This is a genomic window from Micromonospora sp. NPDC048842 (genome assembly GCF_040649935.1).
In the GTDB taxonomy this organism is placed as follows: domain Bacteria; phylum Actinomycetota; class Actinomycetes; order Mycobacteriales; family Micromonosporaceae; genus Micromonospora; species Micromonospora hortensis.
Genome location: NZ_JBEZGK010000003.1, coordinates 457,719 through 506,837 on the forward strand (window position 1 = coordinate 457,719; position 49,119 = coordinate 506,837).

Sequence of the window (49,119 nt, forward strand, 5' to 3'; positions counted from 1 at the left end):
TTCGCGGCTTTGGTCGCGACACAAAGTGCAAGATCGGCGCGGGGCGCGGGGCGCGGGGGCGGGGGGCGGGGGCGGGGACGGGGGAGAGCGGGGTGGGTGGCGGGGTTGCGCCATGGCGTAAGTGCGTCGAGGTTGGGGGCGCGGTTGGGGTGGGCTCTGCGTCGATGCTGTGGTGCGTACCACTTCTCGACACAAAGAGGTCATCGTGGCTCTGTCTCACCGGCGCCGCCGATCCGGGCTGATCGCCCTCGGCGCCGCCCTCACCCTGGCGGCCGGGTTCACCCCACCCGGCGCGGGAGCGGCCGCCGCCCCGCCGAACAACCCCGACCGCCCGGCGGGTCAACCCCCGGCCGCCGCCGGACGCGCGTCCACCGTCACCCTGATCACCGGTGACACGGTCACCGTCACCACAGCACCGGACGGCAGCACTGTGTCGACAGTGCGCCGGCCAGACGGCAGCACCCCGAGCTTCCACCGCACGGTGCGCGACGGCGACACCTACGTCTACCCGGACGCCGCGCTGTCCTATGTGACCAGTGGTGTTCTGGACCGGCAGCTGTTCAACGTCACCGACCTCATCGCCGACGGCTACGACGACGCGCACACCGACGCGCTTCCGCTGATCGTCACGATGACCGACGCGGCGGCCCGCAACCGCACCCGTCCCACAGTCGACGGCGCGAAGCTGGTCCGACCGTTGGACAGCGTGCAGGGCGCGGCGCTGACCCGCCAGCGCGCCACCGCCGACCGGTTCTGGACCGCTCTGACCGCCGGTTCGACCCGGCGTACGGGTGACGCCCCGACCCTGGCCAACGGCATTGCGAAGGTCTGGTTGGACGGTCGGGTGCACGCGGACCTGGCCGAGTCCACAGCGCAGATCGGTGCGCCGAAGCTGTGGGCCGAGGGCAACACCGCCGCCGGTGTCGACGTCGCTGTGCTCGACTCGGGTGCGGACGCGGAACACCCGGATCTCGCCGGGCAGATCGCCGAGTCGAGCAGTTTCGTGCCCGAGGAGCCCGACATCCTCGACTACAAGGGCCACGGCACGCACGTCGCCTCGACGATCGCCGGCACCGGTGCCGCGTCCGGTGGCGCCGAGCGGGGCGTCGCCCCGGGTGCCCGCCTACACATCGGCAAGGTGCTCAACAGCGAGGGCAGTGGGCAGAACTCGTGGATCATCGCCGGCATGGAGTGGGCGGCCCGGGAGCAGAAGGCCCGGGTGGTCAGCATGAGCCTGGGCGGTGAGGCCACCGACGGCAGCGACCCGATGAGCCAGGCGGTCGAGCGACTCAGCGCCGAGACCGGTGCCCTCTTCGTGATCGCCGCCGGCAACAGCGGCCCGGCCACCATCGGCAGCCCGGGCGCCGCCAACTCCGCGCTCACAGTGGGCGCCGTCGACGCCACCGACCACCTCGCCGACTTCTCCAGCCAGGGGCCACGCGCCGGCGACGGCGGGCTCAAGCCCGAGATCACCGCCCCCGGCGTGGACATCCTGGCGGCCCGCTCGCACCTGGTGCGGGGTGGCTCCGGCGATTACACGCTGATGAGCGGCACGTCGATGGCCACCCCACACGTGGCCGGAACGGCCGCGCTGGTTGCCGCCGCGCACCCGGACTGGACCGGTCAGCGGATCAAGGAAGCGCTGGTCAGCACGGTCAAGGCCACCCCCGGGTACACCCCGTACCAGGCGGGTGCCGGTCGGGTCGACGCGGTCGCCGCCGCGCACGCCACGGTCTTCGCCACCCCGAGCGCCTACTCCGGCTTCCAGGCGTGGCCGCAGCAGCCGGGCATGACCGTCGACCGCACTGTCACCTACACCAACGTCGGCAGCGCGCCGGTCGCCCTGAAGCTGGCCCTCGACGTGGCCACCGCGCCGGCCGGACTGTTCGCGCTCTCCGCCGACCGGGTCGCCGTGCCCGCGGGCGGCACCGCCACCGTGACGGTGACCGCCGCGTACGACAAGCTGCCGGTGGAGAAGCAGGTCAGCGGCATGATCGTCGCCACCGACGACACCGGTGCGGTGCGCGGGCGCACCCTGATCGGCGCCGGCAAGGAGGGCCAGCGGCAGAACCTGACGCTGGTCGCCAAGGACCGCGACGGCAAACCGCTCGTCGGCAAGGTCATCCTCACCGCTGACACCCTGTTCACCGCCGTGGACCTGCCCGAGAGCGGCACCGCCACGCTGCGGCTGCCGGTGGGAAGCTGGAACGGTTGGATCTCCGCGGACGTGCGCGGCGCGCACGGGCCGCACTCCAAGGGCATGGCGATGCTCAGCTTCACCGACGTGAACCTGGACCGCGACCGCACCGTCACCCTGGACGCGCGCGCCGCCCGGCAGGTGCAGGCCCGGGTGCCGCAGGAGGCCACCGCCAGCGCGCTGCGGATGGACATCCACCGGTCCACGAAGAACGGGCTCACCGAGAGTCAGGTGCTGCCCGACGACTCGTACGACAGCATGTGGGCGTTGCCGACGACCCGTCCGGTGACCGACGGCGAGTTCGAGTTCGGCGCCCGGTGGCGGCTGGAGCAGCCGGCCCTGACCGTTTCGGCGGGCGGTCGCTCGTACGACGATCTGTTGGTGAAGCGGGCGACCCCGGCGCTGCCGGCCGGTCGTCGCCAGCTGGACGCGGTCTTCGTCGCCGACGCGTCGGCGACGGGGCTGGTCAAGCGTCCGGTCCGGGACCGGGCCGTGGTGGTGCGCCGCAGTGACAGTGTGGACATCGCCACCCAGGCGCAGGCCGCCGCGGCGGCCGGAGCGAAGCTGCTGCTCGTGGTCAACGACGGCGTCGGTCGGCTCCAGCCCTGGGACGAGGCGGCGTGGAGCCCGGAGAGCCCGGCCCCGGTGACAGTGGCCACCCTCGGCGCCGACGAGGGTGGGCAGCTCATCGCCGCGCTGGAGCGGGGCGCGGTGCGGCTCACCGTCGAGTCGCACCCGGAGACCAGCTACCTGTACGACGTGGCGCACCACTGGACCGGTACGGTGCCGGCCGACCCCACCTACCGGCCCACGAAGCGGCAGTTGGCCCGGGTCGACGTGGAGTTCCGCAACTACCGGCAGGGCAAGGCGCTGGAGTTCCGTACCGACGTCTGGCGCGGCTGGGCGTCGAGCAACCAGGAGCCGGCCCCGGCGCAGGGCCGACGCACCGACTGGGTGAGCGCCGACCAGCGGTGGATCGACGACGCGTTCATCGCCGGCGAGACCGGTCAGCACCTGATGGCGGTGACCACGTACCCGGCCGGTAAGCCGAGCGCCGTCACCTGGTTCGGGCCGATCCAGCGACCCCGGATGGGCGGGAACTACGTGCCGGTCCGCTACCTGGACACCGTCTACCTGCCCGCGCCCGGGTGGGGCGACGGGGGCGGCCACATCGGTGAGGCGTACGCGAACTACGACATGGTCAACCGGACCACCCTCTACCAGGGCGACAAGGAGCTGAACTGGGGCAACGCCGAGTACCTCCAGGTTTCCGGTCTGGCCCAGCAGCGGCTGCCGTATCGGCTGGTGGTGGAGAACGACAGGGCCGCGTGGACGAACCCGTACTCCCGGCAGACTCGCACCGAGTGGGGCTTCCACTCGGCGGTCACCGGGGAGGAGTCGGCCGAGGTGCTGCCGATGATCCAGCTGGACTACCGGGTGGCCATCGACTCCACCGGCAAGGCGTCCCGGCGGGCACCGTTGACAGTTGTCGCCTCCCACCTGCCCGACGTCACCGGCAGGATCGGCGCGGTGACAGTCGAGGTGTCCTACGACGACGGGGCGACCTGGCAGAAGCAGCGGCTGACCCGGCACGGCGACGGCTGGCGTACCGCGCTGGCCGCACCCACGAAGGCCGGCTTCGTGAGCCTGCGCACCACGGCGCGTGACACCGCCGGCAACACAGTGAGCCAGAGCATCAGCCGGGCGTTCGGCCTGCGCTGACAGCACTGCGGTCGGCCGCCGCTCGGGGTGGTGAAACATCCCGAGCGGCGGCCGGCGCCGTCAGTGGAGTTCCTCAGCGAGGTGGTCCCAGTCTGTCACCACAGGCAGCAGGTCCCCGGCCAGCCAGGCGGCGCTCTGGTCGTCGTGGTGCGGGTCGCCGGGCACCCCGCAGGTGCCCAGGGGGACCACCCAGCGGCTGTCCGAGCGGCGGGCCAGGTCCCAGACGAAGCGCGCCGCCGGCCCCCGGAAGCACCAGTGGGTGACCCCGGGCACGCTGGAGGTGGCCAACACGCAGTCGTGGTCACCGTCGAGCCGGGGGCCGGGCCCGGTGTCCGAGCCGGGCAGGGCCCGCCACGCCGCCAGCCGGTGCAGGTCCCCCCAGGGCACCGGCTCGGCCGCCGCGTCGGCGACCTCCTCGGCCGCCGCCCGTACCAGCGCGGCGATGTCCACACCGGGCAGCGGCGTCGCGCCGAGCAGGTGCTCCAGCGCGTGACCGACGCGCGGCGTCAGCGCCAGCCAGGGCGCGAACACCTCGGGGTACGCGGGCAGCTCGGCCAGCTCGGCCAGCGCCGGGTGGGCGGCGATCCGGCGTACGACAGCCGCCCGCAGGATGGCGTAGGCCGCCGCGTCAGTGCTGTCCGCGGCCATCCGGCGATCCCAGCGCAGCAGTCGTTCCCGCAGCGCTGCGGCGGCCGGACCGAGCCCCGTCGACTCGGCGAGCACCGCCAGCAGCGGCCCGGCCGCGCCCAGGTACGTGTCGGTGTGCACCGAAACCATCTCGTCGGCCGTCCACGCCGAACGGGCGTCGAGCAGCTCGGCGATGCGACGCGCCCGGTGCGGTGGGGCGAACTCCACCCCGAGCGGTGCCGCCAGACCGCGCTCGTTGGCCATCACCGACCGACCGACCACCTCGGCACGGGGCATCGGCGCGTGCCAGCCCTGCCATGCGTAGGCGGCGTCCCACCCGGGGACCACCCGTCGGCCGTTCTCCGGGTGCCGCACCGGCACCGCCCCGGCGACCCGGTGCAACAGCCCTCCGGCGGTGTCCGCCGCCTGCACCACGTTGACCGGCTCCACCCAGTGCCGCAGCGCGTGGTCCACGTCGGCCACGGTGCGGGCGCGCAGCAGCTCCGGCAGCGTCGCGAAACCGAGATCACCCCGGACCCGGGGCGGGTAGCGCAGGCTGACGGCTGTCTCGTCGTCCGGTCCACCGGCGATCACCGGGCCGCGGTCGGTCTCCACCACCTCGACCTCGACCCTGTCGGCCCCGGCCACCTCGATGGTCTCGACGTGGCGGTGCGCCGGTCGCCAGCCGTCCGGGCCGAGCGCCTGCACCCGGGGGCCGTCGCGGCGCAGCCGCTCCGCGTACACGTCCTGGTAGTCGGCCATCGCGTTGGTGATTGCCCAGGCCACTCCGCCGGTGTGCCCGAAGTGCGCGATGCCCGGCACACCCGGCACCGCCAACCCGACCACGTCGTACTCCGGGCAGGCCAGCCGGATCTGCTGGTAGACACCGGGATCCTCGATGAACCGGTGCGGATCACCGGCGAGCAGCGCGGCTCCGGTGTCGGTGCGCTCGGCGGCGAGCAGCCATCCGTTGCTGCCGGCCACGGCCGGCCCGTCGGTGGCGAACAGGCCGATCGCGTCCGGCCCGAGCCGCTGCGCCACGTGCTCGCGCCAGAGCTTGCCGGGGAACCCGGCGAACAGGATGTGGTGGCCCAGCCAGACCGCGAGCGGCGTCCACGGTTCCCACCGACCCGGGCGCAGCCCGGTGGCGGCGAACTCCGGTGACCGGGCCGCCCCGGCGGCGAGAGCGGCGTTGACGCCGTCCACGTAGGCGCCCACCCACTCGGCGGTCGCCGGGTCCAGCGCCGCGTGGCAGCGGCGTGCGGTGTCGTCGAGCCGGACCTGCCGGACGAACCGGTCCCAGCCGAGCGCGTCGGGCCCGAGGAACGCCGCGCTGGTGCCTTGGGCGCGGTGCCGTTCCACCTCGATCTGCCAGGCCCTGTCGTACGCGGTCACCCGACCCTGCGCCGCCGCCAGCGCGAGCGGGTCGTCGGCCCGCAGGTGCGGCACTCCCCACGGGTCGCGGAAACGCCGCTCGTTGCTGGTTTGCTCGCTGTGCTCGCTCACGCCGGCTCCGGGACCACTGTGGTGGCACGGCGTCGGGCCGCGGGGACGACCAGCGGGGTGCCCGTCTCCGGGTCGTCGATCACCCGGCAGGGCAGCCCGAACACCTCCGCCACCAGGTCGGCGGTGACCACCGACGCGGGCTCCCCGGCGGCCACCACGCGTCCGTCGCGCATCGCGATCAGATGGGTGGCGTAGCGGGCCGCGTGGTTCAGGTCGTGCAACACCGCGACAAGGGTGCGGCCCTGCTCCTCGTGCAACCGGGCGCAGAGGTCCAGGATCTCGATCTGGTGGGCGATGTCGAGGTACGTGGTCGGCTCGTCGAGCAACAGCAGGGGCGTCTGCTGGGCCAGCGCCATGGCGATCCAGACCCGCTGCCGCTGCCCGCCGGACAACTCGTCCACCGCGCGGTCGGCGAGGTCGTCGACCCCGGTCGCGGCCATCGACTCCTCGACCACCCGTTCGTCCTCGCGGGACCACTGCCGCAGCAGCCCCTGGTGGGGGTAGCGACCCCGGGCGACCAACTCGGCGACGCTGATGCCGTCCGGTGCGATCGACGACTGCGGCAACAGGCCGAGCGTACGGGCCACAGTGCGCGCCGGCAGGTCGTGAATGTCGCGTCCGTCCAGCAGCACCGCACCGGCGCTGGGGCGCAACATCCGGGACAGGGCGCGCAGCAGCGTCGACTTGCCGCACGCGTTCGGCCCGATGATCACGGTGAACGACCTGTCGGGCACCGCCACTGTCAGGTTCTCGGCGATGGTCCGCTGGTCGTAGGCGAGGGTCAGCGCGGTGCCGCCGAGCCGGGAATCGCCGGGTCGCATGGGTGCTCCTTCGAGGGCGTCACTGATGTTCACAGCCGGCCCGCCCGACGTTCCATCGCCAGCAGCCAGACCAGGTAACCGCCGCCGATCACGCCGGTCACCACGCCGACCGGGAGTTGGTGCCCGGCGAACGCGCGCTGCGCCACCAGGTCGGCCCCGACCAGCAGCGCCGCGCCGACGGCCATCGACGGCAGCAGGTTCGGACCCGGGGCCCGGGTCAGTCGTTTCGCCACGTGCGGGGCGACGAGCGCCACGAAGGACACCGGCCCGGCGGCGGCCGCCGCGAACGAGACCAGCAGCACGGCGGCAGCGAGCAGCACCAGGCGCAGCCGGCGCACCGGCACGCCCAGGGCACTGGCCGCGTCGTCGCCCAACTCCATCATCCGCAGCGCCGGGGCGCAGCCGACGAGCACCAGCGGCGCCACCACGACCAGGACGGCGAGCAGCGGCCCCGCGTTGGCCCAGCCTCGCCCGTCCAGGCTGCCGGTGAGCCAGAGGACCGCGCGGGCGGCTTCCATCAGGGGCGCCCGGGTCAGCAGGTAGCCGTTGACGCCGGTCAGGATCGCGGACACCCCGATGCCGACCAGGATGAGCCGGTAGCCGTGCACTCCACGCCGCCAGGCGAGCGCGTAGATCAGCAGACCGGTGCCGAGACCACCGACGACCGCCGCGCCGGCCAACGCCAGGCTGCTGCCACCGAGGACGACCACCACCAGCGCCCCGGTCGACGCGCCCTGGGTGAAGCCCAGGATGTCCGGGCTGCCCAACGGGTTGCGGACCAGCGACTGGAACACAGTGCCGGCGAGAGCCAACGCCGCACCGACCAACAGGGCGGTGACCAGCCGGGGCAGGCGCAGCTCGAGCACGATGAACTGCTCCGCCACAGTGCCACCGCCGGTCAGCGTGCGCAGCACGTCCGCCGGCCCCATCGGGTAGTCGCCACTGCCCAGGGCCACCAGGCCGAACCCGGCCGCGAGCACCGCCGCGCCGGCCCCGACGCCCAACGCGCGGGGCCGGAACCGCAGCGACAACCCCCCACTACGCAGAACGCTCACGGTTGCGCCACCGGTCGGCGCGTGACCAGCCACAGGAAGAGCGGGCCGCCCAGCACCGCGGTCACCATGCCGACCTGGAGTTCTCCGGGGCGGCCCAGCACCCGGCCGAGCACGTCGGCGCCGAGTAGCAACGCGGGTGCGAGCACCGCGCAGTACGGCAGCAGCCAGCGCAGGTCCGGGCCGGTCAGGGCGCGGACCAGGTGCGGCACGAGGAGCCCGACGAAGACGATCGGCCCGCACGCGGCGGTCGCCGCGCCGCAGAGCAGGGTGACGGCGACGATCACGGCGGCGCGGATCAGCGCGGGTCGAGCGCCGAGGGCTCGCGCCGCGTCGTCGCCGAGCGCCAGCGCGTTCAGCGGACGAGCCGCACCGAGCGCGACCAGCAGCCCGATGAGGATGAACGGCAGCACCCGGGTGACTGTTGCGGAGTCCGCGCTGGCCAGCGAGCCGACCGTCCAGAAGCGCAGTCGCTCCAGCGACGCGGTGTCCAGCAGCATCACCGCGCTCACGTAGGAGTAGAGGGTGGCGTTGAGCGCCGCGCCGGCCAGCGCGAGGCGGGCCGGGGTGGCGCCGCGTCCGCCGCCGACGGCGTAGACGAGCGCGGTCACCGCCGCCGCGCCGAGCAGCGCGAACCAGACGTACCCGCCGACGGCGGTGACGCCCAGGAACGCGGCGGCGGTGGCGACGGCCGCGGACGCGCCGGCGTTGATACCGAGCAGCCCGGGGTCGGCGAGTGGGTTGCGGGTGAGGGCCTGCATGACAGCGCCCGCCACACCGAGGGCGGTGCCGGCGAGCAGCCCGAGCAGGGTGCGGGGCAGGCGCATCCGGTGCACCACCGCGTACTCGGTGGCGTCACGGTGCAGCAACCCGGACCAGACGTCGGCGAGCGGCATGGCCTTCGCGCCGACCGCGATGCTGAGCACCACGATCACCGCGAGCAGTGCCACGGCGGTGACCAGGCCGGCGGCGCGGGCTGCCCGACGGCCACGCCGGCTCGGGGGTGCGGCCGTTTGCCTGACCGGCACTGGTGGTGCCGGTCGGGTGACGGTGGGTGTGGCGTCCAGTGTGGGCTCCGGGGTGGTGGCGACACGACGTACCGCTGTTGACAATGACCGAGGTTAGGCTAACCTAACCCCGCTGCCCTGGTCGACCCCGGCCAACCCTTGATCGAAAGACAACACCATGCCCGATGCCCTGTCCGCCCGCCGCCTCTCCCGCCGTGGCCTGCTGGCCGCCGGTGGCGCTGCCACGCTGGCCACCCTGCTCGCCGCCTGTGGCAAGGACGACGCCGCGAAACCCGCCGCCGGCAACGGAAGTGGTCCCTGGTCGTTCACCGACGATCGCGGCACGAAGGTCGAGGCGGCGGCCCGTCCGGCTCGCGTGGTGGCCTTCACCGGTGTGGCGGCGGCCCTGATCGATTTCGGTCTCGACAAGCAGCTCGTGGGCGTGTTCGGTGAGACCAAGCGCGCCGACGGCACGGCCGAGCCGCAGGCCGGCGACCTGAACGTCGAGGGCGTCGAGATCCTCGGCAACGTGTGGGGCGAGTTCAGCCTTGAGAAGTACGCGGCGCTGCGCCCCGAACTGCTGGTCACCCACATGTACGACCCGGACGCGCTCTGGTACGTGCCGGACGAGAGCAAGGCCAAGATCCTCCCGCTGGCGCCCAGTGTGGCGATCACCACCGCCCGGGTGCCGATGACCAAGCCCATCGAGCGGTACGCGGCGCTGGCCGAGTCGCTCGGCGCGGACCTGTCCGCGAAGAAGGTCACCGACGGAAAGGCCCGCTTCGACGCCGCCGCCGAGGCGGTCCGGCAGGCGGTCAAGGCCAACCCCGGGATCAAGGTGATGGCCTGCTCCGGCAGCCCCGACCTCTTCTACGTCTCCAACCCGAAGGTCAGCACCGACCTGATGTACTTCGCCGAGTTGGGCGTCGACATCGTGGTCCCCACCAAGCTCGAAGCCGGCGACTACTTCGAGGCGCTGAGCTGGGAGAGCGCCGGCAAGTTCCCGGCCGACCTGATCCTGCTGGACAACCGCAGCACCGCCCTGCAGGCCAAGGACCTCACCGCCAAGCCGACCTGGCAGCAACTGCCGGCGGTCACTGCCAACCAGGTGAGCCCGTGGGACGCGGTACCCCGCTTCTCGTACGCCGGTTCCGCGCCGCTGCTGGAGAACCTCGCCACCGCCATCCGGAACGCGAAGAAGGTCAGCTGACGCCATGAGTACGAGCGCCGCCGCACCGATCACCTCGCAGTACCGCTTCTACGCCGCGCACGTCGTCCGGGCCCACCGGGTCGGCGCCTCGCTGATCCGGGTCACCTTCGGTGGCGCGGAGTTGGCCGACTTCGCCGGCGGCGGCCGGGACCAGAGCGTCTCGCTGTTCCTGCCGCACCCCGGGCAGCACGCCCCGGTGGTTCCGGTCGAGCAGGGCGAGGACTGGTTCGGCGGGTGGCGAGCACTGCCGGCGGACGTCCGCGCGGTGCTGCGCTCGTACACCATCCGGGAACACCGCCCGGCCGACACGGAGATCGACATCGACTTCGTCAGCCACGGCGACACCGGCCCCGCCTCCCGCTGGGCGGTCCTGGCCGGCCCCGGAGACCGGGTGCTGCTGCTCGGCCCGGCGGTGCCCGACAACCGCAGCGTCTGCTTCCGCCCGCCGGACGGCACGGACCTCGTGCTGCTCGCCGCCGACGAGACCGCGCTGCCGGCCACCGAGGGCATCCTGGCCTGGCTGCCCGCCGGCACCCGGGTCCGCGCCTGGATCGAGGTGCCCGACGCCGCGGACATCACCGACCTGCCCACCGAGGCCGACGCCGAGATCAGGTGGATCGTGCGGGGCAGCACACCGCCCGGCAGTGACCTGCTGGTCAGCTCCGTTCGCGCCGCCCGGCTTTCCACCGGCGGCACCCCGTACGCCTGGATCGCCGGTGAGTCCGGCGCGGTGCGGGCGCTACGGCGGCACCTCGTCGACGAGCGCGGCTTCGACCGCCGGAGGGTGACCTTCGCCGGCTACTGGCGACGCGGACTGTCCGAAGAGGACCTGCGTGCCGAGGCGCTTGCCGGCGTCACCGCCTGACTGACGACCCCAACCGATCGGCAGCACTGCCCCGAGGCGCACCGCCGCGCCGGGGAGGGTTTCGGCTGCCCCTCGTCGAGAACGTGGAAGGACATTCCGTGACCGTGCCGACGTACCCCGTCGAGACCACCACGCCGCCACCGGCGTCAACCGCCGCGCGGGCCCAGCTGCTGCATGGCGGCTCGGTCGAGCAGTACCGCCGGACGATCGCCGACGGCGTCGACCGGGTCGCCCGTCGGGTGGCGACAGTGGACCGTCCCGGCACCGGAATCACGCCGGCCGAGCTGGCCCCCCTTGTCGACCGGGTGGACCTGGACCGTCCGCTGGGCGACGCCGGCGCCGCACTGGACGAGCTGGAGAACGTCTACCTGCGCGACGCCGTCTGGTTCCACCACCCCCGCTACCTGGCCCACCTCAACTGCCCGGTGGCCATTCCGGCCCTGCTCGGTGAGGCGGTGCTCACCGCCGTGAACTCCTCGCTGGACACCTGGGACCAGAGCGCCGGGGCCACCCTCATCGAGCGCCGGCTGATCGACTGGACGGCGGAGCGGATCGGCCTCGGCCCTCTCGCCGACGGCATCTTCACCAGCGGCGGCAGCCAGTCAAACCTTCAGGCGCTGCTGCTGGCCCGGGAGGAGGCGTGCGCCGACGCCATCGGCCCGGCGGAGCGCGCCGAACTGTTGCCTCGGTTGCGCGTGCTCACCTCCGCCGCCGGTCACTTCAGCGTGCAGAAGTCGGCCAAGCTGCTCGGCCTCGCCCCGGACGCGGTGATCGCGGTGGCCACCGACACCCGCCGACGGATCAGCGCGGCGGCCGTCCGCGAGGAGATCGCCCGGTGCCGGCAGGCCGGGCTGGTGGTGATGGCCGTCGTCGGCACCGCCGGTACCACCGACTTCGGCTCGATCGACCCGCTCACCGACCTGGCCGGGATCTGCGCGGCAGCCGGCGTGTGGCTGCACGTGGACGCCGCGTACGGCTGCGGTCTGCTCGTCTCGCCGACGCGCCGGCACCTGCTCGACGGCATCGAGCGGGCCGACTCGGTGACCGTCGACTTCCACAAGTCGTTCTTCCAGCCGGTCAGCTCCAGCGCGCTGCTGGTCCGCGACCGGCGGACGCTGCGACACGTCACCTACCACGCCGACTACCTCAACCCGGCCCGGATGGTGGAGCAGCGCATCCCCAACCAGGTCGACAAGAGCATGCAGACCACCCGCCGCTTCGACGCGCTGAAGCTCTGGCTCACCCTGCGGGTGATGGGCCCGGACGCGCTCGGCGGGCTCTTCGACGAGGTGGTCGACCGGGCCGCCGACGCCTGGCGACTGGTCAGCGAGGACCCGCGCTTCGAGGTGGTGACCCGCTCGGAGTTGAGTACCGTGGTGTTCCGCTACCTGCCCACCGGCCCCGGCCGGGAGTTGGCCGACGCCGCCAACCTGCACGCCCGGGAGGCCCTCGCGGCGTCCGGTCTCGCCGTGGTCGCCGGGACCCGTGTGGACGGCCGGCACTTCCTGAAGTTCACACTGCTCAATCCGGAAACCACAGTCGACGACGTCGGGTACGTGCTCGACCTGATCGCCACCCACGCCGGCCAGTACGTGCACGACCACGTCGCCGTCGACCTGACCTGCCCCGTCGGCTGATGCCGGTGAACCTGCCCCGTCGGCTGACGCCGTGACCACGAACCCGCGCCTGGAGACCTCGATGTCCACCCACGACTTCATCGCCATCGGGTTGGGCCCGTACAACCTGGGCCTGGCCTGCCTCACCGCGCCGATCGACGAAATCGACGGGGTGTTCCTGGAGGCCCGGCCGAGCCTCGCCTGGCACCCCGGCATGCTGCTGGAGTCGGCCCGGTTGCAGACTCCGTTCATCGCCGACCTGGTCAGCCTCGCCGACCCGACGTCGCCGTACTCCTTCCTCAACTACCTCAAGGAGATCGGCCGCCTCTACCCGTTCTACATCCGGGAGAGTTTCTACCCGCTGCGCAGCGAGTACGACGCGTACTGCCGGTGGGCGGCGGCGAAACTGCCGAACCTGCGCTTCGGTCAGAGCGTGACCACTGTGGAGTACGACGCCGCCGACGAGCGGTACGTGGTGCGGGCCAGCACCGGCGAGGGCGAGACCGTGGAGTACCGGGCCCGGCACCTGGTGCTCGGCACCGGCACCCCGCCACACCTGCCCCCGGCCGTGGCCGACCTGCCCGGCGGCGCCGTGCACAACTCCCACTACCTGGAGCACCGCACCGCGCTTCGTACCAAGCGCAGCATCACAGTGGTGGGCAGTGGGCAGAGCGCCGCCGAGATCTACCACGACCTGCTCGGCGACATCGACCGGTACGGCTACCAGCTCAACTGGGTGACCCGGTCGCCGCGGTTCTTCCCGCTCGAATACACCAAGCTGACGCTGGAGATGACCTCACCGGACTACGTGGACTACTTCCACGCGCTGCCCGAGGCGACCCGCTACCGGCTGGAGTCCGAGCAGAAGGGCCTGTTCAAGGGGATCAACGCCGACCTGATCAACGACATCTTCGACCTGCTCTACGCGCACAGCGTGGACGGGCCGGTGAACACCCGCCTACTCACCAACACCGAGCTGGTCAGCGCCGAGCACCAGGACGGGCAGTACACGCTGGGGTTGCGTCAGGTGGAGCAGGAACGCGACTTCGCCCTGCGTACCGAGGGGTTGGTGCTGGCCACCGGCTACCACTACCGGGTGCCGGAGTTCCTCGCGCCGGTATCGGACCGGATCCGCTGGGACGCGCACGGCCGCTTCGACGTGGCCCGCAACTACAGCATCGACCACAGCGGTCGGGGCATCTTCCTGCAGAACGCGGGCACCCACACGCACAGCATCACCTCACCGGACCTGGGCATGGGCGCCTACCGCAACTCCTGGATCATCAGCGAGCTGCTCGGCCGGGAGCACTACCCGATCGAGAAGAGCATCACCTTCCAGGAGTTCGGGGTGTCGTCGTGACCACCGTCTTCACCCGGGTCGACGAGGGGCTCGGTGAGTTCGCGCTGCGGCCGCTCGATCCGGACGCCGACGCGGCGCTGCTGCACGCCTGGGTGACCCACCCGAAGGCGGCGTTCTGGATGATGCAGGACGCCGACCTGGCCCAGGTCACCGAGGAGTACCGGCGCATCGCCGAGCACCCGCACCACGACGCGTACCTCGGCCTGTGGCGGGGGACTCCCGCCTTCCTCGCGGAGTGCTACGACCCGGCCCACGTCGAGCTGGTCGGCCTGTACGACCACCAGCCCGGTGATGTGGGCATGCACTTCCTCTGCGCGCCGGTCGACGCGCCGGTGCACGGCTTCACCAGGGCGGTGATCGGCACCGTCATGGCGTGGCTCTTCGACGACCCGACGACCCGACGGGTGGTCGTCGAACCGGACGTGCACAACACCGCAGTGCACGCGCTGAACGCCGCCGTCGGCTTCACCGTCGTCGGCCCGATCGCCAAGCCCGAGAAGGACGCGCTGCTCAGCGTCTGCACCCGAGCCCAGTTCCAGGCCGCTGCCGACAGCGCCACCGCCGACCGCGCCGCTGCCACCCGAACCGAAGGAGCCCCGGCGTGACCACCACCGCCGTCCCCACCCACCCGCCAGTCGCCACCGCGCACAACGCCTCCGGCGACCCGGTCGGGCACCTCACCCCGCAGCGCTGGGCCCGGGCCAACCGGCTGCTGGTCCGCAAGGCGCTCGCCGAGTTCACGCACGAGCGGCTGCTCAGCCCGGAGGCCGTGGCCGGCCCCGACGACCGGCAGTGGTACGAGATCCGCAGCGACGACGGCACTGTCACCTACCGGTTCGCGGCGCGGGTGCTCGCCCTGGCGCACTGGCAGATCGACGCGGACAGCATCACCCGACACCGTGACGGCACCTCGCTGGCCCCGGACGCGGTGGACCTCATCGTCGAACTGCGCGACACCCTCGGGCTCTCCGCGCGGGTGCTCCCGGTCTACCTGGAGGAGATCACCTCGACGCTGGCGGGTACTGCGTACAAGCTGGCCCAGGCCGCGCCGAGCGCCGCCGAGCTGGCCGAGGCGGACTTCCAGACCATCGAGACCTCGATGACCGAGGGCCACCCCTGCTTCGTGGCGAACAACGGCCGGCTCGGCTTCGGCGTCGACGAGTACCACCGGTACGCCCCGGAGGCGGCCGCGCCGGTGCGGCTGGAGTGGCTGGCCGCGCACCGGGACCACTCGACGTTCAGCAGCGCCGCCGACCTCGACTACGACACGCTGATCGAGAGCGAGCTGGACGCCGAGACCCGGGCCCGGTTCGCGGCCACGATGGCCGATCTCGGGCTGGACCTCGCCGACTACCACCTGATCCCGGCGCACCCGTGGCAGTGGTGGAACAAGCTGGCGGTCACCTTCGCCGGGGAGCTGGCCGAGCGGCGGCTGGTGCACCTCGGCCCCGGGCCGGACGTGTACCTCGCCCAGCAGTCCATCCGCACCTTCTTCAACGTCAGCGAGCCGGGTCGGCACTACGTCAAGACCGCGCTGTCGGTGCTGAACATGGGCTTCATGCGGGGGTTGTCGGCCGCCTACATGGAGGCCACCCCGGCGATCAACGACTGGCTGGCCGACCTGATCGCCGCCGACGAGGTGCTGACCGGCACCGGCCTGACCGTCATCCGGGAGCGGGCCGCTGTGGGTTACCGGCACCGGCAGTACGAGGCGGCCACCGAGCGCACCTCCCCGTACCGCAAGATGCTTGCCGCCCTGTGGCGGGAGAGCCCGGTGCCCGAGCTGGCACCGGGGCAGCGACTGTCCACCATGGCCGCGCTGCTGCACGTCGACGACGAGGGCGGCTCACTGGCGGCGGCGTTGATCGCCCGGTCCGGTCTGGCGCCCGAGGTGTGGCTGCGTCGCTACCTGGACGCCTACCTGACCCCGCTGCTGCACAGCTTCTACGCCCACGACCTGGCCTTCATGCCGCACGGCGAGAACGTGATCCTGGTCCTCGACGAGCAGGACACCGTGCAGCGGGTGATCTTCAAGGACATCGCCGAGGAGATCGCGGTGATGAGCGACACTGTCGAGCTGCCGGCGGCGGTGGAGCGGGTCCGCGTCGAGGTGCCCGACGACACCAAGCTGCTGAGCATCTTCACCGACGTGGTGGACTGCTTCCTGCGGCACCTCAACGCGGTCCTGGTCGAGGCCGGTGTGCTCGCCGAGGACGACTTCTGGCGCACCGTCGCGGCCTGTGCCGCCGACTACTTCGACCGGGTGCCCCACCTGGCCGAGCGGGTCCGCCACTACGACCTGTTCGCCCCGGAGTTCACGCTGTCCTGCCTCAACCGGCTGCAACTGCGCAACAACCAGCAGATGATCGACCTGGCCGACCCGTCGGCGGCGCTCCAGTTCGTCGGCACCCTCACCAACCCGCTCGCCGCCCACGCTCCGGCCCGGTGACCGGTATGGCATTTGGTCGGCGCGCACGCCAACGGGTGCAATAGGCGGATGGGAGCTCTGAGTACCGCCAGCCTGTTCGCCGCCACAATGACCACCGGCCTGACCGCCGGGCTGTTCGCCGCCTTCGCGTACGCGGTCATGCCGGGTCTGGCCCGCACCGACGACCGGACGCTGGTGCTCGCCATGCGGCGGATCAACGAGTCGATCCTGAACCTGTGGTTCGCCGTGTGCTTCGGGGGCGCGCTGCTGTTCACGCTGCTGGCGGCGGCGCTGCACCTGGAGGCCGAGCGTCGGGCGGTGCTGCCGTGGATCGTCGCCGGGCTGCTGCTGTACGTGGTGGTGCTCGGCGTCACCGCCGTGGTCAACGTGCCGCTCAACAACCTGCTGGCCGGCGCCGGCGACGTCGACGACGCCACCGACCTCGCGGCGCTGCGGGCGCGCTTCGAGGTCACCTGGGTACGCGGCAACGTGGTCCGCGCCGTCGCGTCGGCCGGCGCCTTCGGGTTGCTGGCGTGGGCGCTGGTGGCAGAGGGCCGGCTGCTCGGCTGAGGCCGGATGGGCGACCGACTCGGCGGCGTTGGCTCAGTCGGTCGGCTCTGCCGTGCCGGCGCGTTGGAACGCGCCGGCCAACTGGGCGAGGTCGAAGCCCTCGAAGTGCTGGAGGAACCGGCGGCGTACGGCGGCCAGGTGACTGGGCCAGGATTCCTCCAGGCGGGCGTAGCCCGCTTCGGTGAGGACGGCGTTCCAGCCGCGCGCGTCCTCCTCGCACCGCTCGCGCCGGACCAGGCCCTGCGTCTCCAGCCGGATGATCGTGCGGGTCATGCCGCTCAGCGAGAGGTGGCAGAGCGCTGCGAGCTCGTTCATGCGCATCCGCCGCTCCGGTGTCTCGGAGAGGTTCATCAGCGCGGTGTACTCGGTGAGTGGTAGCTGACGGTCACCAACCATGTCCGCGTCGATAGCGCGGGGTAGGACGTGCATCACCTGGCCCAGGGCACGGACCAGGGCTTCCTCGTCTGGTGTGAGGGGTTGCGGAGTCGCTGCGGAGGGGTTGGACATCCTCTTATCATACTTGTTTGACTGAGCAAGTGCTTACCCTCCGTGTGATCACGCCCATAGGCCGCATATTTGCTTGACCAATCAAGCACCGGTTAGCGTTCCGGTCGTCAGGCAAGGACCTCTGAAAGGCGCCACACATGACCAGGATCGGGATCATCCTCGGAAGCACCCGCCCGGGGCGTAACGGCGAGGCCGTCGCCCGCTGGGTGCTCGAGATCGCCAAGCAGCGCTCCGACGCGGAGTACGAGCTGATCGACCTGCTCGACTACCAGCTGCCGCACCTCGACGAGGCGTACCCGCCCTCGATGGGCCAGTACACCCAGCCGCACACCAAGCGGTGGGCCGAGACCATCGCGTCGTTCGACGGGTTCGTCATCGTCACCCCCGAGTACAACCACTCGACCTCGGGTGCCCTGAAGAACGCTATCGACTTCCTCTACGCCGAGTGGAACAACAAGGCCGTCGGCTTCGTCAGCTACGGCTCGGTCGGTGGGACGCGCGCCGTGGAGCACCTGCGTCTGATCTCCGGTGAGCTCCAGATGGCCGACGTGCGCTCGCAGGTCGCGCTGTCGCTCTTCACCGACTTCGAGAACTTCAGCGTCTTCAAGCCCAACCAGTTCCACCAGGACTCGCTGACCGCCACGCTCGACCAGGTGGTCGCCTGGAGCAGCGCGCTCGCCCCGCTGCGCAAGGGCTGAGCGTCTCGCGCCTGTCGGAAACGGCCGTGGGGGATCCCACGGCCGTTTTCGGGCGTTGAGGCCCGCTGTGCTCGTCAGGCGCGCTGAGCGCCGGCGAGCAGATCCAGCGAGAGCTGCCACAGCCGCGCCGCCGCCGCAGGGTCGATCGCGTGGTCGGCGACGCCGCGCAGCGGGTCCGCCGGGTCGTGACGCACCGCCTGCTCACAGTCCTCGAAGTACCGGCCGCCGATGCCCTCCAGCTGTGGTCCCGCGGCGAGCAGCACCGAGGTCGCGGCCCCCTGCTGCGGAGTCTTGAAGTCGAACGCCGGAAGCTGCGCGTAGTCCTCCTCGGTGAGGTGCCGTCCCAGGTTGGTAGCGACCGCACCCGGGTTGGCCACGTTGACGGTGATGCCGTCGCCGGCCCAGCGCCGGTTCGCCTCGACCGCGAACAGCGCGGTGGCGGTCTTCGACTCGCCGTAGGCGAGCAGACGGTCATACTGGCGTTCCCGGAAGTTGACGTCCTCGAAGACCATCGGGGCCTGAACGTGGGCGATGGAACTCAGCGACACCACGCGGGCCCGACCGGTCTCGGCGAGTGCCCGGTGCAGCCCGTTGGCGAGCGCGAAGTGGCCGAGGTGGTTGGTGGCCAACTGCAACTCCCACCCCTCCGCGGTGCGCATCTCCGGGGTCGCCGACACCCCGGCGTTGTTGACCAGGATGTGCAGGGGCCCGTCCCAGGCGGCCACGAACGCGGCGACCGACCGCTGGTCGGACAGGTCCAACGGCGCTACCCGGATCAGCCCGTTCGCGGTTCCGGCGCCGATCTCCCGCGCGGTCCGTTCTCCGGCCCCCACGTCCCGTACCGCCACTGTCACCTCGGCGCCCGCCATGGCGAGCGCCCGGGCGGTCTCCACCCCGATGCCCGACGAGGCGCCGGTGACGACGGCGCGTCGCCCGGTCAGGTCGACACCGGCCACGACGTCGGCGGCGGTGGATTGAGCGTCGAACGGCGTGCTGACGCGTGGTTCCGACATGATCGTCTTCCTTCGGTGGGTGTCCTCACGTGGCCGCGCCGGCTCGCCGTATCGGCGTACGGTGTGCCGGCGCCGCCCTTCGCACCGATCGTGCGCGGAGGTCTGAGCAGACGGCCAACACGCTCTTCCTGGCGTGGCTACAGTCTGTTCCTGTGGCCACGCCTGAGCTGCGACAACTGCGGTACTTCCTGGTCCTCGCGGAGGAGCTGAGCTTCACCCGGGCCGCCGCCCGCCTGATGATCGCCCAGCAGTCGCTGTCGCAGCAGATCACCGCCCTGGAACGCGCCCTCGGAGCGAAGCTGTTCGACCGGGACAGCCGCGGCACCACCCTCACCGACATCGGCGCCCTGTTCGTGCCCGAGGCGCGCGCCGTGACCGACCGCGCCGAGGAGGCCGTCGCCGTCGTGGAACGGGCCCAGCGGGGTGAGATCGGCACACTCCGGCTCGCCTTCCTGACCACCGTCGCCAACCACCTGCTGCCCCCGGTGGTCCGGGCAGTCCGCCACCACCTCCCCGACCTGCACCTGGCCACCGAGTCCACAAGCATCGCGCCCCTGGTGCAGGGCGTCCTCGACGGTCGGTTCGACGTCGCCTTCACCCGGACCCCGCTCGTACCCGGCCTGGAGACCAGGAGACTGACGACCGAACCGGTCTGCGCGGTGCTGCCCGAGGGCCATTCGCTCGCCGGGCGCGACGAGTTGACCCTCGCCGACCTGGCGAACGAACCGTGGGTCATGACCCCGCGCAGCTCCTGGGAACCCTGGCACCGCGCCTACGAGGAGCAGTTCCGGGAAGCGGGCTTCGTCCCGACAGTCGTTCAGGAGGAGGCCGGCGTGCAGAGCCTCCTCGGCCTGGTCGCCGCCGGGCTCGGCGTCACCCGACTCGCCCGCTCGGCGGCGAGTCTTCGCCGCACCGGCGTGGTGTTCGTCCCGCTGGCCGGCGCCTACGCGTACACCGAGATGGTGTGGCTGGCGGGTAACACCGCGCCCACGCTGCACCGGTTCCTGGACGTGGTCACGGAGCTCGCGGCGACGACAGACCTCACCAGCACCGGCTGACGGTGAGCCGGCCGGCTCACCGCGTCGCGAGGTGGTGGGTGGTGCCGTCGGCGACGGCGCGAAGCTTGTCGGGGTTGGCGACGTTGTGGATGGCGGTGATGCGACCGCCCGCGCCGATGTCCAAGGAGACGGTGGCGACCACCCGACCCGCACCGCTGAACACCAGACCCGGCCCCCCGTTGATCTCGACCAGGGCGGCGCTCATGTCGTGCGGCGCGACGCCCTGGTAGGTGACGGTGCCGATGGCCGCGAACCACGCGGCGACAGTGCCCGCACCCCTGATGGGACGCAGGGCCTGGCGGACCTTACCGCCACCGTCGGTCCACAACGTGACGTCCGGAGACAGCAGCTCCAGGAGGGTGTTGATGTCGCCACCGGTCGAGGCGGCGAGGAATCGCTCGGTGACCCCGCGCTGCTGCGACCGGTCCGCAGTGAAACGTTGCCGCTGCCCTCGCACGTGCTCGCGAGCGCGGTGGGCGGTCTGGCGGACCGCGGCCTCGGAGCGTTCCACCGCCGCCGCGATCTCCGCGTGGCTGAAGTCGAAGACCTCCCGCAGGACGAACACGGCGCGCTCGAGCGGGCTGAGCGTCTCCAGCACCACCAGCATCGCCATCGACACCGACTCGCCGTCGGTGACGGCGTCGGCGGCGTCCCCTCCGGTCAGGACAGGTTCGGGCAACCACGGCCCCGGATAGGTCTCGCGGCGGTGCCGGGCCGAGCGCAGACGCTGCAACGCGAGGTTCGACACGATGCGGGCAAGGTACGCCTTGGGGTCGGCGACCTGGGAGCGGTCCGCCGAGGACCAGCTGATCCAGGCGTCCTGCACCGCGTCCTCGGCATCGGCCGCGCTGCCGAGGATCCGGTAGGCCACCGAGAACAGCAAGTTGCGATGACTGTGGAACACCTGCTCGTCGGCGTCCGGCGCGTGCGTCACCGCGCGTCCCGCAGACGGGTGAAGCGGCCGCCGCGCGGCCAGAACGCGCCGGAGGAGGGCAACCGCGACATGCGACGGTAGGTCGGCCAGGGCGAAGCGCTCACTGTCTCCTTGTACCAGACCGCCATCCGCCCGGTCAGAAACCCGCGGCGAGGGCTGTCGTCGGGGCGGGTGAACTGCACGACCGCGTCGTTTCGACCCAGGCTCACCGGCGTGTGGTAGTAACCGAAACGGAACGGCCTGGGTTGCCTGCCCCGCAGCGCGCGGGCGATGGACACCGCCGCGTGTACCCCGGTCGGCATGCCGCTCTGGCAGGTGCCGTGCAGCACCCCGTACCCCTGCCGGATCGCTGCCGCATCGCCGATGGCGTACACCTCGGGGTGCGACACCGACCGCAACGTGGAGTCGGTGACGACGCGACCGCGTTCGTCGACTGTCAGCCCGGCGGCGGCGGCCAGCGGCGCCACCCGGTTACCACAGGTCCAGAGGACGACGTCGGCCGCCACGGTCCCCGTACCGGCCAACTCGACCCCGTCGGGCCGGACCCTGGTGACCGCCGCCCCGGTGATCACCTGGACGCCGAGGCGGGTCAGCGCGGCCCGCAGGTACGCCCGGGCCTTCGGGTTCATGCCCGCCCCCGGGTCCTGTTGGCCCACCAGCGTGACACCGACCTCCGGGTGCCGTTCCGCGATCTCCGCGGCCGCCTCGATCCCGGTCAACCCGCTGCCGACCACGACGACAGTGCCGGCGCCGAGCCGTGCCAGCCGGTCCGCCAGCGTGGTCGCGCCACTCGGACCGTCCAGGGTGTCCGCGTGCTCCTCGACGCCCGGGACCGTCGCCGTGTCCGTCACGCTGCCCAACGCGTAGACGAGTGTGTCGTAGCGCAGCACCCGGCTGTCGTCGACGCGGACGGTCTTCGCGTGGGCGTCCACCGCCGTCACCCAGCCGCGTACGAACTGCGCACCCGTTCCCGCCAGCAGCTCACTGATGTTCAGCTCGGCGAGCCGCTGACCGGTCGCCGTCATGTGCAGCCGGAGACGCTCGGTGAACCGCTCCTGCGCGTTGACCACCGTCACCTGCGCGTCCGCCCGCCTGGTCCGGGCCGCGAGTTGGGTCGCCGCGGCCATGCCCGCGTAGCCCGCGCCGAGGATCAGCACGCGGTGTGTGCCCGCCGGGACCTGTCGATGCGCTGTGCTCATTGTTCCGCCTCTCTGATCGGACTGACGACCACGAGATGCGTGCCGCTCGTCGGTTCGTGACATGGCAGCGATGTGACGCCCGCCACGGCCAGCGTCGGAGGGGCGCGTTCACTACCCTTGGCGCGATGAGCCGATCCGCCGCCGCTGGTCGGGCTCCGCTCTGGCGGGATCGGACCTTCGGCACGTACTGGGTCGCCCAGTCGCTCTCGGCGGCCGGCGACTCGTTCGCCTACCTGGCGGTGCCGCTGCTGGTGCTCCAGGCGACCGGGTCGGTGGCGCAGATGGGCCTGCTCACCGCCGTCGCGGGCGCGGCGTCCGTCGTCGCCGGGATCTTCGGTGGGGTGCTGGTCGACAGGTACGACCGCCGCACCCTGATGATCGTGGCGGATCTGACCCGGCTGGTGCTCTACGCAGTGGTGCCACTGGCATGGCTCGCGGGCCCGCAGGTCTGGTTGCTCTTCGTCGTGCTGCCCATCTGTGAGGCGGCCGGCATGCTGTTCCAGGTCGCCGCGGTGACAGCGGTCCGCAACCTTGTCGACCCCGACCGGATCACCGAGGCCAACGGCCGGTTGCAGGCGACGTACGCGGCGGCGGCCGTCCTCGGGCCGCTGCTCGCCGGTGTGGTGGCGGCCCGCTTCGGCCCGGCCACCGCCATCGCCGTCAACGCGGCGAGCTTCGCGCTCTCGGCCGCCGGCCTGTGGCTGATCCGACTACGCCCTGTCCAGACGGACGAGGGGGTGGCCCGGCAACGCCCGCTGGTGGAGTTCCTGGCCGGGGCGCGGTTCCTGTGGCGACAGCCCGTGCTGCGCGCGCTGACCGTCCTGTTGTCGGTCTTCATCTTCCTCACCTACGGCTTCGTCGACGTGTTGATCTACCACGTCACGCACGACCTCGGCGGCTCCGAGGGCACCGTCGGCACGGTGCTCGGCCTGGCGGCGTTGGGCACTGTGGCCGGCGCGTTGCTGGTGGCGCCGCTGCGCCGCCGTCGCGGCTTCGGCCCCACCTGGATCGGCGCGCACGCGATCTGCGGTTTCGCCGTGGCGGGGGTCGGCATAGCCACCACAGTGCCCGCGGTCACCACGCTGACCGCCGTGTACCTGTGCTGTCTGAGCATCGGCGGGATCTGTTCGATGTCCCTGCGCCAGGAGATCACACCCGATCACCTGCTGGGCCGGGTCACGTCGGCGTTCTGGAGCACGCACTACGCCCTCGGTCCGGCCGGCGCTGTGATGCTGACCTGGGCCGCCGGCCGCTACGGCGCGCCAGCGGTCACGCTCGCGGCGGGCGCGGGCTGCCTGCTGGTCGCGGTCGGCGCCCTATTCACCCCGATCCGCCGAGCCGGCGCGGAGCCGGCCGCCGGACAGCCCGGACTGCGCCCGGCCCCGGCCGGCGGCTGAGCGGGGGCAGGCGGCCTCAGAACTCCTGGTACATCACGTGCAGGTTGACCCGGCCGAGGGCGGGGTGACGGAACGCGCCCGGCACGGTGCCGACCACCTCGAAGCCCTCCCGCCGGTACAGCCGCACCGCCGAACTGTTGCTCTCCGCCACGGCGTTGAACTGCATGCCGGCGTACCCCTGCCGGCGAGCCCAGGTCAGGGCGTCGCGGCACAGCGCGGTGCCCACACCCCGGCCCCGGGCGTCGGCGGCGACCATGAAGCTCGCTGTGGACACGTGCGCGCCCGGCCCTGGCCGGTTGGGGCCCATCTTCGCTGTGCCGAGCACCCGCTCGCCGTCGACCGCCACGACGGTCCGCCCCGGCGAGCCTTCGACCCACATGCCGTACGACTGCTCGGCGGTCATCGCCGGGTCGTAGACGAAGGTCTCCTGTGCCCGGATCACCTCCTCGACGATCGGCCACACCTGCGACCAGTCCTGCTCGACGAACTCCCGAATCAGCACCGGGGGAGGTTAAGCCTTGGACGAGTCCCGGACAACCGCGATATCCGCGGGGTGCATCCGCGCGGCGTCCCCGGTGCGAAGCATTGATCGTGACGAGACGTCACGGATCCGGTCGCTTCGACGAAAGGCCCGCTGATGAAGATCGCACGAATCGCCGCCCGGATGGCGGTGGGTGCCATGGCCACCGCGCTGGCCACCACCGCTGTCGCCGTACCGGCCGCTCAGGCCACCGGCAAGCCCAAGCCGCTCGGCACGACGTCACTCGCCCAGGTGCTCACCCGGGACAGCAGCGGCTTCGACCGCAACTCGCGTGACTTCGACGTGCTGACGGCGGCCGTGCTGGCCGTGCTGGAGGCCAAGCCGAACTCTCCGGTCAAGGTGCTCGCCGACGGCACCGTGGCGCTGACCGCGTTCATCCCCACCGACGCCGCCTTCCAGCAGTTGGTCCGCGAGATCACGCAGGCCCGGAAGCTGCCGAGTGAGAGCGCCGCCTTCACCGCCGTGGCCGGACTGGGCATCGACACCGTCGAGTCGGTGCTGCTCTACCACGTGGTCCCGGGCGCCACCATCGATCGCAAGACGGCGGTCCGGGCCGACGGCACGGACCTGACCACCGCGCTCGGTTCGGCAGTCGAGGTCGACGTGCGCACCTACCTGTACTTCTTCCGCCAGGTGCGGCTGGTCGACGCCGACACCGACGACCGTGACGCGCGGGTCGTGTCCTACGACGTCAACAGGGGCAACCGGCAGATCGCGCACGCCGTGGACCGGGTGCTGCGCCCGATCGACCTGCCCTGACCGCGGGCGGGTGGCGTCCGATGACGTCGGACGCCACCCGCGCCGGGCCGTCAGCCCGAGGCGAGCGCGGCCAGCTCCTGGTCGAGCAGGGCCGCCAGTCGGGCGTGCCGCCCGGGATGGCTGCGCGCGGTCATCCCGCGGCTGGGCATCTCCACGGTCATCAGCAGGTACAGGTGCAACCGGTAGAGACCGAGCCGGCGGCGTGCCGACGCGTTCAGCACCAACGGTTCGGCTGCACTGGCCCGGTAGCCGCGCAGCAGGGGGTGCTCCGGTTCGTCCTCGACGCGTCGGAAGAGCAGCGGCGAGACCAGGTCCAGCAGTGGGTCGCCGTAGAGGAACCGCTCGCCGTCCACCAGGCCGCGCAGCCGCAACCGACCGTCCGCGTCAGGTGCGGCCAGCACGTTGCCGTCCCAGCAGTCGAAGTGCAGCAGCGCCGGGCGGCGGACCTGGTCGAGCACGTCGGCGTGCCGCCCCACCAGCGCGCGCAGCTGCTCCGGCGTGACCGGCAGTCGGACGTCCCAGTCGGCCGCGTCGGCCAGGAGCGCGTCGAGCATCGCCGTGAACGCCGTGCGCCAGGTCGGCCCGCCGGCCCGGTCGTCGTCATACCCGAACCGCTCACCGGTCACCCGGTGCAACGCGGCGAGAGCCACCCCGAGGTCGTAGCGCGCCGGGCCGTCGTCGACCACGACACCGGCCTCGGCCAGGTCGGACAGCGACCGGCCGGGCAGCATCGCGGTGACCAACCACTCGCCGTACGCCGGGTCGGCGCCGCGCCGGAGCACCGGGGGGACGGGCACCTGCGGCGCCCGCTGCGCGACGAGCCGAAAGTATCGCTCCTCGGCAGCGCAGAGCCCGCGCTCGTAGCGCAGCAGCGGCGTTCCGGCCGGCGGAGCCAGTTTCAGCACCACCCGACTGTCGTCGTCGAGCAGCGCCCACCAGACCGTCGCGTACCCGCCGCCGGCCAGCGGACCGGCGTCCCGGACCCGGGTGTGTGACCCGAACGACGCACCGACCAGGTACGCCACATCGGCCCGGGTGAGGGGCCGCTGGGTCGGGCTGGCACCGGTCACGACGTGCTGTCACCTCGCCGCGCGCGTGGCGCGGAACCCGCTGTGGCGCGGGTGGACAGTGGGACGGGACCCGCGGTGTCGCGGCGGACCAGCTCGGCGGGGAGCACCTCGACCCGGGGCGTCGGGGCCCCGACGCCGAGCACCAGGGACATCGCCCGCACACCCATGTCGACAAGGGGCAGTCGCACGGTGGTCAGGGCCGGGGTCACGTCCCGGGCGATCGGCATGTCGTCGAAACCCAGCACCGAGATCTGCTGCGGCACTGCCAGCCCACGCGCGCGCACTGTGGCGAGCGCGCCGATGGCCATCGAGTCGTTGAGCGCCACGATCGCGGTCAGCTCCGGGTCGGCGTCGAGCAGTCGGGCGGTGGCCTCGGCGCCACCGTCGCGGTCGAACTCCGCGTACCGGATGCGCCGTTCGGGCAGCTCGCGGCCCTGCTCGGTGAGGGCCTGCCGGAGGCCGGCGAGCCGGTCGGTGGTGGTGGTCAGGATGCGCGGGCCGGCGACCACGCCGATCGCCCGGTGCCCCAGCCCGCACAGCTCCCGCCCGGCGAGGTAGCCGCCGGTCCGGTTGTCCGGCATCACCGCGTCGCCGGAGTGCTCGTGCCGGCCGATCACCGCCACCCGCCCGCCGGTGGCCTCGTACGCGGCGAGCTTCTCGTTGAGTTGCCGGGTGAACGCCTCGTCGTGGTAGCCCGAACCGGCCAGTATCAGCGCCGCCACCTGGTGGCCGCGCAGCAGCTCCACGTACTCCAACTCGCGGTCCGGGTCCCGGTAGCTGTTGCAGATCATCAGCAGCCGGCCCTGGTCGGTGGCGACCCGTTGCAGCCCCCGGGTGATCTCGGCGAAGTACGGGTCGGAGACGTCGTGCACGATCACGCCGACAGCGCTGCGGTGCGAGCGGGCCAGCAGTTGGGCGTGCGCGTTCGGCACGTACTGCAACTCGGCGACGGCGGCGAGCACACGTTCGCGCAACTCGTCGGTGACCGGCTTGCTGCTGCCGTTGATGACGCGGGAGGCGGTGGCGGGCGAGACGCCCGCTCGGCGGGCCACATCGGACAGGGTCGCCATGGCCCGCCCCCTCGATCTGTTGACGGCGTTTCGTCGTGCCGGCTAGCGTCACCGTACCGCAGAGAAAGCCCTTTCCCGCAGGGAGGCCCGGCCGTGTCCGATCGCTTCGCGGTACTTCAACTTGACGACCTTCCCGCCCGACAATGCTCGTGTGGCACCACCCGCCGGGGTTTCATCGCCGAGAGCGAGGGCCAGGCCAGCGTGCATCTGCTCCAGGTGCAGGACGCGGTGACCCACCACCACCGGATCGCCACCGAGTATTACGTAGTGCTCGCCGGCGAGGGCGAGATCGAGCTGGACGGCGTCCGTCACCCGGCCCGGCCGATGTCCGCGTTCCTGATCAAGCCGGGTTGCCGGCACCGGGCCATCGGTGATCTCACAGTGCTCCTGGTGTCTTTGCCGGCGGCGGACGACACCGACGAGTACTTCGATGCGTGATCGGCCGGCACCGCTGCCCGGCGGCGTCGGCGTGTCCCGGCTGCGCGTCTACGACACGGTGGCCCCGGACGGCCTGGTCGGCGGCACCCCGCACGTGCACCTGTGCTGCACCGAGGGGTACGTGGTGACCGACGGCGAGGGCGCGGTGCAGACAGTGACCACGGCCGGTTACCGGGAGACGCCGCTGCGGCCGGGGGTGGTGGTCTGGTTCGAGCCGGGCACCGTGCACCGACTGGTAAACGGTGGCGGGCTCAGCATCGTGGTGCTGATGCAGAACAGCGGCCTGCCCGAGGCTGGGGACGCGGTGCTGACCTTTCCACCCGAGGTGCTGGCCGACCCGGCCGCGTACGCCGCCGCGGCGGCGTTGCCCGACGGGGGAGCGCCGGGCACGGACGTGCACACCGCGTACCGCCGTCGGGATCTGGCGGTGACCGGCTTCCAGGCGCTGCGGTCCGGCGGTCCGGCGGCGCTGGCCGCGTTCCACGCCGCCGCGATCGCCCTGCGCCAGCCGCTGCTGGCGCGGTGGCGGCAGCGGTGGGAGGCGGGCGCCGGCCGCGCCGCCGCCGACACCGCCGCCCAGCTCGACGCCCTGGAGCGGGGGGATCCCGGCCACCTGGGGGACGCCGGGGTGTACGCGGTGAACGAGCCGGTCGAGCGGGGCCGGTTGGGCATGTGCGGTCTGCTCGACACCTATCCGGCGGCCGGCTGACAGTCCCTTCGGGACAGTTGTCGGGCCCGCCGGGCATCGGTGGAAACTGATCGAGGAAAGGCCTTGCCCGGCGTGAGGGGGCCGCCTACGCTCCAGGAAAGCGTTTGCCTGATCCGCCGACCGGCCCGGTCCATGGGCATCGAGCCGGGCCCCGAGGAGGTTCCGCGTGACCGAGAACTCTTTGGACACGGCGGGCCGGCAGGCCGCCGCCGACCAGGCCAGTGATGCGCGAGCAGCCGCTGCCGGGCCCGGCAGCCTCGGTGCGGACGGTGTCTCGTCCACTGTGGTGAAAACGCCACCCCGCGGCGGCCGTCCACCACGTCCCACCCTCGGTCGTCGGGCGGTGGCCTTCGCCGACTCGCTCTGGCGCCCGGCGCTGGTGCTCGCGGTCTTCTTCGCGGCCTGGTGGTTCGTGGCGGCCCGCGAGTACGTCCCGAACTACCTGGTGCCCACCCCCGGTCAGGTGTGGGAGACGATGACCACCCAGTGGTCCGAGTTGGCCCGGCACACACTGGTCACCCTCTACGAGACGGTGCTCGGCTTCGTGCTGGCCGCCGCGTTGGGTCTGGTCACCGCTGTCGCCATCGCCTACTCCCGCACCCTGGACAAGGCGCTCTACCCGATCGTCCTGTTCGCGCAGGTCATCCCGAAGATCGCCATCGCGCCGCTGCTGGTTGTCTGGTTCGGCCTCGGCCTCACCCCGAAGATCATCCTGGCGGTGCTCATCGCGTTCTTCCCGGTGGTCATCTCCGGCGTGGCCGGGCTGCGCTCCACCGACCCGGAGCTGCTCGACCTCGCCGCCACGATGGGTGCCGGGCCGTGGCGCACCTTCCGCAAGATCCGCTTTCCGAACGCGTTGCCGCACCTGATGGCCGGCCTGAAGGTGGCCGTCACCCTCGCCGTGGTCGGTGCCGTGGTCGGTGAGTTCGTCGGCGCCAGCGAGGGGCTCGGCTACGTCCTGTTGCTGGCCAACGGCAACCTCGACGCCCCACTGCTGTTCGCCGACCTGATCCTGATGTCGGCCATCGGCATCGTTCTGTTCGTCCTGGTCGAGATCGCCGAGGCACTGCTCATTCCGTGGCACGCCAGCCGCCGGGCCGGCGTGTCCCTCACCACCTCCTGACCGACCCCATCACGGAGGCACCGATGAAACGCACCGCCACCACCATCCTGGCCACCGCCGCCCTGCTCCTCGCCGCCACCGGCTGCGGTGGGGACGACCCCGCCGGCAGCACCAACGCCGACGGCAGCAAGCAGGTCACCCTCACCCTCAACTGGGTGCCCTACGGCGAGCACGCGCCCTTCTACTACGGCCTGCAGAAGGGTTACTACTCCGCCGAGGGCATCGACCTGAAGATCCTGCCCGGCAACGGCTCGGGCAACACCGTCAAGCAGGTCGCTCAGAAGCAGACCGACTTCGGGTGGGCGGACAGCCCGGTGCTGCTGAAGTCGGTGGCCAGTGGAATGCCGGTGCGCAGCCTCGGCGCGTACCTGGAGAAGGGACCCTCCTCGGTGGAGTTCTTCACCGAGGAGAACATCAAGACCCCGGCCGACCTCAAGGGCAAGACCGTCGGCGGCACCCCCGGCGACGCCCTCTACGCGACCTTCCCGGCCTGGCTGGAGAAGAACGGCCTCAAGAAGGACGACGTCAAGGTGGTGAACGTCGACGCCGCCGGCAAGATCGCCGCCCTGGCCGAGGGCAAGGTCGACGCCATCATGGGCTTCTTCCACGACCAGGCGCCCACCATCGAGAGCAAGACCGGCAAGAAGGTCGACGTGCTGCTCTTCGCCGACTACGGGATGAACCTGCTCGGCACCGGCCTGATCGCCAACACCCAGACCCTCCAGAAGGACCCGGAGCTGGTCCGCAAGTTCGTCCGGGCCACCCAGAAGTCCTGGGCCGACGCCGCCCGGGACCCGGCCGGCGCGGTGAGCGCGATGTCGGCTCTGGCCGAGAACGAGCCGGCACCCGAGGTGCTCACCAAGCAGCTCACGCTCAACATGCCACTGATCGGCGCGGACGGCCCGCCCGGGGTGAACACCGAAGCCCAGTGGACCGAGACCATCGACCTGATGTCCCGCTACGCCGAGCTGAAGGACCCGGGGGCGCCCAGCGCGTACTGGGACTCCTCGTACGCGGCGCAGGGGTGACCCGGTGACCGCCGCGCCGGCAGCCACCGGCACCGCCATCGGGATGTCCGGGCTGACCGTCCGGTTCACCACCCGACGGTCGCAGACCACAGCGTTGGACGACGTGTCGCTGGACATCGAGCCGGGCGAGTTCGTCACCATCGTCGGCCCGTCCGGCTGCGGCAAGTCCACCCTCCTGAAGATCGTCGCGGGGCTGGTCAAACCGACCAGCGGTGACGTGTCGTTGCTGGAGCGCCCGGTGCGCGGCCCGCAGAAGGAGATCGGCTTCGTCTTCCAGAAGGCCGCGTTGCTGGAATGGCGCGGTGCCCGAGCCAACATCCTGCTCCAGGCCGAGATGCGCGGCATGGACCGGGCACAGGCGGCCCGCCGCGCCGACGAGCTGATCGAGATGACCGGCCTGACCGGCTTCGAGAAGGCGTTGCCACACGAGCTGTCCGGTGGCATGCAGCAGCGGGTGGCTCTCTGCCGCGCGTTGCTGCACTCCCCGCCGGTGCTGCTGATGGACGAACCGTTCGGCGCCCTGGACGCGCTGACCCGCGAGCAGATGAACGCCGAACTGCACCGGATCTGGCGCGAGACCGGGACCACTGTAGTGCTGGTCACCCACTCCATCGCCGAGGCGGTCTTCCTCGGCACCCGGGTCGTGGTGATGAGTCCCCGGCCCGGCCGGATCATCCGCACCTTCCCGGTCGAGCTGCCGGCGCACCGCGACTACGCGCAGGTGATGTCGGATCCCCGCTTCGACCGGCTCGCCACCGACCTGCGTGGGTTGCTCGGCAGCGCGGCCGCCAACCACTGAGCGCGGATCGGCACGACCAGCACGACGGAAGGAACACCATGACCCGCAGGTCGATCGGCATCATCGTCAACGGCGTGACCGGACGGATGGGCTACCGGCAGCACCTCGTCCGGTCGCTGCTGGCCATCCGCGAATCCGGTGGTGTGGCGTTGGCCGACGGCACCACCATCTGGCCGGAACCGGTCCTGGTCGGGCGCAATGAGACGAAGCTCCGGGAGCTCGCCGAGCGGCACGGGCTGACCGACTGGACCACCGATCTGACCTCGGCGCTGGCCCGCGACGACGTCGAGATCTACTTCGACGCGCAGGTCACCCAGCAGCGGGAGAAGGCGATCCGGCAGGCCATCGAGGCCGGCAAGCACATCTACACGGAGAAGCCGCTGGCCGAGGACACCGCGGCGGCTCTTGACCTGGCCCGGGCGGCGGACGCGGCCGGCGTCCGCACCGGTGTCGTGCAGGACAAGCTCTTCCTGCCCGGCCTGCGCAAGCTCAAGCGCCTCATCGACGGCGGCTTCTTCGGCCGGATCCTCTCGGTGCGCGGCGAGTTCGGCTACTGGGTCTTCGAGGGCGACTGGCAGCCCGCTCAGCGGCCGTCGTGGAACTACCGGGCCGAGGACGGCGGCGGCATCGTGGTCGACATGTTCCCGCACTGGCACTACGTGCTGGAGGAGCTGTTCGGCCGGGTCACCGCCGTCTCCTGTGTGACCGCCACGCACGTGCCCGAGCGGGTCGACGAGGCCGGTCAGGCGTACGCGGCCACCGCCGACGACGCCGCCTACGGCATCTTCGAGCTCGACGGCGGGGTGATCGCGCAGATCAACTCCTCCTGGGCAGTGCGGGTGTACCGCGACGAGCTGGTGGAGTTCCAGGTCGACGGCACTGAGGGCAGCGCGATCGCCGGCCTGCGCAACTGCCGGGTGCAGCACCGGGCGGTCACTCCGAAGCCGGTGTGGAACCCGGACCTGCCGGCCACCGAGGACTTCCGCGCCCAGTGGGCCGAGGTGCCCGACAACGAGGAGTTCGACAACGGCTTCAAGGTGCAGTGGGAGGCGTACCTGCGGCACGTGGTGGCCGGCGAGCCGTTCCGGTGGGACTTCCTGGCCGGCGCGCGCGGCGTGCAACTCGCCGAGCTGGGGCTGCGCTCCGCCCGCGAGGGTGGTCGCATCGAGGTGCCGGAGCTGCGCTCATGAGCGCCGAGGTGGTGTTGCCCGGTGGACGGCGGCATCGGCTCGCCGGGGGGAGCGGTTTCGCCCGACCGGACGCGCCGGCGACCAGCCGGATCGCGTACGCCGCCGCTCACGTGGTCGCCGATCCGGGCGCGGAGAACGTGCCGGGTGCCCCGGCGGCGGTGGACTGGGACACCACGCTCGCCTTCCGGCGGCATCTCTGGTCGTACGGGCTGGGGGTCGCCGAGGCGATGGACACCGCCCAGCGGGGGATGGGGCTGGACTATCCGGCCACCCGGGAGCTGATCCGGCGCAGCGCCGCCGAGGCCCGCGCCGTCGGCGGGCGGATCGTCGCCGGGGTCGGCACCGACCAGCTACCGGTCGGCCCGGCCACACTGGCGGCGGTCGCCGCCGCGTACGCCCAGCAGCTCGACGACGTCCGCGCCGCCGGTGCCCGGCCGGTGCTGATGTGCAGCCGGCACCTGGCCGCCGCAGCGCGCGGCCCGGAGGACTACCTGCGGGTGTACGACGAGCTGCTGAGCGCCACCGACGAACCTGTGGTGCTGCACTGGTTGGGCCCGATGTTCGACCCGGCGTTGACCGGCTACTGGGGTGCTGTCGACCTGGACCTGGCCGCCGACACGGTGATCGAGCTGATCAAGGCGCATCAGTCCAGTGTGGACGGCATCAAGGTGTCGCTGCTGGACGCCGACCGGGAGGTCGCGTTGCGTCGCCGCCTGCCGGCCGGGGTACGCCTCTACACCGGTGACGACTTCCACTACCCGGAGCTGATCCGGGGTGACGAGGTGGGTCACTCCGACGCGCTGCTCGGGGTGTTCGCGGCCATCGCGCCGGCCGCCGCCGCCGCTCTGGCAGCCCTGGACCGAGGGGACCTGACGGCGTACGACGAGATCTTCGGGCCCACGGTGCCGTTGGCCCGGCACCTGTTCGCGGCGCCGACCTGGCACTACAAGACGGGGATCGTGTTCCTGGCCTGGTTGGCCGGGCACCAGGACCACTTCACGATGGTCGGTGGCGCGCAGTCCGGTCGGTCCCCGGCGCACCTGGCCACACTGCTCACCCTGGCCGACGCGGCCGGGCTGCTGCCCGACGCCGACCTGGCCGCCGCCCGCGCCCGAGCGCTGTTCAGCGTGGCGGGGGTGGCCCAGTGAGCGCGAGGAGTGAGCCGGTTGTGGGAGTCCCGCAGTCGCGAGCGAAGACCAGCCCAGTGAGCCTCGCGCGCTTCTCGTTCAACCAGGCGACCGCCCAGCGCTGGCCGTTGCCCGAGGTGGTGGCCGGGTGCGTCGCGGCCGGCGTACCGGGCATCGGCCTGTGGCGGGAGCCGGTGGCCGGGTACGGGTTGGCCCGCTCGGCGAAACTGGTCCGCGACGCCGGCCTCGCCGTCACGTCGCTGTGCAGGGGCGGCTTCTTTTCCGCCGACGACTGGCGGGCGGAAAACCTGCGCGCCATCGAGGAGGCCGCCGCCCTCGGCGCTCCGGAGCTGGTGCTGGTGTCCGGTGGGCTGCCGGCCGGCAGCCGGGACGTCGACGGCGCGCGCCGTCGGGTCGCCGACGCGATCGGCGAACTGGCCCCGCACGCCGAGGCCGCCGGGGTACGGCTGGCCATCGAGCCGCTGCACCCGATGTTCGCCGCCGACCGGTGCGTGATCGCCACCCTCGGCCAGGCACTGGACATCGCGGAGCGGTTCGACCCGGCGGTGGTCGGCGTGGTCGTGGACGCGTACCACGTCTGGTGGGACGACACGGTCTACGCGCAGATCGCGCGGGCCGCCACCCGGATCGCCGCGTTCCAGGTCTGCGACTGGGTGACCCCGCTGCCGGAGGGGGTGCTGCTCGGCCGGGCGCTGCCCGGTGACGGCTGCATCGAGCTGCGTCGGCTGCGCGAGGCGGTGGACGCGGCCGGCTACGTCGGCCCGATCGAGGTGGAGGTCTTCTCCGCCGAGGTGTGGGCGCGTCCGGGTGCGGAGGTCCTCGACGCGGCGATCGCCGGCTACCTGCGCCACGTTGTCTGACAACCCCGAACGGCGGTGGCCGGCGGCGGTCGGCGCCTGGTTGGGCATCGGCACCGCACCCGCCACGCTGGTGCTCGGCGCGGCGATGGCCGCCCGACACGGCGGCGCGGTGCCGGTGGCGGGGCTGCTGGTCGGCGGGGCGCTGATGGCGGCACTGCTCTGGGGGCAGGGCCGGATCGGGCTGCGCCGACCGCTCGGCGACGGCGGAACGCTGACAGCGGTGCTGCCCGCGTACCTGGGGGACACCTCGCGGCTGCTGCTGGCGGCGGTGCTGGCCGTGTCGATGGTCGGTTGGAACGGGTTCAACGTCGGGCTCGGCGGGGCCTCGCTGGCCGCACTGACCCACCTGCCGGGCTGGGCCGGGCCGGTGCTGCTGGAGGTGGCGGTCCTCGCCGTCTCCTGGGCGCCGGCCCGGCTCGGCAACCGGGTCGCGGTGGTCACCACGCTCAGCGCTGTGGTGCTGGTCGGCTGGTGCCTGACGATGCTGCCACCACCCGGTGCGCCGGTCCGTCTCGCTGGTGGCGGGCTCGCCGACGCTGCCGCGCTGATCGGGTACGCGGCAGTGTTCGCGCTGCGGGCACCGGACTTCAGCGTGGGCCTTTCCCGAAGGCGGGACCTCGCCTGGTGCGTGGGGCTGCTGATCGGGCCGGCGCTGCTCGGGGTGCTCGCCGGGGCCGGCCTGTGGCTGCGCACCGGCTCGGCCGACGTGGTCGCGCTGCTCGCCGCCGGGTCGGGGCTGGCCGCGTACGCGAATCTGTTCGTCGCGGTGGCGGTCTTCGCGGCGGCGCTGACCACCACGTACTCCGGTTCGCTGGCAATGCGTGGCCTGGCTCCGCGCCTGCCGGCGCGGGCGGCGATGCTGCTCGTCGCAGTGCTCGGCGGGATCCTGGCGGTCGCGCGGTTCGACCGTCTGGTGCTGCCCTGGCTGACAGTGCTGGCCGCCGCGTTGCCGGTGCTGGTGGTGCCGATGGCAGTGGAAGCCGCGGCCCGTCGGCGCGGTCGTGCCCCGCGTACCGTGCCTGCCTGGTGCTGGATGCCGCCGGCGCTGCTCGCGGTGGCCTGCACGCTCGCCGGGGTGGGTGTCGCCCCGCTGCTCGGGTTGGCCCTGGCCGCGGCGTGCACCGTGCTCTGGCGGCGACGAGGAGACGTCGCCTAGGCCGCAGCGGGGATGGTGGCGTCGATGAGGTGTGGCCCCGGCTGGTTCAGCGCCGCGGAGAACTGCTCCGCGAGTTGCTCGGCGGTGGTGGCGCGGGTGGCGGGCATCCCGAACGCGTTGGCCAGCCCGACGAAGTCGATCTGAGGATTGGTCAGGTCGAACAGCGGATTGGCGTCGGGGTTGGCAGACCCCGGCTGCTTGCTGAAGTAACCCCACTCTTGGCGCAGGATCGCGTACCCGTGGTTGTTGAGGATCACGTTGGTGATGTTCAACCGCTCGCGTACCTGGGTCCAGAGCGCGGTGGCGGTGTACATGACGCAGCCGTCGGCCACCAACGCCACCACCGGTCGGTCGGGTGCGGCGACGGCGGCGCCGACGGCCAGGGGCAGGCCGTCGCCCATGGCGCCACCGGTCTGCATCAGCACGTCGTGTCGGGGAGCGCCAGCGGTGGCGGTGGCGAGGGCGAGGCCGGAACTCACTGACTCGTCGATGATGATGGCCCGTTCGGGTAGCAGCGCCGCGATGACGTCGGCCCAGTTCTGCACTGTGAGTGCGCCAGTGGGTGGTGCCGGTCGGCGCGGGTCGGTGACCTGGGCCGTCGCGTCCGGTGCCACCAGGTCGGCGAGCCGGACCAGCGCGTCGACGGCGTCCTGGCCGACCTCGGCCAGGACGTGCGTCTGGGCGCCCTCGGGCACGAGGAGGCTCGGCTGGTCGGGGTAGGCGAAGAACGACACCGGTGCCTTGGTGCCCGCGACGATGACGTGCCGCGCGCCGTGCAGTTGGTCGAGCACCTGGTCGGGATAGAAGCCGAGCCGGGGGAACGCGGGTAGGCCCGCCCCTCGTTCGACCCGGTTGGAGTAGAGCTCCTGGAAGACCCGCGCTCCGGTCGCCGCGGCGATGCGGCCCGCTGCCAGCAGGCCCGCCTCCCGCAGAGCTGGTCCACCGATCACCAGTGCTGTCGTCTCGCCACTCCGCAGAGCTTCCGCGACCTGGGTGATCGTTCCCTGGTCGACGGTCGGCGCCGGCCGGGGCCGAACGGGAGCGCCGGCTGCACCTCCGTCGGACCAGGACACGTCCGCCGGCATGACCACGGTGGCGATGTGCCCCGGTGGCTCCAGGACGGCGGCGAGTGCGGCAGCGGCGTCCGGTCCCGCGCCGGCGGCATCCTCGGGGCGGCGGACGGGGCCACGCAGCCATCCCGCGAGGGCGGCGATGTCGGAGTTCAACGGCGGGTCGAACGCGGTGTGGAACGTCGCGTGGTCCCCGACGATGTTCACCACCGGCGAGTTGGCGCGGCGGCTGTTGTGCAGGTTCGTCAGGCCGTACGCGAGACCGGGCCCGAGATGCAGCAGCGTCGCCGCGGGCTTGCCGGCGATCCGGGCGTAACCGTCGGCCGCGCCGCTGACCACGCCCTCGAAGAGGGCGAGCACGCCGTGCAGCTCGGGAACCGCCTCAAGCGCTCCGATCAGGTGCAGCTCGGTGGTGCCGGGGTTCGTGAAGAGCACCTCGACCCCGCCGTCGACAAGCGTCCGCAGCAGTGCTTCCGCGCCGTTCACGCACGTCACCCCATCGCCGGTCGGATCAGCAGTGATTCGATACTAAGCTCGCATTTCGGACTACTGCTGCTCGGTCCCGGTAAATCGCCCGCTAGGTGAGGAGGGGGATCCGATGGAACGGGGATGGGCCGAACGGGGCTACCGGGTCCGGTGCCTGGACATCGGCATCGATCGCTGCTTCGACATCTGCTAGCTAGGCGCTCCGGTTCGTGGCCACCCACTCGCGAGAGGCGGTGAACTTCTCGACCGGGTCGCCGAGGACCGACCACGGCCACTCGGTGACCATCCCGTCGAGCAACGCGAACACGTGCGCGGCCGCGTCGAACTCCTCGGCCAGTTCGAAGGTCAGCGCGAAGATCGCCAGCCGTGGCGCCCAGCCGGGACCGGCGGGAATGTAGTCCGGGTGGAAGATCGAGTTTTCCGCGGCGGTGAGGAGCTCGGCGCGGACCTCGTCCGAGTCGAAGTACGCGTTGCCCTCTTCTACGTCGGTGGCCTCCCACCTCTCGAAGTGGGCGACGGCCACCAGTTCGTGCAGGAGGCTGTTGGGCCCGGCCGCCGCGGCGGCGCTCCGCGCGAAGTCGAACATCTCATCGTGGCTGCCGGACCACTTCTTACACAGATACTGCAACCGCTGCTCGTGCGCGACCACGTGCCCCGGGTGGAGACGCGTCACCGCCTCGAAGCGCTGCTGAGCCTCCGCCGCCCTGATGCCCAGGCCCCGGGCGCTGGTCACCAGCCACGCTCGTGCGGTGACATTGTCGGGTTCCTGGGCGAGCACCTTCTCCAACAACGCTTCGGCGTACTGCAGTCGCTTGTGGAACTCCTGGAGCTGGGCGGCGGCGGTGTACTTGGCCCGCTTGCCGCCACGTGCCTCCCACGCCCAGTGCACCGCGTGGCAGCCGGCGACCAGCACGGGCAGCGTCGACTCGGGCTCGGCGTCGATCCAGTCGCCGATCCAGTCCTGAATCCCGTCGACCCCGCCGACCGCCTCCATGAGGAAGGCCATCTCGTCCGGATCGGCGGCCATGGTGAGCAGTTCCCGGGCGAACTTCCACCTGCGCTTCTCCAACGCCCGGATCAGGGCCTTCCGGTGGGGGTCACCATAGGTCGGGTCCAGTGCCGGGGCCTTTGACCGCTTGATGAATGACCACATGCCACCGAACCCCCATGTCGTACGCCAGGTGGCCGCTGATACTAGATGATCACGCGGCCGGCGGGCTGACCGGTGCGCGCCTCAGCGGTGGCGGCGCCGACTCGTGGGGCTGGGCGCCCTCGCCGAGGCGTTGTGATCTTATACGCACCAGTGATCCGTAACACCGCGCAAATCTTCGATTAACCGTCGTGGACTTGGGTGGGGGAGCGCTCCCAGTGCGGGTCGCGATCAATGAGGGACGCTCCACAAGGGAGCAATCGAAAGGAGCCTCGTGGCTACAGGCACGAGCGGAAACAGGCTGCGAAGACTGGCGATACCTACGCTGGTCGTCGCCCTGATCACCGGTACCACCGGTGTAGCGGGAACGGCGTCGGCGGCACCCGCGGGGTCGTCGGGCAACGGCAGCGGCGCCGGCTACTTCACCGCCGGGTCCGACCGGAAGGTCACCCTGACCGACGGGGGCGACCGCCGACCCGGTGGCAACCGTGCGGCCACGCCGAAGGCAGCCGTCGACGAAACCGGCACCGGCATGTACGTCGTCGAGTTGGCCGAGGACCCGTTGACCACGTACACCGGTGGGGTGTCGGGTCTGACCCGCACTCGCCCGGCGGCAGGTAACCGGCTGGACGTGACGTCGACGCCGTCGCAGGCGTACCGCCGGCACCTCGACACGCAGCGGGGCGCCGTCGCCGCCGCGGCCGGGGTCACTGTCAACGCCGTCTACACCACCGCCTTCAACGGGTTCTCGGCAAAGCTGACCACCCAGCAGGTGAGCACGTTGCGGGCGGACAAGCGCGTCCGCGCCGTCACCGCCTCGCGGGCCCTCGGCACCCCCTCGGCGCCGCCCACCGCGACCACGGCGACCGCCGCCAACCCGACGCCCGCCACCTCGAGTGACGCGGACCAGTCGGCGCCGACGGACCGCTCCGGCCGGCCGGCCAAGCCCGGCCCCGGCACGGGCGCGGGCATGGTGATCGGCGTCCTCGACACCGGCATCTGGCCGGAGAGCGCATCGTTCGCCAAGAAGATGCCCGCTCCCGCGAACTGGCGCGGCACCTGCCAGACCGGCGTGGCCTTCGTGGCCGAGCACTGCAACGGCAAGATCGTCGGTGCCCGGTACTTCGCCGACTCGTGGCTCGCCGGCGGTGGCTCGGTGCCCGAGGGCGAGTTCCTGTCCCCCCGCGACGCGTCCGGGCACGGCACCCACACCGCTTCCACGGCCGCCGGCCTGCCGATCTCGAACGTCACGATCGACGGTCGCCGCTTCGGTCCCGTCTCCGGGGTGGCGCCGGACGCTCAGATCGCCGTCTACAAGGTGCTCTGGGGTGGCATGGGCTACGACGCCGACATCATCGCCGGCATCGACGCGGCCGTCGCCGACGGCGTGCAGGTGCTGAACTTCTCGATCGGCTCGCAGCTCGGCGACTGGGAGGCCAACACCCCCATCGGCGTGGCGTTCCTCAACGCCTCGCTGGCCGGGGTCTTCGTCGCGGCATCGGCCGGCAACACCGGCATCGTGAGTGGCGCCATCAGCAACGCGGCACCCTGGGTGACCACCGTCGGAGCGGCGGTGACCAAGCTCGACGAGGCCACCGCCAAGCTGGGCGACGGCACGAAGCTGGTCGGCGGCTCTCTGGACGCCCTGCCCGGCGGTGGCGCACGGCCGCTGGTCTTCGGTGAACAGGCCGGCTCGCCGGATCTGGGCGCGGTCTACTGCGAGCCCGGCAGCCTGGACCCCGCCAAGATCAAGGGCAAGGTGGTCGCCTGCGCGCTGTCCGACATGTTCGGCTCCGCCGCCGAGATCAAGGCCAAGGGTGGGGCGGCGATGATGGTGTTCGACCCGGTCGGGAACTACCGGATCAACTCCATTTTCAACTTCCCGGTTGTCTACCTGCCGACCGAGAAGCAGGCCGGCACGCTGTTCAACTACCTGATGCGCCACCCCACCGACGCGACAGTCTCGTTGCGCACCGGCGGTGACGGCTCCAGCGTCCCGGGCATACCGAGCGTGGCGGACTTCTCCTCCACCGGCCCGGACAAGGTGACCCTCGGCGTCTTCAAGCCGGACCTGGTCGCGCCCGGATCGAACATCATCGCCGCCGTCTCACCAGCGGGCAACTTCGGGCGACAGTACGACGCGTACTCCGGCACCTCGATGGCCTCACCGTACGTGGCCGGGGCGGCGGCGGTCCTGCGCGCCACCCACCCGGACTGGTCACCCGGCGCGGTCGCCTCCGCGCTGCGCACCACCGCCACCGACACCGTCGGCACCAGCAGCCCCCTCGACCAGGGCAGCGGTTTCATCAATCTGCACCGGGCCACCGACCCGGGCTTGGTCATCGAGCCCACGGCGGCGGAGCTGATCGAGTTCAGCGAGACGACCGAACCCGACGGCAAGGCACTCAACCTGCCGGCCATCTCGTTGCGCGAGTACGACGGGACCCGCCCGGTGACCCTCACCCGCACCCTGACCAACGTGGGCAAGGCGCGGGAGACCTACCGTTCGTCGGTATCCGGTCTGCCCGGCATGAAGGTGACCGTGTCGCCGGCATCGGTGACCCTGGCGCCCGGCAAGTCCGCGACGATCACCATCACGCTGCGTCGGGGCAGCGCGCCCTGGGACCGGTACGTGACCGGGTCGATCACCTGGCAGGGTAAGGCGCACAGCGCCCGGATCCCGGTCGCCGCCCGTCCGTGGGGCATCTCGGCCCGGCCGTACGCTGACGATGGCGAGGAGTTCGCCCGGATGACCAACGGCGCCTTCGGCATGGTCCAGCCGGGCTTCACCGGCCGGCTCGTCGGTCGCAGCACCGGCTACACGCCGATGCGGCGCACGTCGTACTCGATGCCAGCCGGCGTCTACGGGGGCGTTTTCGACCCGAGCGCCACCGGCGTGAAGACTGTCGACTTCACGGTGCCGGCGAACACCGCCGGCATTGTCGTCGAGGCCAACACCGCCGACCCGAACACGAACCTCGATCTCTACCTGTACAAGGGCGACACCCTCGTCTACAGCAGTGACAGGTTCTGGACCAGCGCCGAGCAGGCGTACAAGTTCCTGCCCGAGCCGGGGCGCTACACCGCGTACGTGTTCGCCCAGTACCCCGGTGGTCCCGTCGTCGACTTCGAGCTGGGCCACGCCATCATCGGCCGTAACGCCACGTATTCGGGTGCCACCCTCACGCTGCCCTCCACCTCGGAGCGCGGTCAGGGCTTCAACTTCACGCTGAAGCCCAACAAGCCGCTGGCCGAGGGTGACTTCTGGGCGTACACCGAGTACAGCACCAACGGCACTGTGGTCCCCGGCAACCTCGTCTACACGCAGCAGAGTTCCTGGCAGTAACCGTTCAACCGAGCGTGGGGCGGTGCGACGTGCACCGCCCCACGTCCGGAACCGCCGGTCAGGTGGTGACGTCGGCTGGCCGGTACGGCCGCTGACGAGGCAAGCTATCTCCGGGCCGCCCGGATACACGATCTCAAATGTGTCAGGCATCAACCGCCACGGGATCGTCGGTTGGCGTTGCGACGGTCTCCGGTAGGTGGGTGGTTACGACCTGGTCTCGGCGAGATAGGCGGCGACGGCCTCGGCCGCTTGGCGTTCCCAGTCTTCTATCGGGTGGTTTTCCGCGGCGTAGGGCGGCAGGTTCGGCGGTTGGACGCCGAGGACCCACAGGAGCGTTTCAGCCTGGGTGAGTTTGTAGCGATCCACGTAGGGGTCACCTTCTGCCCAGGCTTGGGCGTAGGCCGCTTGGGCGTGGGTGATCGCTTGAGCGGTGTCGCCGAGCGTGTGCCTGAGCTCGGCCAGCGTCTGGTGCGGAGGTTTGTTGAGCGATGAGAGCCGGTGGGCGACCGCACGGGCATCGTTGTGGCGGTCGGACCGGGCGCGTAACTGAGCCAGGGCGAGGAGCGCCTCGGCATCGACGTCTGGGAAGCCGGACTCCCGGGCCATGCGGACCGCTTCTTGTAACGCCTCGGCTGCTTCAGCGGTCTCACCGCGTTGCAGGAGCCACCGTCCGCGCAGGAGGTGCAGTTGGCGAACGCCCTTTCGGTTCCGCCCTCCGGCGGCTATGCGCTCGGCCTGGGATAGTGCCTCGCCAGTGAGTCTGCCCTGCGGGAACGCAACGTATAGGAGGTAAGAGATATTGGGGGTGCCTGGGCGCATGAGGTTGATGTCCACCTCCCGGTTCATCGGTTCAAGCAGACTCCAGTACCGCTCGGCCTCGGCCCAACGTCCCAGTTGGCCGAAATACGCCATAGCCCACACTTGAGAGGTCAGCAGTTGCTCCTCTCGGCGCTCGACCGCTCCGGCGAGCTCGAGCGTCAGATTGATGCAGCGTCCAGCGACGGTGAAGCGGCGCAAACGCGCGAGGCAAGCGGTAATGCTTCTCAAGTTCGTACAAATATTGAAGTGGTCGCCAAGTTCGGTCCTGAGTGTCAGGGACAGCTTGACGCATTCTGCTGCCTCGTGCTCCAGGCCGAGTTCGCCTAGTGCTATCCCGGCCGCTGTCGCCAGTCTTGCAAGGACGGGTGGGCGCACCACCTGCGTCGACCGGCCCACTGTGAGTATGGGGCGGGTCAGAGCGACCAGTTCGGGATAGGCTTCCAACCGGAACGCCATGGTCTCGGCTAGGTCGCAAATCAGCTCGGCGGCGTTGTTGAATTGTTCGATCTGGACCGTCGTCCGCGCGACGGTGAGTGCGTCGCGGAGGTCGTCGAGGCTGGCCGCATGCTCGTAGGTGTTGGATGACTGTTGCGAGAAGTGGTCGATGATCTGTTGACCGATGCGGTCCCGCTCACCTGGCAGCAGGCGGGCCCGGGCGGTGGCGCGCACGACGGGATGCAGGTCCCACCTCCGCGCGTTGCGCTCATACTGCAACAGCCCGCGACGTTCCAGATCGGTGACGGTCGTGGCCAGGGTCGTCGACGACTGCGGTTTCGACATTGGTACGGGCGAGTCGGACCGCTCACCGCCAGTCGGTGTCGGTCGGTGGTCCGAATGCAGCGCCGCCATGGTGGTGTAGTCCACCGCATCGTTGAGGATGCTCAGTGCGGACAGCAGGCGGCGGCTCGCCTCCGGCAACGCCTCGAGCGCCGCTGTGAGGATGTGGTTGCGCTTCCACGGCAGGTCGGGGTCGCCGAGATCGAGCCGGCCACCGAACTCCGGATCAGTCGCCCACCGGTCGAAGTCTCCGCGCGCCGGGAGGTAGTTGTTCACCAGACCGGCGACGATGCCGGCAACCAGTGGATGGCAGTCGCAGTGCCGTTGCAGGTAGTCCTGGATCCGGTGGCTGTCGCCGGTGACGCCACAGCCGCGCAGCATGGCTTCCGCGTCGGCCGGACGCAGGCCGGGCAGGCGCTCGACGAGCACGCCAGGGATCGGCTGGTTCGCGGCGTTGAGCAGCACCTGCGGCGTAAGCCGGGAGGTGACCAGCACTTTGGACGGTGTGGCGTCGGTCAATTGCTGGAGCAGTTCGTCGTCGACCGGCCGGATCGCGCTGCACGGGTCGCGGTCAGCGAACTCCTCGGAGGTCCCGGCCAGTTCGTCCGGGAGTTGGCCGGCGTCATGGCGGTGATAGGCCACCAGAAGCCGTTCCACACCGTCCAGCACCAGAAGCCACGGCCGCGATCGCAGCTGCTCCAGCAGCAACTCGGTCAGCTTCGTCAACTTCATGCCACGGAGGTCGGCAAGAGGGCGGCCGGTCATATAAGCCACTGCGTGGCGGCAGAAGTCGGCCATCGTGGCGCCGCTGTCGTAGAACGAGTACCAGACTCGGCCCGCCAGGTCCGGGCGCACGATCGGGGCGTACTTGGTGACCCACTGCCAGGTCAGCATGCTCTTGCCGGTGCCGCCGATCGCCTCGAACAACAGGACAGGGTGTGGCTGCGCCGCAGAGGCCCAGTCGTCGAGTGTCTCCAGCTGACCGGCCCGGCCCACGAACGCGTGGGAGCCGAGGTACCGCGGTACCGCGTACAGCCCGGGCGGTGCCGCAATCGCGTCGGCGTCTGCGATGCGGGCGGTCGGCGCGTCGGCGCGGCGCGGTCGGGGCAGCCAACGGCGGTTGCGGACCCATGGCTGCCGGTCGGCCCACGCCAGGTCGTTGTGGACCGGCTGATGATCGGGTGGCAGTTGCGCGGCAGTCGCCCGCCACACGTGCGCGGGGGTGAACCACTCCGGCCCGTCGGACAGGCCGTCGAGGGCCTGGATGAGCCGGTCAGTGAACAATGTCAGCTCGCCGTCCGGGGGAACGGACGCCTCGGTCGCCCCGTCGGCCGCACCGATGAAGTACCAGCCGGCAGTCTCGCCGATCTTCACCGAAGCCCCGGGCAGCGCCGTTGCGGCCCGCCCGGAGAAGCAGCAGTCCAGTACCAGCATGCGCTTGTCGGCGCGCGATCCGCCCGCGGCGGCGACCAGTTCGGACACCGGCACCATCGTGGCGCGGGGATGTTGCCGATCGGCGTCGCGCATCGCCAGGCACAGCTCGCCACCCGCGGGCTCCGCGTGGCCGACGAAGTACACCAGCAGCATGCCTTGCCGCTTGACCAGCTGTCCGGCGTCGGCCACGGTTCGCAGTACGGCGGCCCGGTCAGGATCGATCAGCTCGAACAGCCGCGACGGTCGAGACAGACCCCACACCGACGTGTCGACCAACTCGGCGGCAAGGCGTCGCACCGACTCCCGAGCCTGCGGCACCGACGGAAAATCCGAGCGTGGATAGTCCGTGACGCCGATGAGGACAGCCACCGACTGGCCTGGATCGAGCCGGCCAATGTCGGCGTCCCACGATGACACATGAGTCATCGTCGCGGCCAGTCGTCGCCGAGCGCGTCGCGCATGATCTGTTCGACGTTCGCGGCCGGCCCGGAATACTCAATGTCGACTTGACGGACGCCGTCAGGAAGATCGACCCGGGTCAGCCGCAACTTCGCGTGGCTCTCCGCAAGGCCGGCGCGCACCCGCTGCCGCAGATAGCCGTACAGCGCATTCGCTACGATCCCAAGGCCGATGTTCGTAGCGACGAGTTCCAGCACCTCCGAAGCGCCAAGGGTATGTCCCGGAACGACTGGACGCCCACGGGCGATCGGCACGTCATCGAAACGCGGATCCTGGCCGAGACTCGTTTCGAGGTCGCTCAAACCACCATCAACGTCATTGACCCACGACACTTCAAGGCGCATATGCCCTCCGCATCCTCGATGTATCCTCGCCTGCCGGACTGGCCACAACGATCGGTCTGCCGCATGGTAGCGACTGACGCCAAGACAGCGACGGTAGCCCATTCGTGGCGAGGGTCCGCCCATTTTGGCGACGGGATATGACGAAACGTTCCTCCGGTGCTGGGTGGGGCGGTGATGAGACGCCCAGCCCTTCAAGGGGTCGCCGACTCAACAGCGCCGACATCCGAGAACCCGCACTGATCTGCCGCTGGTCGAGCGGCACCGGAACTGTCACGCCATCAGGGACGCTTCCAGGTCGCGGCGGGTGAGGGCAGCGCGGAGTTGTAGCGCCTCGGCGGCCAGATTCTCACGACCGCCCTGCTCGCGGTCGATGGCGCAGACCACTGTCTCCACCTGGGCGCCGATGGACCGTAGCTGCGCGCACGATGCCAGTAGTGCGCCTCCCGTGGTGACCACGTCCTCGATCAGCACGACACGCCGCCCGTTCACCGGACCGCCCTCGGCGGCCTTGTTGGTGCCGTACTCCTTGGCGTGTTTTCGCACGAAGACTGTGGGCAGCCCCGTCAGCTGTGACATTACAGTGGCGAGAGGGATACCGCCCATCTCCATCCCCGCCAGCACGTCGCACTCCGGCAGCATGGCCACCATCTCTTCGGCGACCTCGCGCAACAGATCCGGCTGCCCTTCGAACAGGTACTTGTCGAAGTACTCCTCGCTGACCTGCCCGGACCGCAGACGGAAACGCCCGGTGAGGTGGCAGGTGTCGTAGACGCGGCGCGCGAGTGGGTAGGTCACCTGCCCAGCGTCGCATCTCGCCTGGATCAACAGCCCGCGGGTTCGGATCGTGACGGCCGTGGTCCCGCGTTCAGGGCAGCGGGTACGCGGTGAGACGATCGGCGAGCTGCTTCGGGTGGCTGAGCGGCACGCAGTGGCCGCCGTCGATCTCGTCGGGGACGACGCCGAGCCGGTCGGCGGCAACCCGGCGCTGGAAGTCCGCCGGGAAGAACCGGTCCTCGCGGGCGAGGAGCACAGTCGTCGGCACGTCTGGCCAGGCGTCCAGGGGCCACGGCTCGTCGCCCTCAGCGCTGACCTGGTCCCGGCTGTGTGCTGCTGCTTCGGCGATGATCTCGGCGGGGACACCGTTGTAGAACTGCTGCTCCTCACTGAGCCCTTCGGCGCTGCGGTAACCGGTGTTGGCCCACCAGTCACCGGGCCTCTCACCGGGCTTGGGGACCATCGGTGTGAGCAGGACGAGCAGCCGTACCGGCAGCTTGTCGGCGATGAGCGGCGCGGTGAACGCACCGTACGAGTGACCGACGACCACGAGGTCCCTCCGGTCGCCGATCGCGTCGACGACCGTCTGGCGGAACTCGGTGAACCCCGCGGATCCGTCCTCGATCGGCAGTTCCGGTACGACCACGTCGTGGCCGAGGCTGGTCAGCTCGGGGACAAGGAGATGCCAGTCCCAGGCGCTGCCCCCGCCGCCGTGGATCAGAACGAAAGTCGCCATGCCCCGAAGCCTCACACACGGGTACGACGCGCGCCTCTGTCGATGACGATGCGCTGGGATACGGAAGACGACAGCGCTTCGGGGCAGTCAAATCAAGGTTGAGGTCAGTAGGGTGCCGTCGATGGGGCACCGGCCACCCCCGAGGTGGTCCTCGGCGTGGCTCAGGTGACAGCTACCGATTCCGAAGGAAGCCCGGCATGAGCAGCCCACGCGAAACGTTCCTCCGACTGGTGAACGGTGTCTGCGACGGTCCGTACGAGGACTTGGCCGACCTGTACGCCGAACAGACCCTTGTCACGCATCCGTTCCACCCGCTCAACCCGCCGCCGCTGCGTAGCCGCGACGAACTGCACGAGCACTTCACCGCGCCGCCTCCGGTCGCCCGGACGCTGGTCCGTAAGCCAGTCGACCTGACGATTCATGAGACTGTGGACCCGGAGGTGATTGTCGCCGAGTTCGCCTATGAGGGGCGGGTAGCCGAGACGGGTGAGGCATTCACGGTGCCCTGCGTCTTCGTAATGCGTATCCGCGATGGGCTCATCGTCGAGTCCCGAGATTACATCGACCCCATCGCGAGCGCCCGTGCCTGGGGTCAACTCGACAACCTCTTGACCGCGCTCCGTCCACGAGACAGCACCTCCACCGAGGGCGCAGCCCGACCCTGATTCGTGAACGCCACCAACTCGTGCTCAACTTCGCTCGCCCACGCCCAACAGAGTTCCTGGCAATAGCCCGCCCTGAGCGGTGGGGCGGCATCGATGTGCGCCGCCCCACCGACGGCACCCCGGCGGCTACCGGTCGTACCTGCCGCCGTCCATTCGGAGGGTGGCGCCGGTCAGGTAGCCGGAGACCGGGCTGGCCAGGTAGGCGACGAGGTCGGCGTAGTCGCGAGGGTTTCCGATGCGGCCGACGTCGGTGCCAGCGCGAATCGGGGCAGCATTGCGCTCAACCTCCTCCCACGTCTCACCCCATCCGTTCTCGCGGCCGAGTTCCATGAGGTATTTGCGGGTACTGGGGACGAGGATGGTGCCGGCCGCGATGGCGTTGGAGGTCACGCCCGTGTGCTTGAGGTCACGGGACAACGACCGGGCGAGGTTGAGCCGGGCGGCGTTGCTGGCTGCGTAGTGCGGCTGCCCCGCCGACGGCGCTTCACCTGTCACGCTGCCGATCTGGATGACACGGCCCCACCCCTTGGCCCGCATCGCGGGCACCAGATGTCGGATCAGGCGGACCGAGCTGAGCACGTTGAGGTTGTACATGTCGGCCCACGCGTCCGCGTTCAGGTCGGACCACCCTGATTCGGGATCGTAGGCGCCGGCGTTGTTGACCAGGATGTCCACCTCACCGGCCTGGGTAGCCACGGCCTCGGCGCCGACATCAGTGGTGAGGTCTCCGATCACGGCCTGACCGCCCACCTTCTGCGCGGTCTGCTCCGTACGGGTCTGGTCCCGGCCGTGAACGACCACGGCAACGCCTTCGGCTGCCAGGACAGCCGCGATCTCCGCGCCGAGACCGCTGCTCGCACCCGTGACCAGAGCGCGCTTACCAGCAAGCTGCAGATCCATTGTCTTCCCCCGTCGCTTCCGAAACGGTCGGGCCAGTGCTCGCCGCCGCATCGGACTGTGACTCGCAGATAATGGACCCGCAAGTCCAGAATTGGTACCGCCGATCCATCCAGCCGGAGGGACTCGCTTGTCGGCACCCCTCGGCCGAGCCTCGTCGAACGGTGGGACGGCTCGCGGCGATATTGATCGAGTTGAGGCGGGCGCGTCCGCGCGAGGACTCGGGCTGCTGGGCCAGCAAGGTTCGACCTGATCGGCTTTACCGCCGAAACCGTGATCTTGGGCGGCTTCCGTTAGCTCGGCGGGCCCCGTGGAGCAGATCGTCTGGGCGCAACACCGTCTAGTGATCAACTCGGCGGTGTCGAGCGGCGGGGGGGGGGGGGGGGCCCCCCCCCCCCCCGCGGCCCACCGACAAGGGGAACGGGGGGGGGGGGAGTTGGGGGGGGGGGGACACCCGGGGGTTGGGTGGGGGAAACCCGCGGGG

The 49,119-nt window shown here is 71.2% G+C and carries 41 protein-coding genes; 23 read left to right on the forward strand and 18 right to left on the reverse strand.

Annotation, left to right across the window (positions count from 1 at the left end; all coding sequences use genetic code 11):
* Positions 1–205: 205 nt before the first annotated feature.
* Positions 206–3,919, forward strand: coding sequence for a S8 family serine peptidase (locus AB0C19_RS06900; protein WP_357180593.1), 3,714 nt, complete (start codon positions 206–208; stop codon positions 3,917–3,919).
* 60 nt (positions 3,920–3,979) lie between these two features.
* On the opposite strand, the gene AB0C19_RS06905 is transcribed toward AB0C19_RS06900, so the two are convergent.
* The 4 genes from AB0C19_RS06905 to AB0C19_RS06920 are packed head-to-tail and all read right to left on the reverse strand — an operon-like array spanning position 3,980 to position 8,875.
* Positions 3,980–6,052 (reverse strand): penicillin acylase family protein, encoded by a 2,073-nt coding sequence (locus AB0C19_RS06905; protein WP_357180596.1) that lies wholly within the window; start codon positions 6,050–6,052, stop codon positions 3,980–3,982.
* Positions 6,049–6,873 (reverse strand): ABC transporter ATP-binding protein, encoded by an 825-nt coding sequence (locus AB0C19_RS06910; RefSeq protein ID WP_357180599.1) that lies wholly within the window; start codon positions 6,871–6,873, stop codon positions 6,049–6,051. Before AB0C19_RS06910 ends, AB0C19_RS06905 begins: the two co-directional genes overlap by 4 nt.
* 29 nt (positions 6,874–6,902) lie before the next feature.
* On the reverse strand, positions 6,903–7,928 hold the full coding sequence (locus AB0C19_RS06915) for an iron chelate uptake ABC transporter family permease subunit (protein WP_357180602.1): 1,026 nt from the start codon (positions 7,926–7,928) through the stop codon (positions 6,903–6,905).
* Positions 7,925–8,875 carry an iron chelate uptake ABC transporter family permease subunit gene (locus AB0C19_RS06920; protein ID WP_357180734.1) on the reverse strand — a complete coding sequence of 317 codons (951 nt, stop codon included), beginning with the start codon at positions 8,873–8,875 and terminating at the stop codon, positions 7,925–7,927. The genes AB0C19_RS06915 and AB0C19_RS06920 overlap by 4 nt, the downstream gene beginning before the upstream one ends.
* Positions 8,876–9,110: 235 nt before the next feature.
* Between AB0C19_RS06920 and AB0C19_RS06925 the strand changes: the two genes are divergently transcribed.
* From AB0C19_RS06925 to AB0C19_RS06955, 7 genes are all read left to right on the forward strand, one after another.
* A complete protein-coding gene (locus tag AB0C19_RS06925) occupies positions 9,111–10,142 on the forward strand; it encodes an ABC transporter substrate-binding protein (RefSeq protein ID WP_357180605.1) in 1,032 nt (343 codons plus the stop codon).
* Between the two features lie 4 nt (positions 10,143–10,146).
* Complete coding sequence (locus AB0C19_RS06930; protein ID WP_357180608.1) at positions 10,147–11,007, forward strand: siderophore-interacting protein; 861 nt, start codon at positions 10,147–10,149, stop codon at positions 11,005–11,007.
* Between the two features lie 98 nt (positions 11,008–11,105).
* Positions 11,106–12,644 (forward strand): aspartate aminotransferase family protein, encoded by a 1,539-nt coding sequence (locus AB0C19_RS06935; RefSeq protein WP_357180611.1) that lies wholly within the window; start codon positions 11,106–11,108, stop codon positions 12,642–12,644.
* A gap of 61 nt (positions 12,645–12,705) precedes the next feature.
* Positions 12,706–13,983, forward strand: a complete 1,278-nt coding sequence (locus AB0C19_RS06940) for a SidA/IucD/PvdA family monooxygenase (protein WP_357180737.1) — start codon at positions 12,706–12,708, stop codon at positions 13,981–13,983.
* Positions 13,980–14,588 (forward strand): GNAT family N-acetyltransferase, encoded by a 609-nt coding sequence (locus AB0C19_RS06945; RefSeq protein WP_357180614.1) that lies wholly within the window; start codon positions 13,980–13,982, stop codon positions 14,586–14,588. The genes AB0C19_RS06940 and AB0C19_RS06945 overlap by 4 nt, the downstream gene beginning before the upstream one ends.
* On the forward strand, positions 14,585–16,432 hold the full coding sequence (locus AB0C19_RS06950; RefSeq protein WP_357180617.1) for an IucA/IucC family siderophore biosynthesis protein: 1,848 nt from the start codon (positions 14,585–14,587) through the stop codon (positions 16,430–16,432). The genes AB0C19_RS06945 and AB0C19_RS06950 overlap by 4 nt, the downstream gene beginning before the upstream one ends.
* A gap of 48 nt (positions 16,433–16,480) precedes the next feature.
* Positions 16,481–16,981, forward strand: a complete 501-nt coding sequence (locus tag AB0C19_RS06955; RefSeq protein ID WP_357180621.1) for an anthrone oxygenase family protein — start codon at positions 16,481–16,483, stop codon at positions 16,979–16,981.
* Between the two features lie 33 nt (positions 16,982–17,014).
* On the opposite strand, the gene AB0C19_RS06960 is transcribed toward AB0C19_RS06955, so the two are convergent.
* Positions 17,015–17,488 (reverse strand): MarR family transcriptional regulator, encoded by a 474-nt coding sequence (locus AB0C19_RS06960; RefSeq protein WP_357180624.1) that lies wholly within the window; start codon positions 17,486–17,488, stop codon positions 17,015–17,017.
* Positions 17,489–17,625: 137 nt separating this feature from the next.
* On the opposite strand from AB0C19_RS06960, the gene AB0C19_RS06965 reads away from it, so the two are divergent.
* Positions 17,626–18,186, forward strand: coding sequence for an NAD(P)H-dependent oxidoreductase (locus AB0C19_RS06965; protein WP_357180627.1), 561 nt, complete (start codon positions 17,626–17,628; stop codon positions 18,184–18,186).
* 74 nt (positions 18,187–18,260) lie between these two features.
* Here the strand turns inward: AB0C19_RS06965 and AB0C19_RS06970 are convergent, their stop codons facing one another.
* Positions 18,261–19,199 (reverse strand): SDR family NAD(P)-dependent oxidoreductase, encoded by a 939-nt coding sequence (locus tag AB0C19_RS06970; RefSeq protein WP_357180630.1) that lies wholly within the window; start codon positions 19,197–19,199, stop codon positions 18,261–18,263.
* 152 nt (positions 19,200–19,351) lie between these two features.
* Between AB0C19_RS06970 and AB0C19_RS06975 the strand changes: the two genes are divergently transcribed.
* Positions 19,352–20,257 (forward strand): LysR family transcriptional regulator, encoded by a 906-nt coding sequence (locus AB0C19_RS06975; protein ID WP_357180633.1) that lies wholly within the window; start codon positions 19,352–19,354, stop codon positions 20,255–20,257.
* 16 nt (positions 20,258–20,273) lie between these two features.
* Here the strand turns inward: AB0C19_RS06975 and AB0C19_RS06980 are convergent, their stop codons facing one another.
* Both AB0C19_RS06980 and AB0C19_RS06985 read right to left on the reverse strand, forming a co-directional pair.
* Positions 20,274–21,191 (reverse strand): RNA polymerase sigma-70 factor, encoded by a 918-nt coding sequence (locus AB0C19_RS06980; RefSeq protein ID WP_357180636.1) that lies wholly within the window; start codon positions 21,189–21,191, stop codon positions 20,274–20,276.
* A complete protein-coding gene (locus AB0C19_RS06985) occupies positions 21,188–22,390 on the reverse strand; it encodes an FAD-dependent oxidoreductase (protein WP_357180639.1) in 1,203 nt (400 codons plus the stop codon). The genes AB0C19_RS06980 and AB0C19_RS06985 overlap by 4 nt, the downstream gene beginning before the upstream one ends.
* 125 nt (positions 22,391–22,515) lie before the next feature.
* On the opposite strand from AB0C19_RS06985, the gene AB0C19_RS06990 reads away from it, so the two are divergent.
* Positions 22,516–23,787: an MFS transporter gene (locus AB0C19_RS06990; RefSeq protein ID WP_357180642.1), complete on the forward strand. Its 1,272-nt coding sequence runs from the start codon at positions 22,516–22,518 to the stop codon at positions 23,785–23,787.
* 16 nt (positions 23,788–23,803) lie between these two features.
* Here AB0C19_RS06990 and AB0C19_RS06995 read toward each other — a convergent pair whose 3' ends face one another.
* A complete protein-coding gene (locus tag AB0C19_RS06995; protein WP_357180645.1) occupies positions 23,804–24,289 on the reverse strand; it encodes a GNAT family N-acetyltransferase in 486 nt (161 codons plus the stop codon).
* Between the two features lie 135 nt (positions 24,290–24,424).
* Between AB0C19_RS06995 and AB0C19_RS07000 the strand changes: the two genes are divergently transcribed.
* Positions 24,425–25,087, forward strand: coding sequence for a fasciclin domain-containing protein (locus AB0C19_RS07000; protein ID WP_357180648.1), 663 nt, complete (start codon positions 24,425–24,427; stop codon positions 25,085–25,087).
* A 50-nt stretch (positions 25,088–25,137) separates the two neighbouring features.
* On the opposite strand, the gene AB0C19_RS07005 is transcribed toward AB0C19_RS07000, so the two are convergent.
* Positions 25,138–26,157 carry an aminoglycoside phosphotransferase family protein gene (locus AB0C19_RS07005; RefSeq protein WP_357180651.1) on the reverse strand — a complete coding sequence of 340 codons (1,020 nt, stop codon included), beginning with the start codon at positions 26,155–26,157 and terminating at the stop codon, positions 25,138–25,140.
* Positions 26,154–27,227: a LacI family DNA-binding transcriptional regulator gene (locus AB0C19_RS07010; protein ID WP_357180654.1), complete on the reverse strand. Its 1,074-nt coding sequence runs from the start codon at positions 27,225–27,227 to the stop codon at positions 26,154–26,156. Before AB0C19_RS07010 ends, AB0C19_RS07005 begins: the two co-directional genes overlap by 4 nt.
* Positions 27,228–27,320: 93 nt before the next feature.
* Here AB0C19_RS07010 and AB0C19_RS07015 point away from each other — a divergent pair, with 93 nt between their 5' ends.
* From AB0C19_RS07015 to AB0C19_RS07055, 9 genes are all read left to right on the forward strand, one after another.
* Entirely contained in the window at positions 27,321–27,665 is a 345-nt protein-coding gene (locus tag AB0C19_RS07015) for a cupin domain-containing protein (protein WP_357180657.1), read from the forward strand.
* The gene (locus AB0C19_RS07020) at positions 27,658–28,374 is read left to right on the forward strand and encodes a cupin domain-containing protein (RefSeq protein ID WP_357180661.1); all 717 of its coding nucleotides are present in this window, start codon (positions 27,658–27,660) and stop codon (positions 28,372–28,374) included. The genes AB0C19_RS07015 and AB0C19_RS07020 overlap by 8 nt, the downstream gene beginning before the upstream one ends.
* 166 nt (positions 28,375–28,540) lie before the next feature.
* The gene (locus AB0C19_RS07025; protein WP_357180664.1) at positions 28,541–29,497 is read left to right on the forward strand and encodes an ABC transporter permease; all 957 of its coding nucleotides are present in this window, start codon (positions 28,541–28,543) and stop codon (positions 29,495–29,497) included.
* 23 nt (positions 29,498–29,520) lie between these two features.
* A complete protein-coding gene (locus AB0C19_RS07030) occupies positions 29,521–30,525 on the forward strand; it encodes an ABC transporter substrate-binding protein (protein WP_357180667.1) in 1,005 nt (334 codons plus the stop codon).
* Positions 30,526–30,529: 4 nt separating this feature from the next.
* Positions 30,530–31,324 carry an ABC transporter ATP-binding protein gene (locus tag AB0C19_RS07035; protein ID WP_238669169.1) on the forward strand — a complete coding sequence of 265 codons (795 nt, stop codon included), beginning with the start codon at positions 30,530–30,532 and terminating at the stop codon, positions 31,322–31,324.
* Positions 31,325–31,362: 38 nt separating this feature from the next.
* Positions 31,363–32,514: a Gfo/Idh/MocA family oxidoreductase gene (locus AB0C19_RS07040; protein WP_357180671.1), complete on the forward strand. Its 1,152-nt coding sequence runs from the start codon at positions 31,363–31,365 to the stop codon at positions 32,512–32,514.
* On the forward strand, positions 32,511–33,662 hold the full coding sequence (locus AB0C19_RS07045) for a dihydrodipicolinate synthase family protein (RefSeq protein WP_357180674.1): 1,152 nt from the start codon (positions 32,511–32,513) through the stop codon (positions 33,660–33,662). Before AB0C19_RS07040 ends, AB0C19_RS07045 begins: the two co-directional genes overlap by 4 nt.
* A 56-nt stretch (positions 33,663–33,718) precedes the next feature.
* Positions 33,719–34,522: a sugar phosphate isomerase/epimerase family protein gene (locus tag AB0C19_RS07050; protein ID WP_357180677.1), complete on the forward strand. Its 804-nt coding sequence runs from the start codon at positions 33,719–33,721 to the stop codon at positions 34,520–34,522.
* Complete coding sequence (locus AB0C19_RS07055; protein ID WP_357180681.1) at positions 34,515–35,678, forward strand: hypothetical protein; 1,164 nt, start codon at positions 34,515–34,517, stop codon at positions 35,676–35,678. Before AB0C19_RS07050 ends, AB0C19_RS07055 begins: the two co-directional genes overlap by 8 nt.
* Here the strand turns inward: AB0C19_RS07055 and AB0C19_RS07060 are convergent.
* On the reverse strand, positions 35,675–37,234 hold the full coding sequence (locus AB0C19_RS07060) for an acetolactate synthase large subunit (protein WP_357180684.1): 1,560 nt from the start codon (positions 37,232–37,234) through the stop codon (positions 35,675–35,677). The genes AB0C19_RS07055 and AB0C19_RS07060 overlap by 4 nt on opposite strands.
* 193 nt (positions 37,235–37,427) lie before the next feature.
* On the reverse strand, positions 37,428–38,387 hold the full coding sequence (locus AB0C19_RS07065; protein WP_357180687.1) for a DUF4034 domain-containing protein: 960 nt from the start codon (positions 38,385–38,387) through the stop codon (positions 37,428–37,430).
* A gap of 271 nt (positions 38,388–38,658) precedes the next feature.
* On the opposite strand from AB0C19_RS07065, the gene AB0C19_RS07070 reads away from it, so the two are divergent.
* On the forward strand, positions 38,659–41,730 hold the full coding sequence (locus AB0C19_RS07070) for a S8 family serine peptidase (RefSeq protein WP_357180690.1): 3,072 nt from the start codon (positions 38,659–38,661) through the stop codon (positions 41,728–41,730).
* 204 nt (positions 41,731–41,934) lie between these two features.
* Here the strand turns inward: AB0C19_RS07070 and AB0C19_RS07075 are convergent, their stop codons facing one another.
* From AB0C19_RS07075 to AB0C19_RS07090, 4 genes are all read right to left on the reverse strand, one after another.
* Positions 41,935–45,177 (reverse strand): hypothetical protein, encoded by a 3,243-nt coding sequence (locus AB0C19_RS07075; RefSeq protein ID WP_357180693.1) that lies wholly within the window; start codon positions 45,175–45,177, stop codon positions 41,935–41,937.
* A 5-nt stretch (positions 45,178–45,182) separates the two neighbouring features.
* Positions 45,183–45,563, reverse strand: coding sequence for a hypothetical protein (locus AB0C19_RS07080; protein ID WP_357180696.1), 381 nt, complete (start codon positions 45,561–45,563; stop codon positions 45,183–45,185).
* 270 nt (positions 45,564–45,833) lie between these two features.
* Positions 45,834–46,358, reverse strand: a complete 525-nt coding sequence (gene pyrE / locus AB0C19_RS07085; protein WP_357180699.1) for an orotate phosphoribosyltransferase — start codon at positions 46,356–46,358, stop codon at positions 45,834–45,836.
* A 70-nt stretch (positions 46,359–46,428) separates the two neighbouring features.
* The gene (locus AB0C19_RS07090) at positions 46,429–47,073 is read right to left on the reverse strand and encodes an alpha/beta hydrolase (RefSeq protein WP_357180702.1); all 645 of its coding nucleotides are present in this window, start codon (positions 47,071–47,073) and stop codon (positions 46,429–46,431) included.
* A 197-nt stretch (positions 47,074–47,270) separates the two neighbouring features.
* Here AB0C19_RS07090 and AB0C19_RS07095 point away from each other — a divergent pair, with 197 nt between their 5' ends.
* Positions 47,271–47,738 (forward strand): nuclear transport factor 2 family protein, encoded by a 468-nt coding sequence (locus tag AB0C19_RS07095; protein ID WP_357180705.1) that lies wholly within the window; start codon positions 47,271–47,273, stop codon positions 47,736–47,738.
* Positions 47,739–47,864: 126 nt separating this feature from the next.
* Here AB0C19_RS07095 and AB0C19_RS07100 read toward each other — a convergent pair whose 3' ends face one another.
* Positions 47,865–48,638, reverse strand: a complete 774-nt coding sequence (locus AB0C19_RS07100; protein WP_357180708.1) for an SDR family NAD(P)-dependent oxidoreductase — start codon at positions 48,636–48,638, stop codon at positions 47,865–47,867.
* Between the last annotated feature and the right edge of the window lie 481 nt (positions 48,639–49,119).

What these genes read in the sequence shown, in the direction of transcription:
- AB0C19_RS06970 (WP_357180630.1), bottom strand. Translation starts at nt 19,199, where the DNA reads ATGTCGGAACCACGCGTCAGCACGCCGTTCGACGCTCAATCCACCGCC.
- AB0C19_RS06910 (WP_357180599.1), bottom strand. Translation starts at nt 6,873, where the DNA reads ATGCGACCCGGCGATTCCCGGCTCGGCGGCACCGCGCTGACCCTCGCC.
- AB0C19_RS07030 (WP_357180667.1), top strand. Translation starts at nt 29,521, where the DNA reads ATGAAACGCACCGCCACCACCATCCTGGCCACCGCCGCCCTGCTCCTC.
- AB0C19_RS06985 (WP_357180639.1), bottom strand. Translation starts at nt 22,390, where the DNA reads ATGAGCACAGCGCATCGACAGGTCCCGGCGGGCACACACCGCGTGCTG.
- AB0C19_RS07065 (WP_357180687.1), bottom strand. Translation starts at nt 38,387, where the DNA reads ATGTGGTCATTCATCAAGCGGTCAAAGGCCCCGGCACTGGACCCGACC.
- AB0C19_RS06990 (WP_357180642.1), top strand. Translation starts at nt 22,516, where the DNA reads ATGAGCCGATCCGCCGCCGCTGGTCGGGCTCCGCTCTGGCGGGATCGG.
- AB0C19_RS07000 (WP_357180648.1), top strand. Translation starts at nt 24,425, where the DNA reads ATGAAGATCGCACGAATCGCCGCCCGGATGGCGGTGGGTGCCATGGCC.
- AB0C19_RS06930 (WP_357180608.1), top strand. Translation starts at nt 10,147, where the DNA reads ATGAGTACGAGCGCCGCCGCACCGATCACCTCGCAGTACCGCTTCTAC.
- AB0C19_RS07100 (WP_357180708.1), bottom strand. Translation starts at nt 48,638, where the DNA reads ATGGATCTGCAGCTTGCTGGTAAGCGCGCTCTGGTCACGGGTGCGAGC.
- AB0C19_RS07095 (WP_357180705.1), top strand. Translation starts at nt 47,271, where the DNA reads ATGAGCAGCCCACGCGAAACGTTCCTCCGACTGGTGAACGGTGTCTGC.
- AB0C19_RS07045 (WP_357180674.1), top strand. Translation starts at nt 32,511, where the DNA reads ATGAGCGCCGAGGTGGTGTTGCCCGGTGGACGGCGGCATCGGCTCGCC.
- AB0C19_RS07020 (WP_357180661.1), top strand. Translation starts at nt 27,658, where the DNA reads ATGCGTGATCGGCCGGCACCGCTGCCCGGCGGCGTCGGCGTGTCCCGG.
- AB0C19_RS06965 (WP_357180627.1), top strand. Translation starts at nt 17,626, where the DNA reads ATGACCAGGATCGGGATCATCCTCGGAAGCACCCGCCCGGGGCGTAAC.
- AB0C19_RS07080 (WP_357180696.1), bottom strand. Translation starts at nt 45,563, where the DNA reads ATGCGCCTTGAAGTGTCGTGGGTCAATGACGTTGATGGTGGTTTGAGC.
- AB0C19_RS07090 (WP_357180702.1), bottom strand. Translation starts at nt 47,073, where the DNA reads ATGGCGACTTTCGTTCTGATCCACGGCGGCGGGGGCAGCGCCTGGGAC.
- AB0C19_RS06960 (WP_357180624.1), bottom strand. Translation starts at nt 17,488, where the DNA reads ATGTCCAACCCCTCCGCAGCGACTCCGCAACCCCTCACACCAGACGAG.
- AB0C19_RS06955 (WP_357180621.1), top strand. Translation starts at nt 16,481, where the DNA reads ATGGGAGCTCTGAGTACCGCCAGCCTGTTCGCCGCCACAATGACCACC.
- AB0C19_RS06940 (WP_357180737.1), top strand. Translation starts at nt 12,706, where the DNA reads ATGTCCACCCACGACTTCATCGCCATCGGGTTGGGCCCGTACAACCTG.
- AB0C19_RS07040 (WP_357180671.1), top strand. Translation starts at nt 31,363, where the DNA reads ATGACCCGCAGGTCGATCGGCATCATCGTCAACGGCGTGACCGGACGG.
- AB0C19_RS07010 (WP_357180654.1), bottom strand. Translation starts at nt 27,227, where the DNA reads ATGGCGACCCTGTCCGATGTGGCCCGCCGAGCGGGCGTCTCGCCCGCC.
- AB0C19_RS06925 (WP_357180605.1), top strand. Translation starts at nt 9,111, where the DNA reads ATGCCCGATGCCCTGTCCGCCCGCCGCCTCTCCCGCCGTGGCCTGCTG.